This window comes from Kocuria carniphila (assembly GCF_004136555.1).
Lineage (GTDB): Bacteria > Actinomycetota > Actinomycetes > Actinomycetales > Micrococcaceae > Kocuria > Kocuria carniphila.
The window spans coordinates 1-57,671 of sequence record NZ_NOIT01000002.1; the positions used below are offsets into that span (position 1 = coordinate 1).

The window sequence follows — 57,671 nt, forward strand, 5'->3', positions numbered from 1 at the left end:
CGCCGCGTGAGCTACGCGGACATTTCACCTGAGGCAAGCACGAACACCATCCGGACATCTTGACATGAGGCAAGACGAACCGTACCGACTGGGGCTACTTGCGGTGGGCCTCGAAAAACTCCCGCAGCAGCGCGGCGCATTCTGCCTCACGGACTCCACCGGTGACTTGGACCCAGTGATTCAGGCGCGGTTCGCGGACCACGTCGAACACGGAACCGCAGGCGCCGGCCTTGGGGTCCCAGGCTCCGAGCACCAGCCGCGGCACCCGGGACAACACGATGGCCCCGGCGCACATGGCGCACGGTTCCAGGGTCACCACCAGAGTGCAGTCGTCGAGCCGCCACGATCCGGTGCGGGCGGCGGCGTCGCGCAGGGCGAGCACCTCGGCATGCGCGATGGGGTCGCCACAAGCCTCGCGGCGGTTGTAACCCCGCCCGACGACGTCGCCGCGAGAGTTCACGACCACCGCACCGATCGGGACATCACCGCTCGCTGCGGTGTGCTGGGCTTCTAACAAAGCCAGGCCCATCCAGCGTTCGTGCTGAATGGACCTGGCAGTGGGCGGTAACGCCATGTGTGACTTACCGGCGGCTGTTCTGCGCGAAGTACGCGGAGTTGGGAGCCTTGAACGCGGTGACGATCCACATGATGTTCACGACAATTGCGATGATCGAAATGACGATCAGCACGATGCCCAGACCGCCGAACATGAGCGCACCGAAAATCCCGAACAAGTAAGACAGGATCGACAGAGCAGCAAAGACGGTGCCCAGGATGCGGGCCCAGTTCTTGCCCTTGGCCAGGCCACGGTAGACCAGGAAGTACAGCAGCAGTGCGATCACGAGCCCGATGATGCTCCACACCGGATTGCTGCCGGTGCTGGCGAACGCCTCTGCCTGTTCAGAGCTCATACCCGATTCGCGGAGGTACGCCTCCATGTCGAACGTGGAGTTCGCAATAAGGCTCACGATCGTGTAAATCGCGTACAGCGCCGCGGACAACAGCGTCAGTTTGAGCAACTTGTCGAGCAGGCCCGGGCGATCCACCATGCCGGTGTACTGGTTCGGGTTGTACTCCGAGGTGCCGTACTTGCCACCCTGCTGGCCGTAGCCGGGCTGGGGTGCGCCCTGCGGGTCCTGGCCGGGGCCGGGCTGCACGTCGCCCGGCTGAACGCCGTGAGGTTGGGCGGGGTTGGGCATACCCGCGCCAGGCTGGTTGCCGTAGTCGGGGTTGCGGGGTTCGTTGGGTGTGGTGCTCATGGGGGAGTTCCCTTCGTCGAATCAGTGCGAGTGATGCGGGTGAATTATTCGTAACGCAGTGCGTTGATGGGATCCTGCCGTGCCGCGCGCATGGCAGGAATGGTGCCCGCCAGGAACGCGATGACCATCACCGACAAGATAATGATCGCGATTTGGATCGGGTCGAACAGGAACAGGCTCAGGCCCGGCAGGCCTTCCAACAGTCCGTTGGACAACACGGAACTGATGATTGAACCGGTGGCCACGCCCACGGCAGCGCCGATGGCCGAACCCAGGAAACCGATGAAGATGGCTTCGAGGGAGAACAGGCCGAAGACCTTGCCGCCGCTCATGCCCAGTGCCTTCATCAGACCGATCTCACGGGTTCGTTCCTGCACGGACATCAGCAGCGTATTCACGATGCCGAAGCCCGCAGCCAGCAGGGCGATGATCGCGAACGAGTTCAGGATCCACACGATGCCGTTGATGACCGCACGGAACATACCGAGCTGGTCCTCCACGGTCATGCCCATCATGTTCTCGTCCGCGAGCTGGGACTTGATCTGGCCGGCGTCATCGATGTTCTCGATGTTGGCCACGGCCATGAAGTAGCTGTCCGGTACGTCACGCGGAGAACCGGAGGTCTGGTAGTCGTAGAGCTTCTCGTTGAGACTCGAGGACGGCATGGGAGTCAGGGACGCACCCGCCAAGGACGCCTGCGAGATGCCCGAAATGGTGATCTCGAAGGTCTTGTCCTCACCGGCCATGTTGGTCATGACCACGTCCACGGTCTTGCCCACGGCGTCCTCGTTGGAATCGAAGCCCAGGTCTTCGACCCACGAGGCGGGGATGAGCATCTCGTCGTCCTCGCGTGCGGGGATCTCGCCGGCTTCGAGTTGAACGCCCTCTGCATCGGAGGGCGCCCCCAGGCTCAGCTGGAACTTCTTGCCGTCGGCGGATTCGAGATACGTGGGGGACACCATGTACATCGGGTCCACTGACGTAACGCCGTCAATGTTCTCAATGGTTTCGATGTCATCGTTGCTCAGGCCGCTCGTGGAACCGAAGCCCGTTTGAATGCTTGATTCCTCCGGGTCGTATTCACGGGGGCCGTCATCTTGCGGTGCGGTCTGTTCGGCGACCTTTTGGACGTAGATCGACTTCTGGTCACCGAATCCGGCCACCGTCTTGTCGATGTAGTCGTTGACGCCGGTGCCCACACCGGAAGTGAGAGTCAGGGTGAACGCACCGATGAAGATGGCGATGACGGTCAGGATGGTTCGTGCTTTGGAACGGAACGTGTTTCCGATGGCCGTCCGCAGCAGATCGATAAACTTCACTCGGAGACTCCCTGCTGGTCGGTGGTGGACGGTTCGGCCCAGGGTGCGGCGTGGCGACCCGCGCGACGGGGGCGGCGTGCGGCCTCGGCGAGTTCGGCGGCGTCGGCCTCGCTGAGGGTGATCAGCTGGCCGGTTGCGGGTTCCTTCACGGTGACCGGACCGTTGTCCCCCTCTCCGGGCTTGGAGCGGCCGGAGAACATGTGGGTGGCTGCGGCCGGCGATGCGCTCTGGTCGATTTCACCGTCCACCAGGTAGATCTGGCGGGAGCATCGGGACGCGAGGTCGGGATCGTGGGTGACCACCACCAGGGTGATGCCCTTCTCCTTATTCAGACCGAAGAGAATGTCCTCCACCACGTCCGAGGTGGCGGTATCCAAGTTGCCCGTGGGCTCGTCCGCGAAAATCACGGAGGGGTTGTTGATCAGCGCGCGAGCAATGACCACGCGCTGCTTCTGACCACCGGACAAATCCGTTGCCTTATTGGAGGCCTTGTCCGCCATTTCCAGCTGCTCAAGTGCTTCCATGCCGCGACGCTTGCGTTCTGCAGCGTGGACGCCGGCAATCTTGAGGGGGAGTGTCACGTTCTCCAGAACGGTTTGGTTGGGGGTGAGGAAGAACTGCTGGAACACGAAGCCGAACGCGGAGTTTCGCAATTCGTTGAGTTCCTTGGCGTCCAGGTCGCCAGTGGGCTGGCCCTTGAGCGCGACAACGCCGTGGGTGGGGGCATCGAGTAGGGCGAGCAAATGCATGAGGGTTGATTTGCCCGAACCGGACTTACCAACAACGGCTACGGACTCGCCCTCGTTGATCTGCAGGTTCACACCCTTGAGAGCGTCGAACCTGGTTTCCCCTCTGCCATATATCTTGACCAGATTCTCGGTTTCGAGGACCGGAGCCGTCATAAGAGGCTGTTCCTTTCGGGGGCTTCAGCTGATGTACCTAATGTGATTCAGTTCAAGTCTTTCGTATTGACGATAGGTCACGCATCCTACGACGGGTGGAAATTTCACACATGACATCGGGGGGCCCCGGCCCCGCCCCGGGCTGAAGTTCGGCCGCCGGTGCTAGTTTGACCGTATGCGAGTCACCGTTTTGGATCACCCCCTGGTAGCCCACAAGCTCAGCGTTCTGCGCGACAAGTCGACACCGTCTCCGGTGTTCCGGCAGCTGGTCGAAGAACTCGTCACGCTGCTCGCGTACGAGGCCACCCGCGAAGTGCGCGTGGAACCCATCACCATTCAGACCCCGGTGGCGGAAACCCAAGGCGTGGGGCTTTCTCGCCCCCGCCCGTTAGTGGTCCCCATCCTGCGTGCCGGCCTGGGCATGCTCGAGGGTATGACCCGGTTGATCCCCACCGCGGAGGTCGGGTTCCTGGGCATGGCCCGGGATGACACGACTCTGGACATCATCACGTACGCGGAGCGACTGCCCGAGGACCTGACCGGCCGTCAGGTGTACGTGCTGGATCCGATGCTGGCCACCGGTGGCACCCTGCGTGAGGCCATCAAGTTCCTGTACCGCCGTGGCGCGGAGCAGATCACCTGCGTGTGCTTGCTGGCCGCGCCGGAAGGTATCGCCAAGCTTGAAGAAGAACTGGGTGATGCCGAGGTGAACCTCGTGTTGGCCGCCATTGATGAACGGCTGGACGAGAACGCCTATATCGTGCCCGGCTTGGGAGATGCCGGGGACCGGCTGTACGGAGTGGTGGACTGAGGCTCCTGAGAAGCGGGAAATTTCAACTACGTGGTACCGAGCGTTCCGGGTTCTTGACACTGGACATTAAATCTGATTCAGACGCGTGAGGTCCGAATCCCAAACCTCCAAAAGCGCGGTTTTCTGCGCTTTTGGGGGATCGGTTGGCCTTGTGTGGCACCGATAGTAAGCCCCCTTCAAATGTGATTTGAACTACATTTAAGGCCCGTAGTCTCATTATGTGAGAAATAAGCGGGTTTGTTACTTGCCAGTCCGCGTGTTGTCACACACGATGTTGAGTACGCCGCTTCCAGGAAACTCACGGATTCGGTGTCTCACGAGGCAGGGGATACTCACATGTCAGGTGCACCGGGCTACGTCCACATTTCTCAGCGGCATCGCTTGAGCGCCGCGCAGGCCGCCATGCGTTCGCGCGGGCCACATCGCGTGGCAGGTTCCGTCGAGGAATATCGCACCCTGCGCTCCATCACCGGTGATCAGTCGCAGGATTCACGCCTGGAGCGACATTCCGTAGCCGAACAGCAACCCACCGAGGCGCGCGGGTTCGTGATCTACGTGGGCGTGGACGAGCAGGCCGCCGCCGATCGCGGGATCAACCTGGTTCAGTTGGTGCAGGACGTGCGTCATCACATCAACCAGCTCGTTCCCGAGTCCGATTCCTACGCGGCCGTGGCGCTCGCTCCCATCAATGCAGAAGGCACCGATCTTGAGGTCGTGCGCAGCGCGTTGGGCGATCCCACCTGTGCGGATCCCGTGATCGAGCCCATGGTTCCGTTGCCCACTCCGGCGTCCGGTTCCACCATCGACCACCAGCGCGTGGGTGTGCTGATCGATCTGTCCCGCCGCGAGGTGTTCCTGGACGGAGACCTGCTCAACCTGACCCACCGCGAGTTCGAGCTGCTCAACTACCTTGTCGAGAACGGCACCCGCACCGTGGGGCGTCTCGAGCTGCTGGACAACCTCTGGGACGACGCCGAGGAAGTTCCCTCCGAGCGCACTATTGACGTTCACGTCCGGCGCTTGCGTTCCAAGCTCGGCCGTCTGGCCAACACGGTGCGCACCGTGCGCGGTCAGGGCTACCGCTTCTACGACCACCCCGAAGTGGTCGTGTGGGCAGCCCCCGAATACTCCATCTGACCTTTTCGCAGGTTCTCCACCGACGACGCCGCTCGCGCGCCCCACACGGGTGACCGAGCGGCGTCGGCGTGGTTAAGGAGCGAGGTGAGCGTGCCAGACTGGTGGGCATGGCACGCCACGATGTGAAGCACTTGGTGATCATGCGGCACGCGAAGGCGGATTACCCGCCCGGTGCGCTGGATCATGACCGGCCCTTGATGCCCCGCGGCGCTCGCGATGCCGCTGCGGCGGGGGAGTGGCTTGCGCAGCAGTACACCCCGGACATGATCATGGTGTCTTCGGCGCTGCGCACACGGCAGACCGTCACATGGGTGTGCAGCGAACTGGGGGAGAAAGCACCCACGCCGCAACTGGTGGACGAGCTGTACAACGCTCATGAAACCGCGATCATTGCCGCGATCAATCACGCCCCGGAAACCGTGCGGACGCTGTTGGTGGTTGCGCACATGCCCGGGGTGCTGGACACGGTGCTGCGCCTGGCCTCGCGCGATTCCGATGTGGACGCCATGATGGAGGTCTCCGGCGGCTTTCCGACATCGGGAATCGCCGTGCTGGAAGTCCCGGGGGATTGGGCAGAGCTGGATGGCGGCGATGCGCGCTTGGTCCACTTCGAGGTGCCGCGCGGCTGACATCCGAAGCGGATCTTTTCAGCCCAGCTCGGATTCGTACTCGGCCATGAGCGCTTCGTACGGCGGCCATTCCTTGGTGCTGATCTGACCGGTTTCCACCGTCTCAACCATGCGATCCAAGTAGTACTCCCAACCCGCGCCCACGTACTTCACCTCCATGCCCGGCGGTAGCGGCATGGCGAACTTCACGTGAGTGCCGCCCTCAGTTTCAGAGAATTGCACGTCCACCGTCCAGATCTGCGCGGGGTCCTCGTGGAGGTTGTGCACTCGCAGGTGGCGGGGCTTGTCGCACGCGACGATCACGTACGGTTCCGAACCGGCCTCTTCCTCGAAGGCCATGCTGACCTCTACCTCACCCGATGCCGGGTCTCCCGACCACGTGCCGAACCACAGAGCCAACCGGCCGGACACGGTGAAGGCATCCCATACCTCGTCGATGGGCGCGGGAACGTCGCGGGTCAGCACGATGTTCTCCGCGCCGTCAATGCTTTCCAGGGTTCCAGTGATCACGGGGCACTCCTGCGTACTTGGTGGGGCGGGCCGCCCCGTTCAATGATCAGACAACCACTCGGTGGGTGGGCTGTCGAGAGCTGTTCCGTGAATCAGCGCCGGGGCTCGCACGCCACGCCGTCACCGTCACCGTCGAGTCCTGGGCGGTACCCAGGCTGACCGGCGTGGAGCGGGGCGGCGCCGGCGGCTCGGGCGTCGGCGCATTTGGCGAAGTACACGTCATCAGGGGCGGCAGGGGCAGGGGGCGCAGAAGGTGCCGGAATTGGCGGTGCCGGAAACGCCGGGGCCTGCGAGGCAGGAGGCTCCACGGCCTCGGGTTCGCGAGAGGCCGGCTGCGCGTTTTCCGGAGCTGTCGGAGGTTCAGAGGGTTCCGGAACCGAGTGCTCAACGGTCAGTGGTTGATCCGGGCACTGAGTGAGCACCCGATCCATGGCCCGCTTCTCTGCGTCCGTGACCCACAGTTCGTAGCGCTGCTTCACGGCGATCTGCCGGGCCACGTACTCGCATCGAAATTCCTTGTTCGGCGGCAGCCAGGTGGCGGCGTCCCCGTCGCCCTTGGCGGAGTTGCTGGGGCCGTCCACGGCCAGGAGATTCAGCGGGTCGTTGGCGAACTGCGTGCGTCGGTCGGCGTCCAGGTTCTGAGCGCCCTTCTGCCACGCGTCGGACAGCGCCACCACGTGATCAACCTGCACGTCCGAACTCGTGTGGGTGGCCGATACGAAGTCCACGTAATCGCCGGTGAAGGGGCTGGTCAGATCGCCCGAGAGCACTTTGCATCCCTGGGTCCCGGGCGCAACGGCCACGTCCGTGAGATCACGACGGAGAATGTCGTTGCGGGTGTCGCACCCATTGCGGTCGGTATCGGCCCACCGCACACCGAACTGCTCGCGCGAGTAATCGGTCTTGGGCGCCCGACCCTTCACGAGCAGTTCCCCCAGGCCCGCCCGTACGGGGCTGCGGTTCGTTTCGTCTGCCTCAACCGCTTGGTCCTCCGGCGCGGCCTCCCGCATGGGGGTCTCCGCACGCGACGGTTCGCTGGGCTCGGGAACCGGAGCGAGCGGCGTCGTTGTCGAATCCGCCGACGACGCCGCGCTGGCCGCGGGTGCCGACGTGCTCTCCGCGGGGTTCGATGCGGGGGCCTCAACCGGGGCGCAACCGGTGAGCGCGCCGAGAAGCGCGAGGGCCCCGAGCGCGGCGGAGCGTAACGGGGAACGAGGGGAAGCAGCCACGAGAACAACACCTAAGAAATGGGGGAAGACAAGCAGAAAGCTCCACATCGGAACCGATGCGGAGCTTTTTCACTGGGTGCGCCCGGAGGGATTCGAACCCCCAACCTTCTGATCCGTAGTCAGATGCTCTATCCGTTGAGCTACGGGCGCATTTGCAACAACCGATGTGCTCGGCTGCAACGGGTAATAACTTACACCGGTCCCGCCCAAGTGCAAAATTCGATGTCCGTTACACCTGTGTGATGTAACGCTCATCTGGTGTTGCCGTTGCCGCGATAGACTCACTGGACACGCAAAACCCTGCCGGAGCTAGTCCCCCGGGATCAGATTCAACGATGCCGTTGAGAGCCTGATCGTCGGGCAGCAGCATCGCCGACCATGGGCGCGGCAAGACGGCCTCAACGAGGAGACATGTCAATGGCTGACAACACCACTGCAAGCACCGAATCCACCGGACTCAACCAGGCTGTGCGTGAAGCGCTCGACAACGCACCGACCACGCACCCGCGACTGCTGGAGTGGGTCCGTGAGATGGCCGAAATGACCCAACCGGACGCCATTCACTGGGCTGATGGTTCCGAAGAAGAGTGGAACAGGCTGACCACGGAACTCGTGGACGCCGGAACCTTCGTTCGGTTGGACGAGGAGAAGTTCCCCAACTCCTTCGCTGCTTTCTCCGACCCGGACGACGTTGCTCGTGTCGAAGAGCGCACCTTCATCTGCACCAAGACGCCCAAGGGTGCCGGTCCCACCAACAACTGGGAAGACCCCGCGGTCATGAAGGAAACCCTGGTGAAGAAGTTCACCGGTTCCATGCGCGGCCGCACCATGTACGTGATTCCGTTCGTCATGGGGAGCCTTGACGCGGAGGACCCCAAGTACGGCGTGGAAATCACCGACTCCGCCTATGTGGTGTGCTCCATGCGCATCATGGCCACCATTGGCACCCCCGTGCTGGACAAGATGACTCGCGACAACGCGTTCTTCGTGGAGGCCCTGCACTCCCTGGGTGCCCCGCTGGCGCCGGGCGAGGAAGATGTCCCCTGGCCCTGCAACCCGTCCAAGTACATTGTGCAGTTCCCCGAGGACCGCGCCATTTGGTCGTTTGGTTCCGGCTACGGCGGCAACGCGCTGCTCGGCAAGAAGTGCTACGCGCTGCGCATCGCTTCCGCGATTGCCCACGACGAGGGCTGGCTGGCGGAGCACATGCTCATCCTGAAGGTCACCGACCCCGAGGGCGATTCCCGCTTCATTGCCGCGGCGTTCCCGTCGGCTTGCGGTAAGACCAACTTCGCGATGCTGGAACCCACCATTGACGGCTGGAAGGCCGAGATGGTTGGTGACGACATCTCCTGGATCCGCTTCAGCAAGGACGGCCAGGCTCGCGTGGTCAACCCCGAGGCTGGTCTGTTCGGAGTTGCCCCGGGCACCGGTTGGTCCACCAACCCCAACGCCATGCGCGGTGTGGCACGGGGCAACACCATCTTCACCAACGTCGCGCTCACCGACGACGGTGGCGTGTGGTGGGAAGGGATGACGGACGAGGTGCCCGAGCACCTCACCGACTGGAAGGGCAATGACTGGACCCCGGAGTCCGGCCGCCCGGCCGCCCACCCCAACTCCCGTTTCTGCACTCCCATCAAGCAGGTCGACATCCTCGCGGACGAGTACGACGATCCGGAAGGTGTGCCCCTGTCGGCCATCATTTTCGGCGGTCGCCGTAAGACCACCGTGCCCCTGGTCTCCGAGTCCTTCGGCTGGGAACACGGCGTCTTCCAGGGCGCAACGCTGTCCTCCGAGACCACTGCCGCCGCAAAGGGCGCCGTGGGCGTGGTGCGCCGCGACCCGATGGCCATGCTTCCGTTCATCGGCTACAACGCCAATGATTACCTGGAGCACTGGCTGGACACCGGTGCCCGCGTGGGTGAGGATGCCATGCCCAAGATCTACTACGTGAACTGGTTCCGTCGCACCGCTGACGGTGGCTTCGCGTGGCCCGGCTTCGGTGAGAACTCGCGCGTGGTCAAGTGGATCGTCGAGCGCCTCAAGGGCACCGCCGGTGGCCAGGAGACCCCCGTGGGCATCGTGCCCACCAAGGAGGACCTGGACCTCAGCGGCTTGGACATCTCGGATGACGAGTTGAACGCCGCGTTGCGCGTCGACAAGGACGAGTGGCTGGGCGAGCTGCCGGGCATCGATGAGTGGTTCCACAAGCTGGGCGATGTTCCGGAGGTCATCCTGGAACAGCGGGCCGGCCTGGAGGAGCGCCTCAAGAGCTCCTGACCTGCCCGGACACACCCAGCCGGCAAGTGTCCCCATATGTAGTGACGCCGTGCACGCCATTCATGACTCGAGTGGCGTGCACGGCGTTTCCATGTGTGTTTTAGTTAGCTACTGTGCGGTCCGTTGGGGGAAATTCCGTCATGGAAGACAACGAGACCGGCCGGAATAGCAGGGGAGAGGCTGTCCTTGGAAAACATTGTGCAGGTCACCGGTCTGACCAAGAATCACGCTCATTTACGGGCTCTCAAAGGCATTGATCTCACGGTGGGGGCCGGGGAGATCGTGGGCCTGGTGGGGGAAAACGGTGCGGGTAAATCCACGCTGATCTCGCTGCTCGCCGGTGCCGCGAGACCCGATAAAGGCGCCATGACCCTGTGTGGGGACAACTTCGCCCCGCAGAATGAACAGGACGCCCGTTCAGCGGGCGTGGGAGCTGTTCAGCAGCGCTTCACGATGAACGGTTCGCTGACGGTGGCCGAAGCCATTGCTGGACTCGGACACGGCGCGCAGGGAGAACGTGATGAGGTCCTGGAACGGGCACGAGAGGTGCTCCGAGACGCCGGCGTGGATCTTGATCCCGAAGCCCATATTTCCTCTCTGATGCGCGCCGAGAAGGCCCTGGTGGAGGTGCTGCGGGTGCGTATGGAGGATCCGCAGCTGGTGCTCATGGACGAGGTCGCCGCCACGTTCAACGACCACGAGGTGGCCACCGTTCACGCGATCACCCGCCAGTTGGCCCGCCAGGGCCGCGGCGTCATCTACATCACGCACCGCATCGATGAGGTGCGCTCCTTGGCCGACCGCGTCGTCGTCATGCGGGAAGGTGCGATCAAGGAGGAGTTCGTACCGCGAGAGGTCGGTGCGGACCAGATCGTCTTTTCCATGCTGGAACGCGCGCTACCCGAGCGGGATCGCCCGGGAGGGCACGACCACGATGACGAGGCACTGTCCGTTCGTGGCTTGAGCACCGACGGTGGTCTGAGCAACGTGGACCTCACACTGCGGCGCGGAGAGGTTCTTGGCCTCACGGGCCTGCGCCGGGCCGGCATGAACGAGCTCGTGGGCGCCCTGGTGGGTGTGCATCCCGGCCAGTACGAGCATCTGCAGGTCTCGGGACGGGACGTGAGCATCAGCTCCGCCCAGGACGCTGTGGAACTCGGGATCGGCTACCTGTCCGACAGCGATGACGAATTGAACGAGGCACACGAAGAGTCCGTGGCCCGCATGCTCCGTAACGACGACCCGGATCCGGACGCAGGCTTCATCCGGGAAGTCACCGCGTTGCGCGAGGTAGTTGCCCAGGTCAAGGCCCTGCACATCAAGACCCATGACATCCAAGGCCAGGTGGGCAAGCTGTCCGGCGGCGACCAGCAGAAGATCGCGCTGGCGCGTTGGATGAGCACGGACTGCGACATCCTGATCCTCAACCACCCCACGCGCGGGATCGATGTGGGGGCCAAGGGCGACATCTACGACATGCTCACGGATCTGACATCCAAGGGCACATCCGTGCTGCTGATCTCCTCGGAGATGTCCGAGCTGCTGCAGTGGTGTCACCGGATCCTGGTCATGCGCGAGGGCCAGATCGTCAGCGAGCAGACGAATGATCAGGCCACCGAAGACACCCTGATGGCCGCCGTGACCGGTCAGGAATTGCCCAGCCACGCCGTGCGCAAGCGTCACGTGGCCGACCACGCCCCGGCGGAGGCTCCCGCTCAGGACTGACGTTCGGTCGGAATGCGAGTAGCCATTGGGATTGCGAGTAGCCATGGAGCGTCTCGGCCAGCTGTGACCATGCGCCAGTCCAGTTCTAGCTCCAGTTGCCGACGCCGCTGCCTCGCGTCGATCGTGTCGCGTCGCCTTGCACTTTGTGGGCCCTTAGAACCCTCCGATGCGTCGGAGGTGTCGGTGGAACCTCTTTTGCGCGTTGGAAGGGTTCTAGCGGAGCGTGAGGTGTATCGCGCAATTCTTCAGAAACCTGCGGCCCGCGCTCTTGAGCACGGGCCGCAGGTTTCTCTGTGAGTGCCCCGGGTGGCTGAACCCGGGTTCACCAATTCTGGGGTGGATCAGACGGAAACGCGCTTGGACACCGTGTTGAGCTTGTGGCGCGCCAGGGCGAGGTTCGCGGTGTTGCGGTCCAGCACGAGGTACACGAACAGTCCGCTGGTCTCCTCGGTGTTGAGCACATTGATCAGGTGGTACTGGCTCTCGAGGGTGATCATGATGTCTTCGATCTCGCCGCGAAGGTTGATGTCCTTCATGGTGCGCAGCTTGGCGCGCACCACGTTGGAGTTGCCAGCTGCGGCAACGTTGAGGTCGAAGCCGGGGTTGCCGCCGGAGGCGAGCGCCATACCGCTGGAAATATCCACCACGGCCGCGCCCGTGGCGCCCTCGATGCTCAGCAGTTCCTGGATGGAGTTGTCCAACTGGGATATATCGATTGTCTCCCTACTAGATGTTTGTGGTGCGTCGACAGGCGTCTGGGTGGGCCGGTCTTCGGCACGTGTCTTGCGAGAAGGCCACAGTGAAAAGGCCATGACCTGAATCCCCCTACGTGAATTGGTTCTAGCCCGCTGTCGCACCCCTGGGCCCCCAAAGCCCGGGGGGTCACAGCTTTCCCAGTATAGGAGCGGGTCACTGGGCCACCCAGGGAAAAACACAAGTGTGGACCACGGCGCAATGAGGTGTCAGGCAAAGGGGGGGACGGGCACGTGAGGTGGAATTTTCCACAGTAAGTAACAGTTATTCCTAGGTTGGCAGCGTTTAATGAATCCATCACCACAGAAGGGGCCGAATCGTGAAGCTGACTGCTTTTTCTGACATCGCCCTGCGCGTGCTCCTATTGATGGGCGGGCTGCCTGGGGGCACCCTGCTGTCAACTCAGCGGATCGCCGAGGGTGTCGGAGCCCCTTATCACCACGTGACCAAGACCGTGGCCAAACTGCGCTCCATGGGGCTGCTCGCCTCTCAGCGCGGGCGAGCCGGCGGAGTGATCCTGACGGAATCCGGACTTGCCGCGAGTCTGGGGTCCGTGCTGCGAGAGCTCGAGGCCAACACCGCCATTGTCGAGTGTGAAGCGGATGAGACTTCATGCCCGCTCAATCACGGGTGCAAGCTTCGCGGGGCCCTTGCCCGGGCACGGGAGGCCTTCTACCGCGAGTTGGACGGCGTCACCATCGCCGATCTCGTCAACGAGCGCCAGGTCGGCAGGGTGGCGGTCACCATCGGTCTGGTTCCGCCGAGTGACGCCTTCGCTTGAGAGCTACATTACTTGTATCTGGGATGCTAGATTTCATAGCGCAAGGTTTCCAACCTAAGGAGCAGCCGTGCTGTCCGAGAAGTCTCGTCCCGTTATTGAGCAAACCATTGGCGTGATCGCAGAGCGGATCCCCGCGATCACCCCCGAGTTCTACAAGTCCATGTTCAACGCCCGCCCCGATCTGTTGGACGGCATGTTCAGCCGGTCCAACCAGAAGAACGGTACGCAGCCCCAGGCGCTGGCCGGTTCCATTGCGGCCTTCGCGTCCCACCTGCTGAACAACCCGGATTCCTACCCGGACGAGGTACTCTCTCGCGTGGCTCACAAGCACGCGTCCCTGGGCCTGCTGCCCGAGGAGTACCCCACCGTTCACGAGCACCTGTTCGGGGCCATCGCCGCTGATCTCGGCGACGCCGCGACCCCCGAGGTCGTTGCCGCGTGGGACGAGGTCTACTGGCTCATGGCGGACGCCCTGATCAAGCTCGAAAAGGGCCTCTATGGTCAGCAGGCGAACGACGTAATGTTCGCGCCGTTCACGCTGATCTCCAAGGAAGACATCGCAGAAGGCGTTGTGGCCTTCGAGTTCGAACCCGCGGACGACACCCCGCTGACCCGCTCGATCCCCGGCCAGTACGTGACCATTCAGGTCAAGGTCAAGGACGGCATCCGTCAGCCTCGCCAGTTCACCCTGGTTCCTTCGCCGGAGGGTCACCGCCGCGTGGTGATCCGTAAGGATCCCCAGGGTGAGGTCACGCCCATCCTGCACGAGGACATCAACGAGGGCGACGTCCTCGAGATCTCCAATCCCTACGGTGATGTGGTCTTGGACGAAGGCCACGGTTCTCTCGTGCTGGCCTCCGCCGGGATCGGCACCACCCCGATCGTGGCGTTCCTGGATCGACTGGCCAAGGAAGGTTCCCAGCGCAAGGTCACCGTGCTGCACGCGGACCACTCCAAGGATCGCTGGCCGGGTCGTCAGATCATGGAGCGCCTCGTGGACAGCTTGCCCAATGCCACGATGATCACCTGGATGGAGACCCCCGGAGATGGCGATTACGAGGGCTTCATGAACGTTTCGGAGGTGGACCTGGACGTCGATCAGGACACCACCGCGTTCATGTGCGGCCCCCTGCCCTTCATGAAGGGGTTGCGCTCGCAGCTCATCGAAAAGGGCGTTCCGGGCCGGAACATCCACTACGAAATCTTCGGTCCCGACCAGTGGATGCTCCACGACGAGGCCCGCAAGGCCGATTCCTGAGCCTCAGCTGGTTGTTCTGATACCTAGCATCACGGACGACGGCGCCGCACGAGAATTCTCGTGCGGCGCCGTCGGCGTCAAGACAGTGGGCGCGAGCGTCAGCCCTGTCTTACCAGGCCAAGCGCGGTGTCACGCACGCGCTCCATGGTGGCGGTGTCCGGAGCCTCCACGTTCAGACGCAGGAACGGCTCGGTGTTGGAGGGGCGCAGATTGAACCACCAGCCCTCGCCCGGGTGCGTGAAGGTGGTGCCGTCCATGTCCTCGACCGTGACGGCCGGATCCTGCTCGGCGTAGTAGGCCCGCACGCGATCCACGGCGGCTGCTTTGTCCTCGATCTCGGAGTTGATCTCCCCGGAAGCGACGTACGGATCGTAGCGTTCCATTAGGTCGCTGAGCGTGCCCTGCTGCTCGCCGAGTGCGGCCAGCACGTGCATGGCCGCGAGCATCCCGGTGTCCGCGTTGTAGAAGTCCTTGAAGTAGTAGTGAGCGGAGTGCTCACCGCCGAACACGGCCTTCTCCGAAGCCATCACGGCCTTGATGAACGAGTGGCCCACGCGCGTGCGCACCGCGCGACCGCCACTGGCCTCCACCAGCTCCGGCACGGCCTTGGACGTAATCAAGTTGTGGATGACCACGGGCTGCTCGTTGCCCTCTGCCTGGGCGCGAGCGATCTCGCGCTCGGCCACGATGGCCGCAATCGCCGACGGCGACACGGGCTCGCCGCGCTCGTCCACCACGAAGCAACGGTCCGCGTCTCCGTCGAAGGCCAAACCGATGTCCGCGCCGTGTTCACGCACGGCGGCCTGCAGGTCCACCAAGTTGGCGGGCTCGAGCGGATTGGCGGGGTGATTGGGGAAAGTGCCGTCCAATTCGAAGTAGAGGGGCACGATCGTCAGGGGGAGCGCCTCGAGCTCGGCATCGCCAAGGACGGCGGGGGTCGTGAGACCGGCCATGCCGTTGCCTGCGTCCACGACGACCTTGAGCGGACGGATCTCGCTGAGGTCCACCAGGTCACGGAGGTAACGGGCGTAGTCGGCCAGCACATCTCGGCTGGTTTCAGTGCCCTGCTGCTCGGCCTGCGGAATCTCACCCGAATCCAGGTACTGCTGCGCGAGGTCGCGGATCTCGTACAACCCGGTGTCCGAGGACACCGGGACGGCTCCAGCCATGGACATCTTGATGCCGTTGTAGGCGGCGGGATTGTGGCTCGCCGTGAAGGTCACGCCCGCGCAGTTGAGCGTGCCGCACGCGAAGTACAACTCGTCGGTGGAGATGTTGCCGATCTTGATCACATCCGCGCCGCGCATCATGGCGCCCTGCGCGAATGCATCGATGAACTCGGGGGATGAGGGTCGCATGTCACCGCCCACGGCCACGGTGGTTCCGGCCAGGTCGAGCACATCGACATAGGCCGCACCGGTGGCCCGCACGCTGTCCGCAGTGATGGTGGAGCCCACAATGCCGCGCACGTCGTAGGCCTTGAATGAGGAAGAAAGATCTATGGTCACAAGGCCGAATTCTACGTGAGACGTTCCAAGGAGCGGACGAGGTCCACACGAATCCTCAAGCGCTCTGTGGTTGGATGAACTGCATGGCAGAGTTCTTTCGGATGGACAATCCGATTCAGAATTACGCATGGGGCTCACGATCGGTTCTGGCCACCATGCAGGGTAGGCCTGTCCCCAGCGAGCAGCCGGAGGCCGAGCTGTGGATGGGTGCTCACCCTAGCGCGCCCTCCCGAATTGACATGGGCGAACACTCCCAGAGCCTTGCTGAAGTCCTACCCGATCTCCCGTTCCTGCTCAAGATTCTGGCCATTGCGGCGCCTCTCTCAATTCAGGTCCACCCCTCGACTCGGCAGGCACAAACGGGATTCTCGCGGGACAACGAGCGGCAGGTTCCGCTGGATTCTCCGAACCGTAATTACAAGGACGACCGCGCCAAGCCGGAAACTGTGGTGGCGCTCACCAGCATGTGGGTTCTCGCGGGGCAACAATCCGGTGCTGAACTGCGTGAACTTGCTCACGAACTGCGCCTGGACTGGCTCGCGTGGGCGGCCAATCAGCCCTCGGCGCTGCGGGCGGCACTGACCTTGTCGGGAGAGGATGCGGCGGATTCCATCCGGGCGTGTGTGCGTGCGGCCGCGCGGCTGCGCCGGACCCGGTTGGCGCACCTGCCCGAGGCCGATGACGACTACGTGACCCTGTGCCCCAAGGCCACGCCGCTGGAACGTGCGGTCTATCTGATCGAGTTGCTCGATCATCACTATCCGGGGGACCCGGGAATGCTCGTGGCCCTGTGCATGAACCTGGTGCATCTGTACCCGGGGCAGGCGATGCACACCCCGCCCCAGCAGTTGCATGCTTACATGTCCGGGACGGCCGTGGAGATCATGGGGTGTTCGGACAATGTGCTGCGCGCGGGTCTGACCGAGAAGCACATGGACGTACCCGAGCTGTTGTCCGTGTTGGCACCGCAACAAGCACCGATCGACATCCTGGATCCTGATTTCAGCCCGGACGGCTCGGTCGACTATCCCTTGTGGGATGCCAACCTGAGCCTGGTGGCATTCCAGGTGCATCGCAAGCATTCGCTTCGCCGTTGGATCAGGGGTACCTCCGTGGTGCTGGTGGCGGAGGGGCGTGTCACCGCGACGATCCCAGAACGGAGTGCCCGGACCCACGAAATCCCGGCGGGACATTCGTTGCTGTACTCCGGTGAACCCGGGTTCGTGGAGTTCGATGGCGAGGGTCTGGTGTTCGTGGTCACGGGCAGCGTGGCGCACTAACGCGGGAGACTCCACCCCTTAAGGGGTGCCCCGCGCTCCAGGGATGACGTTAAATGGGAAGTAGGCGTACTATTTAACTTCTCATCGGATTTGGAGACTCCCATGGATCGACGGATTGAACGAACGCGAAGAGCGGTGGTTGATGCCACCGTCGATCTGGTGTCCCGCCGTGGATCTCACGTGGGCATGACGGAAATTGCGCAGGCCGCGGGCGTGAGCCGCAAGGCCGTCTACGAAAATTTCGGGTCGCGGGACCAGGTCCTGTTGCAAACCACCGTGAATCTGCTGCGCGCTGAGTTGTCTTTGAAGAGCGCCACCCTCAGCGGCGAGGGTGATGTTCTGGAACGGCTTGCGCACACCGTGGCCGATCATATGATCGAGTACAGGGACTATTACACAGCGGTGCTCTCCGGTCCGGGGGGATACCTGGCCGGAAATGCGCTGGTGGTGCAACTTGCCGCCGCATGCCGCCAACTGCGTAATGAACAGCACCAGCCCAGCACATCCAATTTGCAGGACCGGTTCATGATTCACGGTCTGCTGGGTGTGTTGACGGAAGCACTGGTAGAACACGACAGCGCCGACCTGCACGCCGTGGTGTCACGGCTGTACAAAGAAATGGCGGCGCCACACCGACACTCGTAGAGAGGACCCGCCATGGCACAGGAATACAGACTCACGGGAGCCGACCGCTCCAACGTCCCGATTCCTTCGCTGAAGTGGGTCGACAAGGTGTGGAAGCGTCGCTTGGCGGTGGTGGGGGTCGTGGCACTGATCGCAGCCATCGCCGGGGTGTTGTTCAATGATCAACTCGCCCGCACCGGATTCTTCGACAGCGCCTGGCAATGGCCGGTGCTGCTCGCCGGAGCCGCAGCATCTCTGGGCGGTGTGCTCCTGTCGTTCATGCGCGTGGACCAGGTGCCTCGTGTGGGAATGATGGAAGAACGCGCCACCGGCTCCAAGGGTGTGCGTGCGAGTGCTCGCACCGGCAATTTGCCGCGGGACACCGCGCATCTAAGGGTCCAGGACTACATGGCCGTGGAAATGGTGCAGTACGGCTGGCCAATGATTCCGGCCCTGGTGGGAATGATTTTGATACTCATCGCGCTATGGACAGTGGCGCCCGCCGTGGTCATCGCCCTGCTGCTCGTAGCGGTGTGGGCCGCCATCCGAATCAACGGAACGGCCACGGCACGGAAGTACTACCGGCTACGGAAGGACTAACCCATGTCAGACATCACGATCATCGGCGGCCACGGAAAGGTGGCCCTGCAGCTCAGTCAGATTCTCACCGGCGACGGTCATCGCGTGAATTCCGTGATCCGTTCCGAATCACAGATTCAGGACGTGGAGGACACCGGTGCGAACGCCGTGGTGGCAGACGTGCAGAACCTCGACACGGAGGGTCTCACCGAATTGCTGACCGGCCAGGACGCCGTCGTGTGGTCCGCCGGAGCGGGTGGCGGGGACCCCGAGCGCACCTACGCCGTGGACCGCGATGCCGCCATTCGTTCCATGGACGCCGCCCAGGCCGCGGGCGTGAACCGCTACGTAATGGTTTCCTACATCGGAGCGGGACAGGACCACGGCATTCCCGAGGACGACTCGTTCTACGCGTACGCCCAGTCCAAGGCCGACGCGGATGATCATTTGCGCGCCAGCTCGCTCAAGTGGACCATTCTGGGTCCCGGCACCCTCACGGATGACGAGACCACCGGCATGATCACCCTCGAGCCCGGCCAGGACGACGACGCCGCCAACACAGCGCGAGGAAATGTCGCCTTGGTTGCCGCGGCAGCTCTGACCGCACCCGACACCACGGTCGGACGGAAGATCGATTTCGCCGATGGTGACACGGTAATCACCGAGGCGTTGGCGAACCTCTCCTAAGAGGCATCCGCCAGGAAATCACTCAATCCCAGGTCGCGCTGGGAGGGACCCCCGGGGTCGTTCTCCCAGCGTTGCCCACGGGACACCCGGCGCTGGTTAATCCGCCACCCTTGATCGGTGCGGACCCATTCGTCCAAGTAATCGCCGGAGGCCAGTGACCCGTCGTGACGCACGATGAGGTACTTGCTCCATGATCGCGCGCGTTCCCTGCCCGTCGAATCGGCAGGGAGCCGCGCGATCACCGTATCCGTGGTGAAGTGCGGGTGGTACGGAGCAACCCGTTCGATGCGGTCCGCAATTTCATCGCGTGACTGCGTGTAGTTACCGGGCGCGCCGAATTGGGCGTCGGCGGTGAAGACGAGTGGCAGTCGATCCCAGTCGCGGTTGTCGATGCAGTGCGCGTAGCGCGCCAGAACGTCGTGGATCTGTAACGCGTCATCGAGGGGGACGCGAACCCATCGTGCCGCGCTCACCGGAGCTGCCCGTCGTTGCGGCGGATGCCCGCATCCGCAACCGATTGCTGGGCCCGGAGGATGGCGTCGTCGAAGTGCACGAATGTATAGGGCCCGGGCACGTATCCGCCACCCTGACGCCCCGGTTCGCGCAGCATGTTGCGGGCGTGGACCACACGGCGTGAGATCCGCCAACCGGCCGGAGTCCGGACCAGGGCGTCCACGACATCGGCACCGACAGCGCGCTGGTCGAAGGACACCATGATCAGGCGGCTCCATGTGACCGCAGTGTCGCCGTCAATGGGCTCAATCACGGAATTGAGTACGTGCACACTGCCGTACTGCGCCAATTGCGAGAGTTCGTAACCTTGCCGGATCCCCGCGGGGCCGGGCAGTGTTGTGGAGGGTGCCATGTCTTCCAGCGACTCGGGGGCCTCCGTGCCCGGGGACAGGATTTCGACGTCCTCCGTGACCACGTCCGCCAAATGATCCCACTCGCGGTTGTCGATCACGTGATTCAGGAAATGTAGGGTTTCCACAATCTCTAACCGATCCTGAGGGCTGAGCGAGGCGGCATGGGACATGGTTGGAGCGACCTTTCGGGAGTCCTGCAGAACACGCAGCAATGTGTTCTTTCAGAAGTATCTCCTAATCTGGGGTTATGGAGATGCCATCACTGCACCCGCGCCCCTCGGATGACCGCGAACGCGAAGAACTCGACCTGAACGAATCCTTGGCCATGACTGCCGTAATCCACGGCACCGTGCAAGGCGTGGGGTTCCGCTACTGGGCCTGGCGGCACGCCGAGAAGTTGGGTCTGGTGGGGCACGCGACCAACAACTCTGACGGCACCGTGACCATCGAGGTCGAAGGCCCGCGCTGGGCCCTGCAGGAGTTGCTCAAGTCGCTGAACTCGAGTGACACCCCGGGGGTCGTGATGACCGTCGATGCACACTACGGTCCCGTCACCGGACGTTTCAGCGAGTTCACCCGGAACTGAACTGAACCCTGTTCACCTCGCGTAAATCTGTTGTTACTACGGTGATTGAACACCATCGGACCAGGGGGTTGAAACGATCATGAGCCAAGTGCCAGACCACGTGTTCCAGCAGCGCCGAGAGTTGGCGTCGCAAGCCATGGACACCGTGGAGGAACTGTTCCGGGTGGTCAGGGCCGCGCGGTCGGCTCAGCTGGATCGCATCAATCGGGTTCTGCCCCGCCACCGGTGGTCCGCGGTCAATCTGGTCGATTACGCGGCGGTGCGTAGCCAGGACGTGCGGCAGTTGCAGTCGGATCTTTCGGATCTGGGGCTTTCCTCTCTGGGCCGCATGGAGGCCGGTGTGGAGGACCATCTCAAGGCCGTGCTGTTGAGCCTGGCGGCCGTTGCCGAGCGCCCCGAACCCAATCTGGACATGCTGGACGTGGGTATCGAGCCCGGGGAAGGTCACGGCAGCGGTCAGGACATCCTGGAGCGCAATGCGGTGCAGTTGCTGGGCCGTAGTCCCGAGGACCGCGAAACCCGCATCATGGTCACGTTGCCTTCCGAGGCAGCCGCCGACGCCGCCCTGGTGCGGGACATGGTGGCCGCCGGGATGAACGTGGCGCGCGTGAACTGCGCCCACGACGGCCCCGAGGAATGGGCGCGCATGATCGATCACGTGCGCACGGCGGCGTCGGACTTGGGCAAGGACCTGCGTGTCTCGATGGATCTGGGCGGGCCCAAGGTGCGCACCGGACCGATCGAGCCGGGTCCGCGGGTCGAGAAGATCAAACCCGAGCGCGACGCCACGGGCCATGTGACCGAACGGGCCAGGCTCTGGCTGGGCACCTCACCCCACGACGACCTGATCCCGTCCGTCCCCGTGAGCCCCGCAACCTGGCTCTCGGAACGCACGGTGGGGGAGCGGATCCGATTGCGGGACGCTCGCGACTCGGGCCGTTCGCTACGTGTAATGGCAGTTGAGGACGGCGGCGTGCTGATGGAGTTCGCCAAGACCGTGTACTTCGCGACGGATCTGGTGCTCAAGGCCGGCAACGGTGACGAGGCCACCTTGGGCGAGCTGCCGGAGACCGAACAGGCGCTGCGGCTGAACATCGGGGACACTCTGCGCCTGGTGCGCAGCCTGGAACCGGTACCCGCGGTGACGCAGTCGCCGTTCACCATTGGCTGCACCCTTCCCGAGGCGTTCCAGGACGCCGCACCGGGAGACCGGGTCTGGCTGGACGATGGCAAGATCGGCGGCGTGGTGCGGACCGTGACCCCGGACAGCATGGACATCGAAGTCCTGCACACCGGGCCCAACGGGTCCAACCTCAAGGCAGAAAAGGGCATCAACTTCCCGGACACCGATCTCCGGATCCGCTCGCTCACGGAGCAGGACCGTCGGGACCTGAAATTCGTGGCCCGGAACGCGGACATCGTGAACATGTCGTTCGTGCGCAGCCGCACGGACGTCACGGACCTCCTGGACGAACTCACTCGCTTGGACGTCACCGAGGTGGACGTAACCCTCAAGATCGAGACGGTGGGCGGCTTCGAACAACTCCCGCAGATGCTGCTGGAAGTCATGCGTTGGAAGGACGCCGGCGTCATGATTGCCCGCGGCGACCTGGCGGTGGAAACCGGTTTCGAACGACTCGCGGAGGTGCAACAGGAGATCCTGTGGCTGTGCGAGGCCGCCCACGTTCCGGTCATCTGGGCCACGCAGGTGCTCGAAAGTCTGGCCAAGAAGGGTATCCCCTCCCGCGCGGAGGTCACGGACGCCGCAGAGGGTCAACGCGCCGAGTGCGTGATGCTCAACAAAGGCCCGTTCATCATTGAAACGATTGAGGCGCTGTCCTCGATCCTGGGGCGGATGTCCGGGCACGTGATCAAGAAAACGGACCTGCTGCGCAAACTGCACGCGTGGCGTGAATTCGTGAGTGCTTAGGCGGCCGCCCGGTGGGTGAGCCGTGGCGGGGAACGGTGGCGAGCGGCGTCGTCGGATAGCGAACAGCCCGCGCGGTGATCAGCGGGCTGTGGAATAGTTGACCCGAATGATCGGCGAGACCCGCCCCAACCCATGAGTAAGCCTTGAGGAGTGCACCGCTATGGACATGAACCCGCTGAATAAGGCCTTTGACGAGGACGGCAAGCCCAAGCCGGGCGTCAATAAATTCTTGAACCATGTGCTGCGCGCGCAGCGCCCCATGGTCATCAAGGCGCTGCAGCGTGAGCGCGAGCAGCACCCCAACGAGTCTCCGGAGCAGATCGCCAAGCGCCTGACCAAGACGTACCAGCGCACCGTGACCCTGGGCGGCGGGGCCGTGGGCGCAACCGCGATGGTCCCCGGTATCGGCACCATCGCTTCCCTGGGGCTGTCCTCGGTCGCCGTGGTCGGCTACCTCGAGGCCACCGCGTTGTACGCGCAGGCCATGGCGGAGTTGCACGGTGTGTTCCCGGACAACGAGGAGCAGAACCGCACGATGGTCATGGCTTTGATGCTCGGCGAGGACGGCAACCAGCTGATGAGCCAGATCCTGGCCAACTCCAGCCGCTCCAAGGGTCTCACCAACAAGTGGGGGCTCATGCTCGGTAAGGGTGACAGCGACAAGAAGTTCGATGCCGGTCGCACCATTCGCAACATGTTCGTCAAGCGTTTCCTGGCCAAGCAGACCGGCGCAGTGATGGGCCGTGCCCTGCCGTTCGGTATCGGTGCCGTGGTGGGTGGCGGCGCCAACTTGGCCATGTCCCGCCAGGTGATCAAGTCCGCCGAGGAAGCATTTGGCGAATTTCCCACGGAGTTCCCCGCTGCCCTCGATGACCGTGCCGAGTCCTTCAAGGACGGCACCAAGGTCAAGGAGCCGGAGTCGATCGAGAAGAAGTAGTTCGATCCACTGATCGCGCAACACGCCCCGGGGGCCCATCCATGGATGGGCCCCCGGGGCGTTCATGTTCCCGTCACACGCATTTCGTCAGCGGCTCAGAGCGGCTTTAGGCCTGCGCGTTACGGTGGCCGCGTGTTCACCCCAAGTGGCTCCCCCGGACAATCCTCCACTGACACGCTGTCCGAGCGTTCACGAACCACCCATCGCCTCCCCGAGCGACCCTTGATCTTCGCGCACCGCGGCTCATCAGAGGCGTTTTCCGAACTCACCCGTGCCGCCTACGTGCAGGCGTTGCTCGACGGCGCGGACGGGGTGGAATGCGATGTGCAGCTCACCCGCGACGGGCACCTGGTCCTGCACCACGACGCTCAATTGGGCCGCACCTCCAACGGCAACGGCCCCGTCTCGCAGCACACGCTGGCTCAGCTGCGGGCCTTGGACTTCACGTCATGGAAGGGTGTGCCGATCCCTTCGTCCCACGGCTCTGCGGACGAGCAGTTGCTGACCCTGGACGAGTTGCTGGACCTTTTGGAGGCCGCGGGGCGATCCATTGGCCTGGCGGTCGAAACCAAACACCCCAGCCCGTTCGGGCACGGCTTGGAAGAGGCCGTCCTGGTGCTGCTCATGCGCCGTGGCTGGGATCCGGAAACGGGGTGGCTGGGCAACATCAAGGTGTCGATCATGAGCTTCCACCCCGACGGCGTTCGCTACCTTCTGCAGTCCGTCTCACCGCGGCACGTGTGCCAGTTGGTCGCGGACACCACCGTGAGCACGGTGCGCCACAGCATGCGGGTCGGTCCCGCGGCGGCCATGGTCTATCGCGCCGGGATGCGCCTCGTGGTGCCCCCGGCGGTGCCGATCATCGCTCACGGTGAGGTGGAGCTGGCCGGGCCTGGGATCCAGTTCGTGCGTGACCACCTACACGAGGTGATCAACTGGCGGGCCAACGGCTCCGTGCTGCGGGTGTGGACGGTCGACTCGTTCGTGGACACGCACCTGTGCCTTGCCATCGGGGTGCAGCAGATCACGACCAACGTCCCTGCTGACGTGCTGCGCTGGGTGGGGGAAGCCACGGATGGGACGGCCACCACGGAGTCCACTGCCGCGTCGTGCCACCCAGCCATGGAGCCGACTGCGGCCAGTGGTCGGCATGCGCCCGTGCGGGCGAAAAGCCGAGGGCCACGCGTTGCTGGGAATCCCTTGTACGCGTAGCCCTCCGGCCGATCATGATCCCGCACTGCGTGGAGCTAGCCGAGGATCACACGTTCTTGCTCTGGATGCCCGTCCAAGAACTGCCCAGGGCACCCGTTGATCAGAGCCCCGTCTGTCCCGCTCCGTACGTTGCCTGTTCCTGCGTGAAACCTTCGAAGACCAGTTGATCGATCAGTCCGCTCCGGGAAAAGGACGAGGAATCGAGGTATTCCTGGGCCTTCTTCGCGGCTTGCTCGTTGTAGTCGATGCTCAAACTGTCGACCGCAGCGGCCGAATCTTCGGGCGAGAAATCCTCGAACTCCAGTTGCTCGATCAGGCCGCTGCGAGAAAACGCCGAATAATCGATGTAATCTTCAGCCTTTTTCTTGGCTTGCTCACCGTAGTCGACATCAAGAGAGTCAACCGCAAGAGTTGCGTCCTCGGGTGAGAACCCCTCGAACTCCAGCTGTTCGATCAGACCAGTTCGCGAAAAGGCCGAGTACTGCAGGTAACTCTCTGCCTTGTCCACGGCATTCTGCTGAGACAACGGCGTTGATCCAGAATCTTCATCCTGCTCGGTCTCGGCGGAATCCGCGCCTGTGTCCCCGAGGGGCTGATCGCTGGCGACAGCGCTTTCCTCGGGCGTGGGCTGCGGTGCTTCGGTCGGTTCAGCCGGTTCTTCGCTGGGGGCCTCTTCCGCCACCGCTGGGCCAGGAGCCTCGGTAACACTCTCCGTATTACTCTCCGTGGCAGCTTCCGAGGTGGCGGAAGGAGTTTCGACCGGATTCTCGGTCGCAGTGGCACTGGACGTCTCGTTGCTGACTGGCGCGGCATCGTCATTACCGCCACCGAAAAGAGCCGCACATCCAGCAAACAAAAGGATGACAAGTACAAGTAGGCCCAAACACCCTAGGGCCCATTTCTTCTTGCCCGTTTTCCGCGGCGGTGCCTGGCCATTCCCGTTGTGGTGGAACTGCTGGGTTTGCGAATCGTACTGGCCATTGTGCGGCCCCGGTTGATTCGGGGGGATCTGTGACATGACAGTCTCTTTCTCAGGGGGGTGACTTCATGTTCACTATAGGAATCGGTGTGGACTGTGACGCAGCGCACGGTCATTGACGTCCGTGTCGCACCCTATATTTCACTTCGCGTAGCGATCCACGAGCTGCTCGGCCAAACCGGTGTACTGGCCGGGGGTCAGGCCCTTGAGCCGCTGCTCCGCAGCCTCCGACAAACCCAGCTCGCCGATGAACTCGCGCATGCGCTCGCCGTCCACGCGGTGGCCGCGAGTCAGGTCCTTGAGGCGCTCGTAGGGGTTGTCCATTCCCTCGCGTCCTGCGATGGCCTCGGCACGCATGGCGGTCTGGACGGCCTCGCCGAGTACCTCCCAGTTCTGGTCGAGGTCCTCGGCCAGCAGGTTCTCGGCCACGTCCAAGCGCTCCAGACCCTTGATCACATTGGAGATGGCGAGCATCGAGTGACCGAAGGCCACCCCGATGTTGCGCTGTGACGAGGAGTCCGTGAGGTCACGCTGCCAGCGAGAGGTCACCAGGGTGGCACCCAGGGTGTCCAGCAACGAGCAGGAGATCTCCGCGTTGGCCTCGGCGTTCTCGAAACGGATGGGGTTGACCTTGTGCGGCATGGTGGAGGAGCCGGTGGCACCCTCGACAGGGATCTGCTGGAAGTATCCGATGGAAATGTATGACCACACGTCCGTGCATAAGTTGTGCAGGATCCGGTTGAAGCGCGCGATGTCCGAGTAGAGCTCGGCCTGCCAGTCGTGGGATTCGATCTGAGTGGTCAGCGGGTTCCAGTCCAACCCCAGACCCTCCACGAAGGACTGGGAAATGGCCGGCCAGTCGGTGTCCGGGGCGGCAGCCACGTGGGCGGCGAATGTGCCGGTGGCGCCGTTGATCTTGCCCAGATATTCGGTCTGGGCAATGCGGTTCAGTTGCCGGTTCAGGCGGTGTGCGAAGACCGCGAGTTCCTTACCGAGCGTGGTGGGGGTCGCCGGCTGGCCGTGCGTGCGGGACAGCATGGGCGTCGCCTTGGCGTCCTGCGCCATGTCGCTGATCGCGGACACGAGCTTGCGGGCGGCGGGCAGCCAAGCATCTTCCACGGCGTCCTTGACGCTCAATGCGTAGGAGAGATTGTTGATGTCCTCGGAGGTGCACGCGAAGTGCACCAGCGCCTTGAGGTGCTCCAAACCCAACTCCGGCAGGCGACGCCCGATGTAGTACTCCACGGCCTTCACGTCGTGAACGGTCACGGCCTCGATCTCGGCCAGCTCCGCCACGGACTGCACATCGAAGTCGGTGACGATGGCCCGCAGGCCGTCCTTCTGCTCCTGACTCAGGGGCTCCAGACCAGGCAGCGCCCGTTGCTCACACAGGTGAATGAACCATTCGACCTCCACGTGCACGCGCTCGCGGTTGAGCGAGGCTTCCGAGAGGTAGTCGACCAGGATGCCGGCCTGGGGTCGGTAACGACCGTCCAAGGGTCCCAACGCGATGGGAGGGGTCTGCTGGCTCAGGGCCACGCGTCCGGAGGGGAGAGTGTGCGGAGTCTTCGACATGATCTTCATTCTTCCACGCCTCCGCGAGCGCGCCGGCTCGGTGTCCATCGACGACGACGCCGCGGCGCCCGTTCTCCACGGGCGGGCGGGTACGTGGGGCATCGGCTGCGCATCCACAATCCGGCCTGCTCGACCGGTCATGTCACGGGGCGGGTTCTAGCGTGAAGTTCTCTGCGGAATCCGCGCCTGGAAGGAAGTTGGCATGTCGTCATCGATTGCACCGAGCGGTCCGGGATCCTCCGGGTCCGGACCCACCGAGCCATCGGGGCCGTCGCCGGCGGGAATGGCAGGTCTCCTGTACGAGCGCATTGTCATGCTGGCCGGCTCCTACGATCGCACGGCGGATGAGCTGCTGGCGCTGACGGCACAACTCCGTGCGGCAGAGGCTGCGGAATGGAAAGGGCAGGCGGGACTGGCCTACCGGACACGGCTGGAGGAGCTGACCGCGGAGGTTCAGAGCGCCGCCCACGGGTACCGCACTGTTGCAGCCGAATTGCGCGCGGGTGCCGCGGGGCTTTCGGCTCAGATCGGAGCAGTTGAACAGTTCCTGGACCTGGGCACCCTTGGTGCCTCGGTGTTGGGGGTGCTGGCCCAGGCGGAACAATCGATTCCACAACACGGTCCCGCGGGACTGCAGCGATGAGTATCGACACGGAACGTGTGATCACGGGTCGCGCTGAAGATGTGCACGCGACGTTGTTCGGCACGGACTCCGGTGGCCGGCTACTCCTGGACCACCCCAACGTTCCGATCGACACTCGAGCGGCCATCACGTCCGCCACCGAATCCATGCGGGTGAGTGGCGGCACCGCCCCGGGCGGCCTGGAGGTCAGCACCGAAGCCATCTCGGTAGCGGCCGGAGTCCTCTCCAGAGTGAACGAACGCGCCGGTGACGTGCTCCTGGGAACCACTGCTACAGATGTGGAGGTCGCGGCGTGGAGCATGACGGGACATCCGCTGCTCGTGGCCGCGGCGGCGTCGTCGGCGTTGACGAAGGCCGCGCTCGCGGCAGCTCAGGCGCGTATGACGCTGACGCAGCTGCACCTGGCGAGCGCGCAACAGCACTACGAAATGGTGGAAGCCAGCGTGGGGTCGTTGTTCGGGCCGGGCATCCTGACCATGCCGGGATGGAACCTCACGGGGTCTTCCATGAGCGGTCTCCGCACGACACTGGACGAATTCACCGACGCGGTGCAACGCGCGGACATTAGTACTCCCGCCGAATTCGCCACCAGGGTGCGGGTCACCTCCTTTGGGGTCGTGGTGGCCGGCGGCGGACCGGAAGGCACCAACGCGGTGATCCGTGGTGTGGGCCTGGATGACGTGCTCGACTCGAGCCTCCGTACCCCGTTGCCATCGGTGGTGCTGCGTCATTCGCGGGCCCACCGGGACCTCGGAGGCCAACCGGGCGATGAGTTCACACTGGGGCAGTACGCGCGAGTGTGGGCGGACGGGCTGCTGACGGGAGTCGGCGAGACCGAGGCGCACGTGGGTCCCGAGGAGGCGGCCGTGCAGGCTGAGTTGGGTGCGTCCTGGCCTGTGGTGCGCGCCGCCGTCAACGGACTCAGCGGCAGGTCAGGATTCGAATGGCTCACCGCCTATTCCACCGGTCGAAGTCTCTCTCCGGCCGAACGGCTGCTGTACCCGCTCGTACGCGGTCATGCAGTGCGTCCGAAGGCCAAGGAAACGATGACCGGTATTACGCCGCGCAACGCCTCCGACCACGGGATGGCCGGGTTGGCCAAGCGACCACTGCCCGCGGGCGTCGAATTCGACGGTGCGGTGCCCGTGACGGTGGCGGGGACGGCCGGGGCACTCAAGGACGCCAAGAACATCGTTGAGGATCGGGAGAACAGTACGGTCATGGTCCAAAAGTCCACCGATAGTTCGGGACGGGCCGCGTTCTCCGTGGTGCTCACAGGCACGGAGGTGTGGCACGACGGCCAGGGGGTTCATGACATCGCCGGCATCGTCGAGGGCATGAAGGTGCAACCGCACGATTCGCTGGACGAACTACCTCCCGCACAGCGCGCGGTTCTCGAAGCGCTGAAGGATGCGGGGATCCGGCCGGGGGATTCCGTGGTGCTCACCGGTCACAGCCTGGGCGGTATCGATGCCGCGGGGCTGGCCTCGAACAGGGCCTTCCAGGAGCGGTACTCGGTGGCCGCTCTGACGACTTTCGGAGCACCCGTGGGTGGCTTCGAGTTCTCCCAGGACACCTCGGTCATGGCCGTTGAACACTCGGACGACATGGTGCCGCCGTTGGACGGGGTCGGGAATCCGGACGGCGAGAACCGCTCGACGGTCCGCGTGGACACGCAGTACAACGGCCAGTATTCGACCGTGGGAAGTCTCAGCGGAGTGGGTGCTCACGACATGTACGCGTACACACTGGGAGCCCAGGGGATCAGCAACTCGGGGCACGCTGCGGTGACGAAACACGAACAGGCATTGCGTGCCGCAATTCCTGCGGGAACTGACGCGAACACCGAAACCTACATATACGAAGCCACGGAAGAACACATTGTCCACAACCCGGAGGATCGGTAGCGAGAGTTAGCATTGGGCCTATGAGTAACGCCACGCCGTCAGCCGATTCTTCAGGCACCGAGCAGAACGCGGAGCGGATCATCCCCCGAACCGCGCTGGCTCAGCTTCCCGCGTACGCCGCCGGAAAGCCCGCTACCGAGATTCCCGGACTGGTGGCCTACAAGTTGGCGTCCAACGAGAACCCTTACGGGCCGGTACCGGCGGTGCGCCAGGCCCTGTACGATTTCGACCTGTTCAACCGCTACCCGGATCCCGCGGCCACCGTGCTGTGTGAAGCGCTCGCGGGCTACCTGTCGGTCCCCGCTGCAGACATCGTGGCCGGCGCGGGTAGCTTGGGCGCGCTGAACCAACTGCTGGCGGCGTTCGCGGGAACCGGCCAGGACGGCCAGCCGGACGAGGTCATCTACGCGTGGCGTTCCTTCGAGGCCTACCCGATCTCGGTGGGACTGGCCGGAGCGTTGAGCGTCCAGATCCCCAACCGCCCGGACGGTTCCCACGACCTTGAGGCCATGGCTGACGCGGTCACCGATCGCACCCGGGTGATCCTGCTGTGCACACCCAACAACCCCACCGGACCCAGCCTGCGTGCGGCGGACGTGCACGAGTTCTTGAAGCGAGTCCCCTCACGCGTGCTGGTGGTCATCGACGAGGCCTACTGGGAGTTCCAGCGTGCCGAGGGCCTGGTCAACGGTATCGACTTCTACCGGGAGTACCCCAACGTGGTGGCGCTGCGTACCCTGTCCAAGGCGCACGGACTGGCCGGGTTGCGCGTGGGGTACACAGTGTCCCAACCACACGTGACCCAGTACTTACGGCAAGCCACCCCGGCCTTCAGCGTCACCCAGGTGGCCCAATTGGCCGCGGTGGCGTCCATTGAAAACATTGACCAGGTCGACGAACGCGTCCAGCAGGTGGTCGACGAGCGCGAGCGTGTCCTGGCAGGTCTGGCGGAACTCGGGTGGCAGCACCCGGAAACCCAGGCCAACTTCGTGTGGCTGCCGCTGGGCGAACACAGTCAGGCCTTCAGCGAACTGTGCGATGCGCACGCGTTGTCGGTCCGGCGCTTCGGATCCGAGGGTGTGCGTGTGAGTTTCGGAGAAGCGGAGGCCAACACTCGATTGCTCGAGCTGTGCGCGCAGTTCCCGTACCCCAGCACCATGCCCATGAGCAGCACCAACTAGGCCACTCGGAAGGACAACCCAACCATGGCAGCAAAGATGCACCCCGGGACGGTCGAGAGCGCCGTGCCCAGGCTCCAGTTGCTCGACGAGCAAGGCACGGTCCACGAGGACCCCACCTTTTCCCCGTTCGTCGAAGACGTCGACACGGTGGAACTCAAGGGCCTGTACCGCTCCATGGCACTGGCACGGCGTGTGGACGAGGAAGCCACCTCATTGCAGCGTCAGGGCCAACTGGTGCTGTGGGTGCCGCTGCGCGGTCAGGAAGCGGCGCAGGTCGGATCCGCGTGGGCCACCGAACCCACCGACCGCATCTACCCGTCCTACCGCGAGCACGCCGTGGTCTTCCACCGCGGTGTGAAGCCCGGTGAGTTGCTGCAGCTGTTCCGCGGTCACACCGCCGGCGGCTGGGACCCCAACGAACATCACGTGAATCTCTACACCATGGTGCTGGCTTCTCAGGTGCCGCACGCGGTGGGTTACGCCATGGGCACAGCCCTGGACCGCAAGGCCGCCGAGGACGCGGGCGAGCAGGTGAGTGAGACACCGGAGGCCGTGGTTGCCTACTACGGAGACGGTGCGAGCACCGAGGGTGAGATCCACGAATCCATGGTTTTTGCAGCGTCCTACGACGCCCCCGTGCTGTTCTTCGTGCAGAACAACCAGTGGGCCATCTCGGTGCCGTTCTCCACGCAGTCCCGCGTGCCGCTGGCCACCCGCGCCGCCGGTTACGGTTTCGAGGGTCTGCGTGTGGACGGCAACGACATCCTGGCCGTGCTGGCCGCCACGCGCTACGCACTCGACAAGATCCGCCGCGGGGAAGGTCCCGTGATGATCGAGGCCGAGACCTATCGCATGGGCGCTCATACCACCGCGGACGACCCCACCAAGTACCGTCAGCGCGACGAGGAAGAACAGTGGGGCACACTGGACCCGCTCGAGCGGCTGGAGATGTTCCTGCGCGAAACCCACCACGTGGGTGATGAGTTCTTCGATTCGGTGACCAACGAGGGTCGTGAAATGGCGGACGAGTTGCGCGCGGACGTGCTGGCCATGGTGCCGCCCACCTTTGACGAATTCTTCGACAAGGCCTACGCGGACCCGCACTCGCTGATTGACGCGGAACGCGCCGAGTGCCTGGATTACCAGGCAGGCTTCGCTCCGCAGGACGACCAGGATGACTCCGGCTCGGAAGGAGCTCACGCGTGAAGCAGCTGACCATTGCCAAAGCGATCAACGCGGGGTTGTCCCGGGCCATGGAGGAAAACCCCAAGGTCATGCTCATGGGCGAGGACATCGGTTCCCTGGGCGGCGTTTACCGCGTCACCGAGGGCCTCAAGGACCGCTACGGCGCCCACCGGGTACTGGACACACCCCTGGGTGAGGCGGGCATCGTTGGAACCGCCATCGGGCTGGCCGAACGCGGTTATCGGCCCGTGTGCGAGATCCAGTTCGACGGGTTCACGTTCCCCGCCTTCAACCAAATCACCACCCAGCTGGCCAAGATCCATGCCCGCTCAGACGGCAACCTGACCGTGCCCGTGACCATCCGCATCCCCTACGGCGGTGTGATCGGTTCGGTGGAGCACCACTCGGAGTCACCCGAAGCACTGTTCGCCCACACAGCGGGTCTGCGTATCCTGGCGCCTTCCAACGCGCAGGACGCCTACTGGATGTCACAGCAGGCCATCGAGTGCAATGACCCGGTCATCATCTTTGAACCCAAGCGCCGCTACTGGCTCAAGGGCGACGTGGACGAGAATCAGCCCACTGGCGATCCGTTCAGCGCCGCGGTGGTGCGTGAGGGGCAAGAGGCCACCATCGTCGCGTGGGGCCCGCTGGTCCCCGTGGCGCTCGCGGCCGCTGAGGCCGCACGGGAAGACGGCCGTAGCGTGGAGGTCATCGACCTGCGCAGCCTGTCTCCCATCGACTTCGATACCGTCACGGCATCCGTGCGGAAGACCGGTCGCCTGATCATCGCCCACGAGGCCCCCACATTCGGTGGACTGGGCGGGGAGATCGCCGCGCGCGTGACCGAGCGAGCGTTCTACTCATTGGAAGCCCCCGTGCTGCGCGTAGGTGCCTTCCACATGCCCTACCCGCCGGCTGCCGTTGAAGAGCATTACGTTCCGGACCTGGATCGCGTGTTGGAAGCACTCGACCGATCCTTCGCCTACTAATTATTCCTAAGTCACGAATCGCTCCTCGCGGGCGGTATCGCAGGAGGTAGAACTCATGTCCCAGGTTTTCACGTTGCCCGATGTGGGCGAGGGCCTGACCGAAGCCGAGATCCTGTCCTGGAAGGTGGCCGAGGGGCAGACCGTCACGGTCAACCAGGTGATCTGCGAAATCGAGACCGCCAAGTCCGTGGTGGAGCTCCCGTCCCCCTTCGCGGGAACCGTGCTCAGCATCATGGTGACCGAAGGCACCACGGTCGAGGTCGGAACGCCCATCATCACCGTGGGCGATTCCGAGTCCGCGCCGTCAGGCACACCGGATCCCGGGTACACGGGCTCTGCGCCCAAGGATGGCGTGGAGGGGGAACCCACGGCCGAACACCTCGGGCCCCGGGAAGAGTCCACGTCCGGGTCCGGGCGCAGCATGGACTCGAGCGAGTCCGGCCAGGCTCTTGTGGGCGCCGGTCCCAAGGCGGATCCCGTACGACGCCGCCAGCGCACCCGCACGGCCATGCGGATCGACGCCGAACAGCCCCAGGGGCTCAACGAGCAGGGCAAGCCCGCTCCGCAACAGGATCAGGAATCGGCCAAGGGCGGCGCGGCTCGCGTGGCAGCCGGCTGGGCGGATCGGTTCTCCAAGTCGGGTATTGGCACCGCCGCCCAGGACCTGGCGGACAAGGCCGGAAAGTTCCGTGATCGCGGGGAGACGTGGTTGCGTTCTCTCGACGACACCGCACCCCAGCAGCAGGGCGCCGCCCAGGCCTCCATCCCGCGCCGCCCGAGCATGGCCAAACCGCCGGTGCGCAAGGCCGCCAAGGAAATGGGTATCGATCTGGCGGACGTGACCGCCACCGGCGAAGGTGGGCAGGTCACCAAGCGTGACCTGTTGGCCTACGCGGCCCACCTGCGCGAGGTGGAGGACGGCCCGGACACGTTCTGGACCTCGACCCACGCACCGGCTCGTTCCCGTGACGAACGCATCCCGGTCAAGGGCGTGCGCAAGGTCACGGCCCAGAACATGGTCCGTTCGGCATTCAGCGCCCCGCACGTGTCGATCTTCGTGGACGTGGACGCCTCACGGACCATGGAGTTCATCAAGCGGCTCAAGACGTCCCCGCACTTCGAGGGGGTTAAGGTCACCCCGCTGTTGATCCTGGCCAAGGCCGTGATCTGGGCTGCCGCGCGCAACCCCCAGGTCAATGCCACGTGGACCGATTCCGAGATCATCATCAAGCGCTATATGAACCTGGGCATTGCGGCAGCCACTCCGCGCGGTCTGCTGGTACCCAACATCAAGGACGCGCAGGACCTCAACCTGCGGGAACTGGCCATCGCGTTGAACGAGCTGGCGCAGACGGCGCGCCAGGGTAAGACCCAACCCGGTGACATGCAGGGCGGCACGCTGTCCATCACGAACATCGGTGCGCTGGGCATCGACACGGGCACGCCCATCATCAACCCCGGCGAGGTGGCCATCGTGGCCTTCGGCACCATCAAGCAGAAGCCGTGGGTCGTGGACGGGGAAGTCATTCCGCGCTGGATCACCACCCTGGGTGGTTCCTTCGACCACCGCGTGGTGGACGGTGATCTCTCCGCCCGGTTCATGGCGGATGTCGCCAGAATCCTCGAGGAACCGGCGCTGCTGCTCGACTAGGCTCACGGCACCGGGCCTGTCTGCTCGGCACGGAAACAGCCCTGGACATGGCCGGGTGCCAATGCGGTGCGTTGCAACCACCGATGGGCAGTCACCGGGCCAATGAGTTTGAACCCTCGTTCCCGGAACAACCCGGAGAGCCTACGGGAATCCGGCGTGCTGTCGGGTAGATCGAGGGAGCGCAGCGGGGGACCGGTGGGCGGGGGCACCTGCGCCTCGGTCAACAGTTCCACCCAGTCTGCGATCACCCAGTCCTCGCACACCTGGGCGTTGTGGATCACGGCCTCGATCTTGGCGCGGTTGCGGATGAGTTCCGGGTTGAGCAGGAGGTCCTCCACATCGTCGACGTCGAGCCGGGCAACCTTGGCCGGTTCGAGATCCGCCATGTACAGGTACCACGAGGGGTGCCTGCCGGACTGTGACCAACGGGCGAGGCCCGAATCGAAGAGCTCGATACTCAAGGCCTGGAAGTACTCGGTGGCGGTGCGCGGTGCCACCGCCCATTCGTGGTCGTGATCGATCAGGGTGCCGGGGGTCGCCACGGCCCATGGGCATCGTGACTTCCCGTCCGCGCACCCGATGGCTGCGAACGCTGCGTGCGGGTGATCCTCCGGGTCGGAAGGGTCGGAAGGGTCGGAAGGGTCGAACGGGTCGAGCGGGTTGGATGGGCTGAGCTGGGAATCGGTACGTGTCTCCATACGCCAAACGCTAGGCATTGGCGGGCTGGGACCGAGCCCTGAATGTTCGGCATCTGGAGAAACACCCGCCCCCGTCGTCGGGCGCGGGATCCGTGCAGTGCGCTCGCCGCGGTGTCGTCGCGGGGGCGCGAAGCCGGTAAGACTTATGCCGACGTTGCACGGATGGGTGAGCGACGCGCGTAGCCTGCGCGGCGTCGTCGGCGGTGCTAGAAGCGCGAGACCTCGCCGGTGACGTCCGCGATCTCGATCGCAATCGGATCTTCATCTTCGTCATCATTGTCGTGCACGATGAACACCGCGGTGGGATCGCCCTTGGGGAACGCCCGGATCGTGACCACACCGCACTGGGCGTGGTTGAGGACCTCGGCCACCTGCTCGGTGGTGGCCGCCATGACCTTGGGAGGCAGGGGGTGGCCGCGCTCGTCCAGGATGTCCACCCGCACACCCCGATCGCGGGCGGTGCGGGTGATTTCCAGGATGTAGGGCGTGGCAATGGAACGACCGCGAATGGTGTCCCGCAATTGCGCCTCGGTGAGTCGGAACTGGTTGATGTCGTACTCGGTCACTTCGGAAGGATCGTGAGCTATCCGCTCGAGCAGGCCACCCGCGAGCCGGCGAACGTCCTGCACCCGGTGGTACGAGGCATTCTTGGAGTCCTGCTCGGCCTCGTCATTACTGCGGGCGGTGAGCAGCATGCGGCGGATCTCCCGCTTCCGTTGGTTGAACCGTAAGAACTCCTGGTAACCCACCCAGGTCGCGACGAACAGACCCAGGGCCATGACCGTGTAGCTCTCCGTGGGGACCACACTGTCACGGACCACGATCCACCGTCGGAGGGACATAATCGTGATGACCACCCACAGCAACACCGCCCACCAGAACCGCTGCCGCAGACACAATGCAAAGATCATGACCGTGAAACCCATGGCGAACCAGGGCATTTGCCCGGCAATGGGTACCGCAACGGTTGCTTTGTACCCCTGCTCTGCGGCAAGCATGAACAACAGTACGGCGGCCATTGTGGACAGCAGAGGCATCTGTTGGGTGGCCCACCGTGGGACCGCTACGATCAACGCTGCCCCCGCGTAGAACACCAGGGAGAGAACCATCGCGTCCGGGTCCCTGGCCGAATCCACCTTCGTGACGCCGATGACGAAGGAGACGCCAAAACCCAAGAGGGCCAGCACGGTCAGAAATTTCGGACTGATCCCGGCACTGTTCATGACAGCGCGTCCTTGGGCCACGTGAGGATCACGGCGGTTCCACGGCCGGGGGAGGACCGCAGTTCGACGTCCCCGCCGACCGTTTCGATGTTCTCCACGATGGACACCCGAACCCCTAGGCGTTGGGTGTCCACGTCGTGGAGAGCGAAGCCGCGGCCCTCGTCACGAATCGTGAAACGCAGGTAGAAACCTTCGGGGTTGATGGGGGTCGGCGGGCACTGGCCACCGTCCATGGACACGTAGGTCACCTCGGTGCCGGAGTGCCGGGCACTGTTGGAGACCGCCTCGGTGATGGCCTGGGTGAGTCCCTGTGCCACGAATGTCGGGACGAATACTCGGGGCTCACCCACGGGGCGGATGTGGGAGCGAAGATTGCTGAACCGCACGCGTGAGCGCCACGGCGACAGCGATTCCATGAGCTCGTCCATGAGCACGTGCACCATGGTGGTGGTCTTGCCCGACAACCGATCGTTCTCGTCGTCAAGGACTTCCAGCGCACGGGAGGCCAACTCGCGGGTGCGTTTGGCCAGGGGCCCTTCCGCGCGTGAGGCGTCCAGAAGAGCGGCCATCACGTTGTCGTGGATCAACCGGTCCATACGTTCCTGGTCCGCGGTTTCGGAGCGGCTACGCGTGAGAGCCAGCTCCTGGGAGAGCGCCTCGGTGTAGTCCTGATCCAGATTCTCCACTGCCCGTTTGGAGATCACGACCACCAGGATCGAGACGAGCCCGTAGCAGATCCGGAGGAACATCACGGTTCCCAGTGATTCGGAGCGCGAGTCCACGGGGATCAACTGGGCCATGATCAGCCCGTAGGCCAGTTCGATGCACAGCTGGTACACCAGTGCGGCCCAGGGGCTCCAGGCCAGCGCGATACTGATCAGGCTCACAATGATGAACCCACTGATCCAGGGGTACTGCAGCAAAACCCCGCCTTTCCAGGCCAGGGGCATGGTCAAGACGCCTAAACCCACCACCGCTGCCAGCGTGAGCAGGATCCACGGTTGGGCCGAATGCATGATGCCGAACACCACGAGCAAGGCGGAGATCACCAGGATCGCCGCCAGGAACACGGTGTACCAGGGGGCGAAAGCGGCTTGTTGCTGCTGCAGAATGGGCAGCGCCTCGACGAACAGGGACACCGCAAGTATCGCGATGCCGATCATCCACAGCCAGTAGGCACGGTACGAATTGAGACCGAGTTCTTGGGGGGACGTGGTGGCTAAGAACTTTTTCCGCCGGAGTCGAGTGGGAACTTTACGGTAGGTTCCACTACGGCTCGATCGGGGGGCGACGTGTTTGTTCATTCCGCACCTTGGGTCAACGGCGCGGGATCGCTACAAGTGCTTTTCTGCGGTGGTGATGTCCGCTTCCGGCTCGACCAGACCGTCTTCGATGGCGCGGATACGCAGATCGATCTTGGTGGGAGCGGGTCGGCCGATACGCGCGTACTTCTCACGGATGCGGTCGATGTTTGTCTTCACAGCGGACTGCTTGATCCCCATGCGGCGGGCCACCTGAACCTGGGCGAAACCGGAGGCGTACAAGCGAAGCGTCTCCTGTTCGCGCGGGGACAGAGCAGCGCGGGAGAACTCCACGTCACCGTCGATCGCGGCGGCCAGTTCCTTGGTGATCACCGGCTTGCCGTCAGCGATGTTGCGTGCTTCTTCGATGGCGTGCTCGAGCGGTTCCGACTTACGGACCAGTCCCAGTGCGCCGGCGCGCAACGACTCCCGGATCAGCGCGGCGTTCTCACCAATGCTGAAGATCAGCACCTTCATTCCCGCACTGCGGAGGCGTTCCACATTGCTCGCGGGACGCGAACGGTCCGCGAGCGAAAGGTCCAACAGGACGACGTCGCACTCGATCCTTTTCGCCCCGTGCGCGGTGAGTGCCGGGTTCTCAGGATCGCGGCCCAACTGATCCAGCAGGGTGGACACGGAGTCCGAAGAGCCCACGAGTTTGACGTCCGCTTGCGATGTCATGGACACCAGGCGTACGCCTTCGCGAACCACCTCATGATCGTCGACGATGGCGACAAGAGTGGATGGCATGGGCTTAGACCTCCAAGTACTCCCCAGGGTGATCCCGACCCCCGGAACCCCCTACAGATGGGAGTCTAGCTGTTAATGACATTCGAATTGGTCCAGGCGTCGACTTTACGGTGATAACGCATGCCCCACATGCCGCCCAGGATAGCCGCGACGAGGTCAAGGATAACGACCGCTGCCAGAGCCACCAGCCCCCAACCCACGATCGGCCCGATCACGGACTGCGCGGCCAGGCTGTGCGGGGCCAACCCCACCGTGTCGGCCCAGAGCAGCGCGGCCACGGACGCAATGGCTCGCGCCAGCAGGGACCACAGCCACACGCTGACACCCTGGGCCACGCCCGAGAAGCGTGCCATGCGGCCGGCCACGTAGCCACCCGCGAGCAGTGCAAGGAACTCGACCACGGCGAACACGGCCAGCGCCAACCAACCGGCGGTGTCCTGTGGATTGAGCAGCCCATGGTCCAGGGCTCGGCCGATCCCGTTGGTCGTTTCAATGCCCCACTGGGGGCCGAACAGGCCGGAGGCCACCAGGAGCACACCGCTCACGGACAGGGCGGCCAGCCAGCCGAAGAGACCGGGGAGCAACTGCATGCCGCCGAAACGCTTCTTCTGCGCGCCTCGCACGTCTTCCGTGGTCAGCCTCTTGGCGGATCCGGCGCCCTGGGCGGGAACCGCCGGTCGCACGGAATCCCACGCGGCGGTCGCGGTCACGCGCTCGTCCTGCGGGGTCAGGTGCTCATCGCCGATGGGTTCCATGACCCCTGTCTCAGGATCCGGGCGGTGCAACCGGCCGGAGGCCACGCCGGAACGGGAGGACCCGGCGGCGTCGGCGTGGGGGAGTGGCCTGGTCTTCTCTGCGTCCGTGGCCTCGATCGGAGCGGTGTGCTGATCGGTCCAGGGTGCGTTGCCGTTGTCCAGAGGGTCACGTGAAGCGGAAGATGGCGACATGGGGGCTCGATTCGTCCATGGGAGTGGCGGTATCAACTGAGCGAAGTCTATCGATTCAGTCGTGTCACGGGCGGGGACCTGGCCGAACGTGAACGAGTCACCGGCCGTGAGGGCCACCACGGGAACGGGTAACCTCGAAACCATGGCTAGCGAGACCTCCCGAGATTTTTTGGCAACCCGTCCGTGGACCCGGAGCTACAGCCCCGATGTCCCGCGAGACCTCAACCTCCCCGACACTTCACTGATCCACATGCTCGAGAAGTCCGTGGCGCGCCACGGTGGCAAGACCGCCCTGGAATTCTTCGGTGCGGGCATGTCCTATGCGGAACTGGGCGACCAGGTCCAGCGCGCGGCAGAGGGGCTGCGCCTCATGGGCGTGGAGGCCGGTGACCGCGTGGCGATCGTCTTGCCCAACTGCCCGCAGCACATCGTGGCTTACTACGCGGTGATGCGACTGGGCGCGATCGTAGTGGAACACAATCCGCTCTACACCGCACCCGAACTCCGTCATCAGTTCGAGGACCACGGCGCTCGCGTGGCCGTCGTGTGGGACAAGATCGCCTCGCGCATCACGTCCATGCCCAAGGACCTCAACATCGAGCACATCGTGTCCGTGGACATCACCGCGGCCATGCCCCTGGTCATGCGCTCCGCCCTCAAGCTGCCCATCAAGAAGCTCAAGCAGCAACGGGCAGAACTCACCGAGGCCGCTCCCGGTACCGTGCCGTGGCGCAAGTTGATCAGCGCCGATCCCATCCGCGCGGATCACCGGCGCCCCTCGGCCACGGATGTTGCCGTGCTGCAATACACCTCGGGCACCACGGGCACCCCCAAGGGTGCGATGCTCACGCACCGGAATCTTGAATCCAACGCGGTCATGGGCCAGCACTGGCTCGGCACCACGTCCCACGAAGTGGTCTATGGCGTTCTGCCCTTGTTTCACGCGTTCGGACTGACACTGGGCATGACGTTCGCCATGTCCCTGGGTGCCAAGCTCGTGCTGTTCCCCACCGTGCGCGCAGACCTGATCCTCAAGGCCATGAAGAAGTCCATGCCCACCGTGCTCCCGGCCGTGCCGCCGGTGTACCAGAAAGTTTTGGATGCGGCGCAGGAGCAGGGCAAGGATCTGTCCGGTATCCGTGTGGCGGTTTCAGGGGCCATGACCCTGCCGGTTCCACTGGTCAAGACGTGGGAGGATGCCACGGGCGGAATGCTCATCGAGGGTTATGGCCTGACCGAGTGCTCGCCCCTGGTGTCCTGCAATCCCTTGAGCGATCTCCGCGAGGCGGGCTCCATCGGAATCCCCTTCCCCAGCACCGACATCCGCCTGGTGAACCCGGAAACCTGCAAGGACGTGGCCTTGGGCGAGGAAGGCGAGTTGTGGGTCAAGGGGCCCCAGGTCACCCAGGGGTACTGGAAGCGCCCGGAGGAAACGGCCAAGCTGCTCACCGAGGACGGCTGGCTGCGTACCGGCGACATCGTCTCCGTGGACGATCGGGGGTTCCTGCGCGTGGTGGACCGCATCAAGGAGGTCATCATCACAGGTGGCTTCAACGTGGCACCCACCGAAGTGGAAACCGCCCTCAAGCTTCATGATTCCGTGGAGGACGCCGCGGTGGTCGGTATCCCCAACGACAACGGCAACGAATCTGTGGTGGCCGCCGTGATGCTGGCCCCCGGCGTCACCCTCAACGAGGATGAGCTGCGCGAACACTGCTACGACAAGGTCACCCGGTACAAGGTGCCCCGCCGCATCGTGGCCATGGACGAACTGCCGCGCACCATGCTCGGTAAGACCCTGCGCCGCGCGGTCAAGGAACAGATCATTGACGAGAAGTTGCTGGACCGCTGAGTCCGGCGGGCTCGGCCGGGTCCACGCTGTCAAGCAGCCCCGGCCACCCACGATCGACGACGCCGCCGCGAGATTCTCGCGGCGGCGTCGCCATTCCTTGTTCGGCCCCGACGCGGCCTCTGCGCAGCTGCGGGTCCTGTGGCTCGTTAGGCGGGATCGCTGTCGGCGGGATCCTTGATGCTGTCGTAGGGAATGCGACGGATCGAGCGGATGTCGCCCAGACCGGCCCACTCGTCGTGACCCAGGCGGGCGATGGGATCAAGCCCACGTGCGTCCGGCCCGCGCTCACCGAGCGCGTGCGGGGCCACCGCCACGTGGCGGACCTGGCCGAAGACCACGTAGCCGTTGCCCACCTTCAGGGGTTCGCCGTGCAGCGTGCATTCCATGCTGGCCGGGGATTCCGCGACCCGCGGGGCGGCAACCGTGCTGGCCGGTTCCCGGGTGAGACCCACGGCGTCGAACTCGCTGATCTCGGGCGGATAGTCGGTGCCCGTCGCATTGATCTTCTCGAAGAGCTCCACGGGGGTGTGATTGACCACGAACTCCCGGGTCTCCACGACGTTGCGCAGCGTGTCCTTCACCCCGGTGGAGACGAACTGGATGATGGTCGGATCGGAAGACACCATGATGAAGTACGAGTGGGGCGAGAGATTGTCCACGCCTGCGGCCGAGCGCGTGGAAATCCACGCGATGGGGCGGGGGATCACCAACGACTTCACAATGCTCGCCCACGAGCCGCTGGCATTCGGGGCGAGCTCTTCCTTGGTCTGAGGTGTCCGATCCGTCATGGTCTCCATTGCATCACGCAGTTGGGCAGTACTGCAGAAAGGCGGCCAACACAGGACGGCGATGCTCTGCAAAACGGCTATGGAGCGCGGTAGGGCAAATTATGTGCGATCAATAACTATTGACATTCACAACGATTGACGATTCCATGGTTTGCACGTGACAACCGTCGCAGTGCTGCGCTCCCCCCGGGGGCTGAGGAGGAAAACCGTGAACCTTGGAATTGGCACGTGGCCCGCCCGCCGCGTCATGGTCCGTCCGGACGCGACCGCTCTGGTGTTCGAGGGGCAATCCGTGACCTATCGGGAGTTCGAACTCCGCGTGCGCAAGCTGGCCAACGCGCTGCGTGATTCCGGGGTGCGGCACGGTGACCGGGTGGCGTACGTGGGGTTCAATCACCCGTCACTGCTGGAAACCTTTTTCGCGGCCGGATTGCTGGGTGCCGCGGCGGTACTGATCAATCCTCGATTGCGGCGGGCCGAGGTGGACTACATCCTGCGCGACTCCGGTGCCACCACGGTGGCCTTCGGGCAGGACCAGCGCGAGAACGCCGTCTCACTGGAATCGGAGCTCACGGATGTGCGCACGTGGTTGAGCGTGGACGGGGGCGGCTCAGGGCAGGACTTCGATGATTTCCTGCAGTCCGGCGGTGAAGATGTCATCGACGAGCAGCTCGACCTCGACGAACTGGCGCTGATCATGTACACCTCGGGCACCACGGGCAAGCCCAAGGGTGCGATGCTGAGCCATAACAATCTGTTCTACCAATACGTCAACGCCCTGATCGGCCAGGATATGCGCCAGGACGAGGTGCACCTGGCGGTAGCGCCGCTGTTCCACATTGCCGGGCTCAACATGATGGCCCTTCCCACGTTCATGCTGGGTGGCACGATCATCATTCAGCGCCAGTTCCGCGCACCGGACGTGCTGCGTGAGATCCAGGATTCCCGGGTGACGTCCTCCTTCATGGTCCCGGCGATGCTGGATTCGCTGTCACACGCGGAGGGATTCGACTCCGCGGACTTCTCCTCCGTGCGCGCGTTCATGGTCGGAGGATCACCCCTGCCCGAGCGCATGTTGCGCACCTGGGCCGAGTTGGACGTGGCCGTGATGCAGGGTTTCGGCATGACCGAGACCGCTCCCGGGGTGCGGATGCTCGAACCGCGCGACGGTGTGAGCAAGTTGGGCTCCGCAGGCAGGCAGCACTTCTTCACGGAATCCAAGCTCGTGGATCCGCTCGGCGAGACCGTGGCAGTGGGGCAACCCGGGGAAGTCATTGTCCGAGGCCCCAATGTGATGAGTGGGTACTGGAACAAGCCGGAGGAAACCACTAAGGCCCTGGAGGGTGGCTGGTACCACTCCGGTGACATTGCGGTGGAGGACGAGGACGGTTACTTGTTCATCAAGGACCGCATCAAGGACATGTACATTTCCGGCGGTGAGAATGTGTACCCTGCCGAGGTGGAGAACGCCCTGTTGGATGTCCCGGGAGTGCAGGAGGCTGCGGTCATCGGCGTTCCGGACGAGAAGTGGGGCGAGAGCGGCAGGGCCTTCGTGGTGCTCTTCCCGGATGTGCCGAACCTGACGGGACAGGACATCAGGGATCAACTCAAGGAGCGGCTGGCCAGTTACAAACTGCCGGCCACGGTCGACGTGGTGGACGAGCTGCCCCGCACGACCACCGGCAAGATCCAGAAGCACGTTTTGCGCGAACGCACCTGAGCGGGTTTGCGGCAAAGTGTGGCATGCACCGCAGAAATTCGGTTGATTTTATAGAAACATGTTCCTAATCTGCCCGATTGTAGATACTATTCTAATGAAACAATGTCGGGAAGAAGCGGGACCTCATGGAGCTTCGACAACTGAACTACTTCATAGCCGTGGCCGAAGAACGTCATTTCGGTCGCGCGGCCAAGCGGCTGCACATGGCCCAGCCGCCGCTGTCACAGCAGATCCGGCAACTCGAGGAACAACTGGGCGTCAAGCTGCTGGACCGCACCACACGCCGCGTTGACCTCACCGCGGCAGGCCAGGAATTGCTGGACCGTGGCCGGAAGATCGTCAACGAGGTCGAAACCCTCAAGGCGGACGTGTACCAGGTCGGCAACGGCGCCACCGGTGTGCTGCGCGTGGGTTTCTCTGGTTCGGCCACCTACGGCGTGATGCCCAAGATCGTGCGCCACGTCAAGCAGGCATTGCCCGGGCTGTCCATGACACTGCAGGGCGAAATGCTCACCCCCGCCATGGAAGCCGGGCTGCGTGATCACACCCTGGACGCCGCCATGTTGCGCCCGCCGGTGGCTTCGGCGGAAATCGAGTACCGGGTCGTGGCCCGCGAGAAGCTCGTGGTGGCCCTGCCTTCGCACAGCCCGCTGGCCACCGGACGTCCCGTGGCCATCAACGAACTACAGGAACAGCCCTTCATCACCTACCCGCCGGAATCGGTGATGTACCGGATGGTCTCGGAGCTGTGTCGCCACGGCGGTTTCCAGCCCCGCATCGGTCAGGTGGCCAAGGAAACCTCCACCATGCTGTCCTTCGTGGCAGCCGGCGGGGGAGTGGCCGTGGTACCCCAGGCCGTGTGTTCCTTCCAGCTCGAGGGCGTGGTCTACGCGCCCCTCGAAGATTCCCCCGATAGTGAGCTTGCGGTGGCGTGGCGTCGGGAAGACCGCTCCACCCTGTTGCACAACTTTGTGAACCTCGTGATGGATGTCAGCGAGGCAAACCCTGGCACGAAAGGCCAAGCATGAAAATCACCCGCATCGAGGCGGTCCCTTATTCCATTCCCTACATTCACCCCCTGCACTTTGCATCGGGTTCGGTGGACGAGGCCGATCACGTGTTGGTGCGCGTGCACACGGACGAGGGAATCGTGGGTGTGGCCGACACCCCGCCGCGTCCGTACACCTACGGTGAGACGCAGAAGTCCATCGTTGCGGTGGTCGAGGACATCTTCTCGCCCCAGCTCGCGGGCCTGGACATCTTTGCCCGTGACCGGATGCAGACCATCATGGACCGCACGGTGCACAACCAGACGGCCAAGGGTGCGGTGGACATCGCCGTGTGGGACGTGATCGGCAAGTACCTGAACCAGCCGGTGTCGTCGCTGCTCGGAGGCTTCACCGATCACATGACCGTCTCGCACATGCTCGGTTTCAAGCCGGCGCAGGAGCTGCTGCAGATCGCCCTGGAGTTCCGCGAGACACACGGCATCAACACTTTCAAGCTCAAGACGGGCCGCCACCCCATTTCCCTGGACATCGAGGCCGCGCGCGTGCTGCGCGAGGGCCTCGGCCCCGAGGCGCACCTCTACATGGATGCCAACCGTGGCTGGTCCGCGAACGAATCCGCTGAAGTGCTGCGACAGACCGCGGATCTCGGTATGGAGTTCTTGGAGGAACCCGACGACGCTCGCGAAGTTCTCGGACGACGTCGCCTGGTCACCAACTCGCCCATTCCGATCGCCGCGGACGAATCGGCACCGGACCTGGGCACCGCAGCCCGCGAGATCCTGACCGGTGGTGCGAATTTCCTGGCGATCAAGACCGCGCGGTCCGGTTTCACCGAGGCCACCAAGATCCTGGGCATGGCCCAGGGCATGGGCATTGACGTGTACGTGGGCAATCAGATCGACACCCAGGTGGGCACGATTGCCTCGGTGACCTTCGGTGCCGCGTTCGCGCACACTTCCAAGCGTGCGGGTGAGCTGTCCAACTACTTGGACATGGCCGACGACCTGCTGGCGGAGCCGCTGAGTATCGAGGACGGCAAGATCTTCGTCCGCGACGTCCCCGGCGTGGGCACCGCGATTGACGAGGACAAGCTCGCGCACTACCGCAGCAACTGAGTTTCAGCCGGGCCGCGCGCGGCCCGGCGAAATCCCGCCCGCACGCAGGCCGAACCATTCGGCGCATCGGTCCCCGAGCGGCGTCGTGGGCGAACAAGTACAACCCAACACGTGAGGAGAACACCGTGAAGTACCTGGTTCACATGGACGTCAACATTCCCACCGATCTGCCGACCGACGAGGTCGCCGAGATCAAGGCCACCGAGAAGGCCTACTCGCAAGAGCTGCAGCGCTCGGGCAAGTGGCCCGAGATCTGGCGCGTCGTGGGCGAGTACGCCAACTACTCGGTCTTCGATGTGGAGTCCAACGGCGAACTGCACGACATCCTGCAGAACCTGCCGCTGTTCCCGTACATGGACATCACCGTGATTCCGCTGGCCAAGCACCCCTCCGACGTCAAGTAACCGCAGCGCACGGGAATCCCCGTTGCGCCCATCTACGGATGTGCGCGGCGGGGATTACTCGTTGTCGCGGTAGCGCGCGGCAAGCTCGCTGCGGGAGCGAATGCCGAACTTCGTATAAATCCTGGTCAGGTGGTACTGAACTGTTTTCTCGGCAATGAACAGTTGGCTCGCGACCTCTTTGTTCGTGGAACCACCGGCCACGAGCTCGGCCACCGCGGTTTCCTGTGGCGTGAGTTGTACCCGTTCGCGTTGCACCGCCGCGAGCACCGGATCCGCAGGATCCGGACCCGGGCCCTGGTCCACGCCGGTGGCCTTGAGTTTGCGGTCGCAGCGCTGCACGTAGGTGTGCGCGCCCAGCATCTCGTAGAGATCCCGTGCCGCGCGCAACACGGAGGAGGCCAACCGGCGCTTACCGGCCCGGCGCATGGACTGGCCGAAGGCAAAGCTGATGCGCGCGTGCAGGTACGGGCGGTTGAGCGTGCGCAGTTCGTGGAGCGCGTCCTCGAAGTAATCCCGGGCGGTGTCCGCATCCCCCTGGGCTGCCAACAGTCGGCCGCGAGCCCACTTGAGCCGCGCCTGATCCGACGGAATGTGTTCGGCACGGTGGATGGCCTCGAACTCGTCCAGGAACTGTTGGGCCCGCTCCAACTTGTTGGTCATCACCAAGGCGTTGACGTAGGTGTCCTGCCAGGACCAGAACGAGACGCGGGTATTCGTCCATGGATCGAGCTCGGCCACGCGGGTCATGCATTCCAAGGAACCCTCGTAATCCCCGCGGGCCTCGTGGAAGCGCGCCTTGGCCAGCAACGACGGAACTGACATGCACAGGAAGCTGTCCGCTGGAACCGCAGCCAGGGAGACGTAATGCCGGGCCAGCTGCCAGTCGCCGCGCATCGAATACAGCTCCGCAGCCGTCCAATAGAGCAGCGGACGCAGCATATCCATCTGGGCCGTCTCCAGCTGCGGGGCGGCCCGGGAGATGGTCGCCGCGGCGGCATCCCAGTGGCCGAGGACCAACTGGGTGCGAGCCAACCACGCCTCGGACCAGAGCGAGATGCGCAGTGATCCGCCGCGGAACTTGGTGGGCCCGGCGGACTCGAACTGCGCCTGCGCGGATTCCACCTCGTCCGTGCGTAGCGCGAGCCAACCCGAGCCCATCTCCATGCGCTGTTTCTGCGCGTTCTCCTCGCAGCGTTCAAAGGCCTTGGCGTACGCCTTGCGGGCTTCCTTCAACTGTCCGGTGGCGAACAGCCCCAGCCCGTAAATTGCTTCGGTTTCGATATAAGCGGGCGTCGTGGGCTCGGTCAGGGACATGGCCTTCTCGGCCCACGAGATCATGGCCGGACCATCCCACTGAGCCACTCCGCGCAGCACCAGACGCTGAGCGATCTGGCCGGCGATTGCGGGTTCCTGCTTGATGTTCACGCTGCGCCATGCGGCACCGAGCTGGTTCTCGGCGCTGCGATTCTGGCCGGTGACCACGGAAAGATACCCCAGCACCGAGGACCGCAGGGCGGAAGGTTGCATGTCGTCCACCGCGGCGGCCCATGCCTTGGCCTCGGCGATATTGCCCGAGCCGATAATGGCGTCCACTGCGCGCAGGAGCAGGTTGTTGCGCAGTCTGGTGTCGTCGGTCAGGCGCGAGGCGGACAACAGGGCGTTGGCGGCGTCGTGCCAGGCACCCTGGGCGGCTTGTTCCGTGGCGAAGGCCTCCAGCCGGGCGGCGAGTTCCGGATTCGCCGACGGCACCGAGCTCACCAAGTGGCCCAGCCGCCGGGACTCGTCCGAGACCGCGCGGCTCGCGCGGTGGTGCAGTTCCACGCGGCGGCTGGGTAGCATGCGCTCGTAAATGGCCCCCGCGGCGGAGGGCTCGAAGAACTTCTCCTGACTGCTCGCCTGATTCAACTCCAGGGTCAGCAGGTCGGCCCGATGTCCCTCGTCCAGCGCGGCGAGCATGCGGGCCTGATCAGTGATGCCGCAGACCTCTGCGATTTCGGTGAGTGAGGAATCCTCACCCAGGAGAGCCACCGCCTCCGCGACCTGGGTGAGATCCTCGGAAGCGGCCGCCATAATGCTGCCAACACGAGCGCGCACCCGGCTGCTGGGTGGGAGGTCGGGGAACCAGGAATACCAAGTGTCCGGCGGCATCTCGCGGAGTAACTCGTTGATTTGCTGAGGATTGCCGCGGGTGTGTCGGACCAGCTCGTAACTCGCGGCCGAGGAAAGGTCGATGTTGAAGCGGCGACGGGCCAATTCCTGGGTGCCGCGGGGGTCCAACGGCTCCAACGTGATCTGTTGGATCTCGTGACCGGTGAGTTGGTCCAGGACGGTCGCCGGCATGCCCTGGGCTTGTTTGCGGTCCAGCGCCAGCACGAACATGACCTTCTTGGCATGCAAACGGCGAAGCACGAAGGACAGGATGCGAAGACTTGCCTCATCAATCCAGTGCGCGTCGTCGATGACGACCAGGACGGGGGAGCGATCCTGGAGAGATTCCAGGTGGGTACCGAGCGTGGCCGCGTGATTCATGAGACGATCCGGGCTCAGAGCCTGGGAGCCCACGGGAGTCTGGGCGATATCGATGTCGTAGCCCTTACCGGAACGGACCGGGGAGGTCATGATCAGCTGACTGTAACCGGCCAACTGCAACTGGGCCTCCCACTGATCACCCTGGGCCCGCAGAATCCTGGGAGGACGTGCGCCGTTGCGCACGTGGGTGAGGAACTCCGAGATCAGTGAGGTCTTCCCCATTCCGGATTCCCCCTTGATGACTACGGTGTTCACGCGACCGCGGCGCGTGTCCCTGAGTAGGTCGCCCAACCGTTCCAGGGCGGGATCCAGTCCGATCAACACACGATGCATGGTGCCGTGGGTGGGCACAATGGGTTGCGGAGACTGGCTCACGATCACTCCTGACGGTCATCGGCAGCGGGGACTACCTGCGGATACTGTACGCGCCGGGTAAGTCTGTTCGACTCACCCGGCGCGTAGCCAGTGTGGGCTGTCAGCCCATGTCACCACCGCTGACCTGGATCACCGACCCGGTCATGTAGGAGGCCTCGTCGGAGGCCAGGAACACGATGGGTGCGGCTTGTTCGTCCAGAGTTCCGTAGCGCTTGAAGAACGTGGACTCGGTGACTTGGTCCACCACGTCCTTGACCCACGCTTGCTCCTGCTCACCCTCCGGTCCGGGGCCGCGCTGAACCTTGCGCGGGGGTGCCTCGGTACCACCCGGCGCAGTGGCCATCACGCGGATACCGCGGCCCGCGGTCTCCATGGCCAGTGCCTGGGTAATGCCGTTGACACCGCCCTTGGCCGCCGAATACGGCACACGGTTGATGCCGCGCGTCGCATTCGAGGACACGTTGACGATGGTTCCGGATCCCGCTTCCAACATGGTGGGCAGTACCGCGCGGCACATCCACAATGTGGGGAACAGCGAACGGTTGATCTCCTTCTGGATCTGTTCGGCATCGAAGTGCTCGAACGGACGCATCAGGATGGCGCCGCCCACGTTGTTGACCAGGATGTCCGCGCGACCGTGGCGTTGCAAGGTCTCGGACACGGCGAGCTCGGCGCCGGCGAACTGCTCAAGATCGACACCGGTCACCGCGCTCGCGGATCCCTCGGAACCGTTCTTTGCGACGTGCTCGTTGATGCCGTCAGCCACCTGCTCCGCCAATTCGGAACGGTCCACCAGAACCACGGTGCCGCCCTCGGCGCCGATGCGTTCCGCGACCCGCTGACCGATGCCCTGAGCTGCACCGGTCACCAGCACCACCTTGCCGTTGAAACGGCCCGGGCTCAGTGCGCTGAACGGTTCGGGCAACGGGGTCACTCGGACTCCTTCTTGTCGATGGCGCCTTCCATGGTCTCCTTGGCGTCACGTGCGTGAGCCATGATGACATCGCGGGCACGCTCGACGTTCTTGTTCTCGAACGCCTCGACGAAGTCCAGGTGATCCTGGATGACGCGATCGAAGATCACGGTTCCGGACTCGAACGTGGCCTCCATCTGATCGCTCAGGTCCAGGCGACGGTAGGACTCCAGCAGCGAAGGGTTGTTGGAGACCGTGAAGAGGTACTCGTGGAACTCCTCGTTGTAGCGCACGAAGTCTTCGGGCTTCTTGACCTCGGTGCCGCTCACGCAATCCGCGGTGGCCTCGGCCAGGCGGCGAAGGTTCTTCACCTGCTCATCCGTGATCTTCGGCATCATGAGCTCAGTGATGGCGAGCTCAAGGCCCATGCGGGCGTCCAACTGCGCGAAGGAATCTTCCTTGGCGAAGGAGAGACGACCGGTTTCCATGGAGGACACGGCCTCGGACTTGGACATCGAATCACCGGACTCCGCAACGTCCTCGGAGCTGGCCGGCGCACCGGTCTCGGGATCGCCGCCGGTCTTCTCCTTGGGAGCAAAGCGCTCGAAGTAGAAGTTGGCGGGCTCGATGCCCTCGGTCTCGAGCCACTTGGCTACGGCGTTGACCATGAGCGGGGGGCCACACAGGTAGATGTCGACGTCGCCGTCGTTGAGGTGGCCCGGCTCGATGATCTGGGTGACGTAACCGGTGTGGGGTGCGGAGGTGCCCTCTTCGGAGGCGATGTAGTCCCACGTGAAGTTGGGCAGCTTGGCCTTGTACTCCTCGATCCATTCCAGGCCCACGATGTCTTCCTCGCGGGTCACACCGTAAACCAGGTGCACGGCGTGCTCCGGCGGGTTCTCCGAGAGCTTCTCCAGGATGGACAGCAACGGGGCCAGACCGGTACCGCCGGCCAGCAGCAGCAGCAGCGGACGCTTGGGGTCGCGAAGGAAGAAGGAGCCGAACGGGCCGGACAAAGTGATCTCGTCGCCCACTTCGGCGCGGTCACGCAAGTACTCGGACATGGCGCCCTTGGGAGCGGTACGCACCATGAAGGACGCAGCTTCGGTGTTGGGACCACTGGAGAACGAGTACGAACGCTCGACATTCGCGCCGGGGATCTTGAGGTTCACGTACTGGCCCGGCAGGTAGGCCAACTCGGAACGCTTGTCGATCTCAAGGGTGAAGGACATGGTGGTCTCAGAGTGACGGTCCAGCTGCGTGATCCGCGAGGTGTACGAGGAGGCCGAGGTCTTGGCGGACTCGGAGGTCGCGGGAATGTTCACGGCCATGTCCGATTCCGGCATGGTCTGGCAGGTCAGGATGTAACCCTTCTCGAACTCTTCGTCCGTCAGGGCGTCCTCGATGAAGTCTCCCGGGTCGAACTCGCCGGACTCGCAGAAGGACTTGCAGGTACCGCACGCGCCGTCGCGGCAGTCGGAAGGAATGTTGATGCGCGCCTTGTAGGACGCGTCCATGATGGTTTCGTAGTCATCGACCTTGATGACCTTGGTGACGCCATCTTCGAAAGTTAGTGCAACCTGGTGCGGCATGGGTGATCTTCTCCTACTAGCGGTGAGCCGTGGTCATGGGACGGGTTCGTTCACCGCACTAGCTGTGGTGTGTAAATGAGCCAACCGGTGCGGACAGCGCCGGTGCCCGGACCCCTGAGGCGGGGGCCGGGCACCGGTCCGTCCGTCACAGCGAGTGGACTTAGATCATGTAGATGTCGACCACGTGGTGAATGTAGTCGTTCTTCAGGACAACCTTCTTGTCCATGATCTTGGGCTGCTCGCCGGCCATGTTGATGGTGTACAAGCTGTAACCGAAGTAGGTCTCGGTCACGTTGTAACGGAAGTAAAGGTTGAACCAGTTGAACCGGACCTTCACCTCGTCACCGTTCTGCTCCAGGATCTCAACATCGGTGATGTTGTGACCGGTGCGCGGTTCCGGCAGGGACGTGGCCGATGAACGGTCGGTCTTGATGCGGAACACGCGGTCCTCGATACCACCGCGGTTGTCGTAGTAGATCAGGGAGATCTCGCGCTGCGGATCCTCGGTCAGCTCGCCGTTGTCGTCCCAGGCGGGCATCCAGTAGGAAGCGCTCGGGTCGTAGCACTCGATCCAGGCATCGAAGTCGCGGTCGTCCAGCAGGCGAGCCTCTCGGTACAGGAAGGCCCGCACCTTTTCGATGGTGGATGTGCGTTCTTCGGTCAACGTTTCAGTCATGGTCTCGCAATCTTTCGTCGTGTCAGGGAATGGCCGGGCGTGGATCAGGCAGAAGCCGGATCGTTGTCCTGCTCTTCCACGGCAACTTCACCGACACCGATGGCAACCCCATCAAGGACGCGCAGGTTGAGATCTGGCACGCAGATGCTGCCGGCTTCTACTCCCAGTACGCTCCCGGCCTGCCCGAGTGGCTCTTCCGCGGCACCGTCAAGGCTGACGAGAACGGCTACTTCGAGATCAACACCATGCAGCCGGCTCCGTACCAGATTCCCACCGACGGCGCTTGCGGCCAGTTGATCGGGGCTGCTGGTTGTCACGCGTGGCGTCCGGCCCACATCCACATCAAGGTTTCCGCTCCCGGCTACCAGCTGGTCACCCAGCAGCTGTACTTCCCCGGCGACCCGCACAACGAGGACGACATTGCTTCGGCAGTGAAGCCCGAGCTGATGTTGGACGTGAAGGAGCGCCAGGACGGCGAAGGCAACCAGGTCGAGTACAACTACGTGCTCGCCAAGGAGAACGAGAGCAAGTAAGTCGCTCTCAGCCCGTAGCGATCACGCGTGATCGCTACGCTCACAAGAACGCGCCCCGATCCCAACGGATCGGGGCGCGTTCTTGTACCAGATCACCGGCGTGTCGCTCGCGTCGTGAGATTTGAGATCAGCGCAGGCGGTGAGATGCACAGGATTACTGCAGTAGTTGGGACTTGGTATCAGAATTTCTTACTATTCAGTAGTCATAATGTGAAGTCATGAGAATCACCGTGCTTGTTACTTGCATCTGGATGTAAATGACGCCTACAGTGTTGATGTCAGTCGAAGAGGCCCGGGTGCATCCCCCCAAGCGCGCCCGGAAGTTCCCCCGACTGGCCGGCGTCCCGTATCTCCCCCGATCGGGATGTCCGACGGGTCCTGTCGATTCCCCCAAGCGACAGGACCCGTCCCCTGTTTAAGAGCGATTTCGACTCACCGACGGGTAGGTCCCGGGTTCGTATGGCGAACCCGGGCCTGTTAGATAAGGTTCATGTTCTCCAGACGGGGAATCACCTTGTCCGCCATGTTCACCAGGGCTTGCATCTCGTCGGTGCTGAGGTTGTCCATGAACGCCTCTCGCACCATGGTCAGGTGTGAGGGCGCGGCGCCATTGATGACCTGGCGTCCGTGCTCCGTGATCTCCACGATGAGACCCCGGGCGTCCTGGGGGCTCGGCTTGCGGCAGACCATACCGCGCTTCTCCATGCGGGACAGCATGTGGGACAGCCTGGAGCGTTCCCAGTCCAGGTGGCGCAGCAGTTCACGCGAGGGCAGGCTGCCGTCCTGTGACTCGGACAGGGGTACGAGCACGTGGTATTCGGAGCTCGACAGCTCGCTGTCGCGCTGGAGCTGTCGGTCGATGGCGCGCTCCATGCCACGCGAGAGCGCCAAGAAGCTGCGCCAAGCGGCGTCCTCGTGCTCTGTCAGCCAGGGCACGGAATTCGCGGAGGTGGGCGTCTGCATGATCTGTGGAACTTTCTGTTGGGGCCGGTTCCGGCGGGAGTCAACGGATCAGTCGCGGGGGCCGCGCCGGATCCAATCCGAATCGTAGTAGTTGGGGCCGCGGTCACGATCACGGTCGCGTTGTCGTGCCTGCTCGGCGTAGTTGGTCGGGCGGAGCGGGGAATCGTCGTCATCGGGGCGGGTCAGCATGGCCATGGCCACCAGCCCGAAGCCCAGCACCGATCCCACGACCATGGTCATTCCAGCCACGATGAAAGCCAGAATGTAGTCGTCCACGAGACCCTCGGGGATGGAACTGCCCATGACCGGCTCCACCAGGAACGATGCACCGATTCCCAGCAGCCCAATGAGCAAGAGGGACCCCGGGATGAGCCACAGTTTGGATCGTCTGTGGATGGCCACGGCATCCGGATCGCGGAACAACGGGATGATCTGGAACTGAACCATCACGTATCCCACAACACCCAGCAGGGCCAGGGTGGAACCCACGATCCAGCCTTCGGCGAAGCCGATCGCCATCAGTCCCAGTCCCACCAGTGCGCCCAGCAGGATTACGGTGAAGGACAGGCCTCGTCCCATGCGGCGCGCGGCCTTGGGAGAAACATTGCGCTGCGCGCTTGGTTCCCCATTGAGTTCGACGTTCCGCGGCTCGTTGGCCGTAGCGGACGGTGTGGGCCCGGGGGCGCCGGTCGTGTCGGATTGCGGCACCCGCACACCGTAGCGGGGGCGCTCCGTGTCGCGATCCCGGGAGTTCTCCGAGTTTTCGGAAGAATTGCTCGTTGAATTCATGATGTTCACCCCGACAAATGAAGCGGCCGTTCGCCGCGTCCGACGCGGTATGTATGCAGCCACTGTAGCCCCGGTGGCTGCCCCTGATGACGGTGGTCAGCGTCATAGCAAGCTCGCACAATGATGACGTATCATCAAAATAAACCACTGATGTGAGGAGTGCACCGTGACCGACGCAAAAAAGCAGGACAAAGACAAGTATTCGACCGCCGGGGCCTACGTCCACGCCGGTGAGGAATTCAATCGTGACACCACTTATATCGAGGATCGGATCGTCGCCGACCCCGAGTCCGCCGAACTGAGCGAGGGTGCGCAGGCATGGCCGGTCGAGGCCGGACGCTACCGGCTCGTTGCCGCACGTGCGTGCCCCTGGGCCAACCGGACCCTGATCGTGCGTCGCCTGCTGGGCCTCGAGGGCGCCATCTCCGTGGGTCTGCCCGGACCTACCCACGACGTCCGCTCGTGGCAGTTCGACCTGGATCCGGAAGGCAAAGACCCCGTGCTCGGCACCGAACGACTGCAGGAGAACTACTTCAAGCGTTTCCCCGACTATCCGCGGGGCATCACGGTGCCGGCCATCGTGGACATTCCCACCGGTGAGGTCGTGACCAACAACTTCCCGCAGATCACGGAGGATTTCGCCAAGGAGTGGACCGAGTTCCATCGAGAGGGCGCCCCGGATCTATGGCCCGCGGAGCTCAAGGACGAAATGCGCGACGTCATGAAGCGCATCTACACCGAGGTCAACAACGGCGTGTACCGGTGCGGTTTCGCAGGTTCTCAAGAGGCCTATGACAAGGCCTACGACCGGTTGTGGGTCGCCATGGACTGGCTTGAGGAACGCCTGGCGGACAAGCGCTACCTGATGGGCGATCACATCACCGAGGCGGACGTGCGGCTGTTCACCACCCTGGTCCGTTTCGACCCGGTGTACTACTCGCACTTCAAGTGCTCGCGCCAGAAGCTGACCGAGCTGCCCAATCTGTGGGGTTACGCCCGAGACCTGTTCCAGACTCCCGGTTTCGGTGACACCGTGGACTTCCAGCAGATCAAGGAGCACTATTTCATCGTGCACGAGGACATCAACCCGTCTCAGATCGTTCCCGTGGGTCCGGATCTGAGCAATTGGATGTCCGAGCACGGTCGTGAAAAAATGGGTGGTTCCCCGTTCGCGGACGGTGCTACCGCACCGGGTCCGGTGCGCGCCGGTGAAGAGGTCGACCCTGCGCACACGCCCCTGCGCTAATTCCAGTCCAGCAAAGTTTTTTCGAATCAGAGGAGAGTAGTGACTCCGTATCGTAATCAGCGCGCCGCAGATCTGCCCGCTCGGCTGTCGCGTTCATGGCTGTTGACCTCGGCGGCGGACACGTCGTTGTTCGCCCCGGCATTGGCCTCGGAAGCGGACTCGGTGATCTTCGACATCGAAGACGCCGTGCCCGAAGAGGACAAGGACACCGCCCGGGCCAACATGATCCAGGCCATGCACGACGGTGCGAGCGCGTGGGTCCGTGTCAATGACATCACCAGCCCCCACTGGGAGAAGGACCTGGCTGCCCTGAGCGAGGTCAAGAACCTCCGTGGCATCGTGCTGGCCAAGACCGAGCATCCCGATCACATCACCAAGACGGCCATGATGAGCCGCGCCGGCACCCCGGTGGTGGCGTTGATCGAGTCCGCGGTGGGCCTGATGAACGCCTACGACATCGCTCGTGCGCCTGGTGTGTTCCGGCTGGCCTTCGGGGTGGGTGATTTCCGTAAGGACACGGGCGCCTCGGGCGATCCCATGGCGCTTGCCTTCGCGCGTTCCACCCTGGTCACCGCGTCTCGCGTGGGCGAGCTGCCCGGCCCCATCGACGGTCCTAGTAACGGCGCCACCGGTGACGAGCTCGAGGCCGCATGCAAGGTAACCCAGTCCATGGGTATGACCGGCAAGCTCTCCCTGGACCCGAACCAGACGGACTCCATCAACCACCTGCTGGCGCCCAGCGAGCAGGAGATCCGCTGGGCTCGCGAAATGATCGAGAAGGCCAATTCCGGTCACGCCGGCGCGGACGGTTCCTACCTCCCGCGCTTGGCTCGCGCCAAGAAGGTCTCGGAATTGGCCGAGACCTACGGTCTCTGGAACAGCTAGTACCGTCCTACGGCCTTTGGAACGGCTAGCGCTTTTCAGGACGACGCCGCTGCGCCCCGTTTCCTGCCTCACGGCGGGTTGCGGGGCGCAGCGGTTTCGTTATGGAGTGCGAGGGTTTCGGCGGCGGGTCACAGGCCCCAGCCGGTCATGAATTCGCGCACGCGCGGGTCCGCCAGGGAATTGGCAATGAAATGGCATGCGAGCGGCTCGTCGTGGCCGTTGGGAACACCCAGCACGTACAACCCAGCCTTGGACGCCGCCGTGGTGCCGGCGGGGGAGTCTTCAATGGCCAGGGCGTGATCGGGATCCACACCCAGTCGGCGAACGGCCTCTTCGTAGATGTCAGGAGCGGGCTTCCCGTGGGGGACATCGTCGGAACTGACCCACGTGGTGATGACTTCGTCCAGTCCCAGGGCGTGCACCTTGCGATCCAAGACCTGCGCC

Annotated in this window: 53 protein-coding genes, 1 tRNA gene and 1 pseudogene (1 of these 55 running past the window's edge); 29 read left to right on the plus strand and 26 right to left on the minus strand. The window is 63.9% G+C overall.

The genetic code is table 11. The features are described from left to right. Positions 1–94: 94 nt before the first annotated feature. The 4 genes from tadA to EWV37_RS01420 are packed head-to-tail and all read right to left on the minus strand — an operon-like array spanning position 95 to position 3,480. Positions 95–574 (minus strand): tRNA adenosine(34) deaminase TadA, encoded by a 480-nt coding sequence (tadA, locus tag EWV37_RS01405; RefSeq protein ID WP_095796263.1) that lies wholly within the window; start codon positions 572–574, stop codon positions 95–97. A gap of 7 nt (positions 575–581) precedes the next feature. Beyond that, positions 582–1,259, minus strand: coding sequence for a hypothetical protein (locus EWV37_RS01410; RefSeq protein WP_095796264.1), 678 nt, complete (start codon positions 1,257–1,259; stop codon positions 582–584). A 44-nt stretch (positions 1,260–1,303) separates the two neighbouring features. After that, entirely contained in the window at positions 1,304–2,578 is a 1,275-nt protein-coding gene (locus EWV37_RS01415) for an ABC transporter permease (protein WP_095796265.1), read from the minus strand. Further along, positions 2,575–3,480, minus strand: a complete 906-nt coding sequence (locus tag EWV37_RS01420; protein ID WP_095796266.1) for an ABC transporter ATP-binding protein — start codon at positions 3,478–3,480, stop codon at positions 2,575–2,577. The genes EWV37_RS01415 and EWV37_RS01420 overlap by 4 nt, the downstream gene beginning before the upstream one ends. Before the next feature lie 175 nt (positions 3,481–3,655). Here EWV37_RS01420 and upp point away from each other — a divergent pair, with 175 nt between their 5' ends. The 3 genes from upp to EWV37_RS01435 all read left to right on the plus strand — a co-directional run bounded on the left by upp (position 3,656) and on the right by EWV37_RS01435 (position 6,057). Further along, a complete protein-coding gene (gene upp / locus EWV37_RS01425) occupies positions 3,656–4,291 on the plus strand; it encodes a uracil phosphoribosyltransferase (protein ID WP_095796267.1) in 636 nt (211 codons plus the stop codon). A gap of 336 nt (positions 4,292–4,627) precedes the next feature. Continuing rightward, on the plus strand, positions 4,628–5,428 hold the full coding sequence (locus tag EWV37_RS01430; RefSeq protein ID WP_095796268.1) for a winged helix-turn-helix domain-containing protein: 801 nt from the start codon (positions 4,628–4,630) through the stop codon (positions 5,426–5,428). A gap of 107 nt (positions 5,429–5,535) precedes the next feature. After that, the gene (locus EWV37_RS01435; protein WP_095796269.1) at positions 5,536–6,057 is read left to right on the plus strand and encodes a SixA phosphatase family protein; all 522 of its coding nucleotides are present in this window, start codon (positions 5,536–5,538) and stop codon (positions 6,055–6,057) included. 18 nt (positions 6,058–6,075) lie between these two features. On the opposite strand, the gene EWV37_RS01440 is transcribed toward EWV37_RS01435, so the two are convergent. The 3 genes from EWV37_RS01440 to EWV37_RS01450 form a co-directional block, all read right to left on the minus strand. After that, positions 6,076–6,567, minus strand: a complete 492-nt coding sequence (locus EWV37_RS01440) for an SRPBCC domain-containing protein (RefSeq protein WP_095796270.1) — start codon at positions 6,565–6,567, stop codon at positions 6,076–6,078. 92 nt (positions 6,568–6,659) lie between these two features. Continuing rightward, positions 6,660–7,796, minus strand: coding sequence for a GmrSD restriction endonuclease domain-containing protein (locus tag EWV37_RS01445; protein ID WP_238662994.1), 1,137 nt, complete (start codon positions 7,794–7,796; stop codon positions 6,660–6,662). Positions 7,797–7,873: 77 nt separating this feature from the next. Next, positions 7,874–7,946: transfer RNA gene (locus EWV37_RS01450), tRNA-Arg, on the minus strand. A 267-nt stretch (positions 7,947–8,213) separates the two neighbouring features. Between EWV37_RS01450 and EWV37_RS01455 the strand changes: the two genes are divergently transcribed. Both EWV37_RS01455 and EWV37_RS01460 read left to right on the plus strand, forming a co-directional pair. Beyond that, on the plus strand, positions 8,214–10,079 hold the full coding sequence (locus tag EWV37_RS01455) for a phosphoenolpyruvate carboxykinase (GTP) (protein ID WP_095796272.1): 1,866 nt from the start codon (positions 8,214–8,216) through the stop codon (positions 10,077–10,079). A gap of 186 nt (positions 10,080–10,265) precedes the next feature. Beyond that, the gene (locus EWV37_RS01460) at positions 10,266–11,804 is read left to right on the plus strand and encodes a sugar ABC transporter ATP-binding protein (RefSeq protein ID WP_129699522.1); all 1,539 of its coding nucleotides are present in this window, start codon (positions 10,266–10,268) and stop codon (positions 11,802–11,804) included. Positions 11,805–12,145: 341 nt separating this feature from the next. Here EWV37_RS01460 and EWV37_RS01465 read toward each other — a convergent pair whose 3' ends face one another. After that, positions 12,146–12,505: a hypothetical protein gene (locus EWV37_RS01465; protein WP_338032787.1), complete on the minus strand. Its 360-nt coding sequence runs from the start codon at positions 12,503–12,505 to the stop codon at positions 12,146–12,148. A gap of 371 nt (positions 12,506–12,876) precedes the next feature. Between EWV37_RS01465 and EWV37_RS01470 the strand changes: the two genes are divergently transcribed. Both EWV37_RS01470 and EWV37_RS01475 read left to right on the plus strand, forming a co-directional pair. Further along, the gene (locus EWV37_RS01470; protein WP_095796275.1) at positions 12,877–13,338 is read left to right on the plus strand and encodes an RrF2 family transcriptional regulator; all 462 of its coding nucleotides are present in this window, start codon (positions 12,877–12,879) and stop codon (positions 13,336–13,338) included. A gap of 67 nt (positions 13,339–13,405) precedes the next feature. Next, complete coding sequence (locus EWV37_RS01475) at positions 13,406–14,596, plus strand: globin domain-containing protein (protein WP_129699523.1); 1,191 nt, start codon at positions 13,406–13,408, stop codon at positions 14,594–14,596. 98 nt (positions 14,597–14,694) lie between these two features. On the opposite strand, the gene EWV37_RS01480 is transcribed toward EWV37_RS01475, so the two are convergent. Continuing rightward, entirely contained in the window at positions 14,695–16,104 is a 1,410-nt protein-coding gene (locus EWV37_RS01480; protein ID WP_238662995.1) for a phosphomannomutase/phosphoglucomutase, read from the minus strand. Between the two features lie 83 nt (positions 16,105–16,187). Here EWV37_RS01480 and manA point away from each other — a divergent pair, with 83 nt between their 5' ends. From manA to EWV37_RS01500, 4 genes are all read left to right on the plus strand, one after another. Continuing rightward, on the plus strand, positions 16,188–17,384 hold the full coding sequence (gene manA / locus EWV37_RS01485; protein ID WP_129699525.1) for a mannose-6-phosphate isomerase, class I: 1,197 nt from the start codon (positions 16,188–16,190) through the stop codon (positions 17,382–17,384). Between the two features lie 135 nt (positions 17,385–17,519). Beyond that, positions 17,520–18,029, plus strand: coding sequence for a TetR/AcrR family transcriptional regulator (locus EWV37_RS01490; protein WP_158222888.1), 510 nt, complete (start codon positions 17,520–17,522; stop codon positions 18,027–18,029). A gap of 12 nt (positions 18,030–18,041) precedes the next feature. Further along, positions 18,042–18,608: a hypothetical protein gene (locus tag EWV37_RS01495; RefSeq protein ID WP_129699526.1), complete on the plus strand. Its 567-nt coding sequence runs from the start codon at positions 18,042–18,044 to the stop codon at positions 18,606–18,608. A gap of 3 nt (positions 18,609–18,611) precedes the next feature. Continuing rightward, the gene (locus EWV37_RS01500) at positions 18,612–19,274 is read left to right on the plus strand and encodes an SDR family oxidoreductase (protein WP_095796281.1); all 663 of its coding nucleotides are present in this window, start codon (positions 18,612–18,614) and stop codon (positions 19,272–19,274) included. Here EWV37_RS01500 and EWV37_RS15450 read toward each other — a convergent pair. Together EWV37_RS15450 and EWV37_RS01510 are read right to left on the minus strand one after the other, a co-directional pair. Further along, on the minus strand, positions 19,271–19,747 hold the full coding sequence (locus tag EWV37_RS15450; protein WP_165189170.1) for a nuclear transport factor 2 family protein: 477 nt from the start codon (positions 19,745–19,747) through the stop codon (positions 19,271–19,273). The two genes, EWV37_RS01500 and EWV37_RS15450, sit on opposite strands and share 4 nt — an antisense overlap. Continuing rightward, entirely contained in the window at positions 19,744–20,310 is a 567-nt protein-coding gene (locus tag EWV37_RS01510; protein ID WP_129699528.1) for a nuclear transport factor 2 family protein, read from the minus strand. The genes EWV37_RS15450 and EWV37_RS01510 overlap by 4 nt, the downstream gene beginning before the upstream one ends. 77 nt (positions 20,311–20,387) lie before the next feature. Between EWV37_RS01510 and EWV37_RS01515 the strand changes: the two genes are divergently transcribed. The 4 genes from EWV37_RS01515 (at position 20,388) to EWV37_RS01530 (ending at position 24,805) form a co-directional block, all read left to right on the plus strand. After that, positions 20,388–20,726: an acylphosphatase gene (locus EWV37_RS01515; RefSeq protein WP_095796283.1), complete on the plus strand. Its 339-nt coding sequence runs from the start codon at positions 20,388–20,390 to the stop codon at positions 20,724–20,726. 79 nt (positions 20,727–20,805) lie between these two features. Beyond that, on the plus strand, positions 20,806–22,656 hold the full coding sequence (locus EWV37_RS01520; RefSeq protein WP_129699529.1) for a pyruvate kinase: 1,851 nt from the start codon (positions 20,806–20,808) through the stop codon (positions 22,654–22,656). Positions 22,657–22,816: 160 nt separating this feature from the next. After that, positions 22,817–23,593 (plus strand): di- and tripeptidase, encoded by a 777-nt coding sequence (locus tag EWV37_RS01525; RefSeq protein WP_095796285.1) that lies wholly within the window; start codon positions 22,817–22,819, stop codon positions 23,591–23,593. Positions 23,594–23,770: 177 nt separating this feature from the next. Further along, a complete protein-coding gene (locus tag EWV37_RS01530; protein ID WP_380098559.1) occupies positions 23,771–24,805 on the plus strand; it encodes a glycerophosphodiester phosphodiesterase in 1,035 nt (344 codons plus the stop codon). A 100-nt stretch (positions 24,806–24,905) separates the two neighbouring features. Here EWV37_RS01530 and EWV37_RS01535 read toward each other — a convergent pair whose 3' ends face one another. Further along, a complete protein-coding gene (locus EWV37_RS01535) occupies positions 24,906–25,823 on the minus strand; it encodes an Ltp family lipoprotein (RefSeq protein ID WP_129699531.1) in 918 nt (305 codons plus the stop codon). Between the two features lie 102 nt (positions 25,824–25,925). Beyond that, positions 25,926–27,359: an adenylosuccinate lyase gene (gene purB, locus EWV37_RS01540; RefSeq protein WP_193554288.1), complete on the minus strand. Its 1,434-nt coding sequence runs from the start codon at positions 27,357–27,359 to the stop codon at positions 25,926–25,928. Positions 27,360–27,561: 202 nt separating this feature from the next. On the opposite strand from purB, the gene EWV37_RS01545 reads away from it, so the two are divergent. Genes EWV37_RS01545 through EWV37_RS01570 form a run of 6 tightly spaced genes read left to right on the plus strand, consistent with a single transcriptional unit; the run spans position 27,562 to position 34,918 of the window. Next, entirely contained in the window at positions 27,562–28,002 is a 441-nt protein-coding gene (locus EWV37_RS01545; protein WP_095796289.1) for a hypothetical protein, read from the plus strand. Beyond that, positions 27,999–29,909: a lipase family protein gene (locus EWV37_RS01550; RefSeq protein ID WP_129699533.1), complete on the plus strand. Its 1,911-nt coding sequence runs from the start codon at positions 27,999–28,001 to the stop codon at positions 29,907–29,909. Before EWV37_RS01545 ends, EWV37_RS01550 begins: the two co-directional genes overlap by 4 nt. Positions 29,910–29,929: 20 nt before the next feature. After that, positions 29,930–31,090, plus strand: a complete 1,161-nt coding sequence (locus EWV37_RS01555) for a histidinol-phosphate transaminase (RefSeq protein ID WP_129699534.1) — start codon at positions 29,930–29,932, stop codon at positions 31,088–31,090. A 24-nt stretch (positions 31,091–31,114) separates the two neighbouring features. Next, positions 31,115–32,296 (plus strand): thiamine pyrophosphate-dependent enzyme, encoded by a 1,182-nt coding sequence (locus EWV37_RS01560; protein WP_238662996.1) that lies wholly within the window; start codon positions 31,115–31,117, stop codon positions 32,294–32,296. Further along, positions 32,293–33,267 carry an alpha-ketoacid dehydrogenase subunit beta gene (locus tag EWV37_RS01565; RefSeq protein ID WP_129699535.1) on the plus strand — a complete coding sequence of 325 codons (975 nt, stop codon included), beginning with the start codon at positions 32,293–32,295 and terminating at the stop codon, positions 33,265–33,267. Before EWV37_RS01560 ends, EWV37_RS01565 begins: the two co-directional genes overlap by 4 nt. A 55-nt stretch (positions 33,268–33,322) precedes the next feature. Then, positions 33,323–34,918 carry a dihydrolipoamide acetyltransferase family protein gene (locus EWV37_RS01570; RefSeq protein ID WP_129699536.1) on the plus strand — a complete coding sequence of 532 codons (1,596 nt, stop codon included), beginning with the start codon at positions 33,323–33,325 and terminating at the stop codon, positions 34,916–34,918. 2 nt (positions 34,919–34,920) lie between these two features. On the opposite strand, the gene EWV37_RS01575 is transcribed toward EWV37_RS01570, so the two are convergent. From EWV37_RS01575 to EWV37_RS01595, 5 genes are all read right to left on the minus strand, one after another. Continuing rightward, entirely contained in the window at positions 34,921–35,616 is a 696-nt protein-coding gene (locus EWV37_RS01575) for a DNA-3-methyladenine glycosylase I (RefSeq protein WP_129699537.1), read from the minus strand. A gap of 206 nt (positions 35,617–35,822) precedes the next feature. Next, entirely contained in the window at positions 35,823–36,839 is a 1,017-nt protein-coding gene (locus EWV37_RS01580; protein ID WP_129699538.1) for a hypothetical protein, read from the minus strand. After that, positions 36,836–38,143, minus strand: coding sequence for a sensor histidine kinase (locus EWV37_RS01585; RefSeq protein WP_129699539.1), 1,308 nt, complete (start codon positions 38,141–38,143; stop codon positions 36,836–36,838). Before EWV37_RS01585 ends, EWV37_RS01580 begins: the two co-directional genes overlap by 4 nt. A 30-nt stretch (positions 38,144–38,173) precedes the next feature. Next, positions 38,174–38,890, minus strand: coding sequence for a LuxR C-terminal-related transcriptional regulator (locus EWV37_RS01590; RefSeq protein ID WP_129699540.1), 717 nt, complete (start codon positions 38,888–38,890; stop codon positions 38,174–38,176). A gap of 65 nt (positions 38,891–38,955) precedes the next feature. Then, positions 38,956–39,837 carry a YrzE family protein gene (locus tag EWV37_RS01595; RefSeq protein ID WP_129699541.1) on the minus strand — a complete coding sequence of 294 codons (882 nt, stop codon included), beginning with the start codon at positions 39,835–39,837 and terminating at the stop codon, positions 38,956–38,958. A gap of 142 nt (positions 39,838–39,979) precedes the next feature. On the opposite strand from EWV37_RS01595, the gene EWV37_RS01600 reads away from it, so the two are divergent. Next, positions 39,980–41,689: a long-chain-fatty-acid--CoA ligase gene (locus EWV37_RS01600; RefSeq protein WP_129699542.1), complete on the plus strand. Its 1,710-nt coding sequence runs from the start codon at positions 39,980–39,982 to the stop codon at positions 41,687–41,689. Between the two features lie 146 nt (positions 41,690–41,835). On the opposite strand, the gene EWV37_RS01605 is transcribed toward EWV37_RS01600, so the two are convergent. Then, positions 41,836–42,477, minus strand: a complete 642-nt coding sequence (locus EWV37_RS01605; protein ID WP_238662997.1) for a flavin reductase family protein — start codon at positions 42,475–42,477, stop codon at positions 41,836–41,838. Between the two features lie 208 nt (positions 42,478–42,685). Here EWV37_RS01605 and EWV37_RS01610 point away from each other — a divergent pair, with 208 nt between their 5' ends. The 4 genes from EWV37_RS01610 (at position 42,686) to catC (ending at position 46,726) form a co-directional block, all read left to right on the plus strand. Beyond that, positions 42,686–44,197: an acyl-CoA synthetase gene (locus tag EWV37_RS01610; RefSeq protein WP_129699544.1), complete on the plus strand. Its 1,512-nt coding sequence runs from the start codon at positions 42,686–42,688 to the stop codon at positions 44,195–44,197. Positions 44,198–44,322: 125 nt separating this feature from the next. Further along, positions 44,323–45,225 (plus strand): LysR family transcriptional regulator, encoded by a 903-nt coding sequence (locus EWV37_RS01615; RefSeq protein ID WP_095796301.1) that lies wholly within the window; start codon positions 44,323–44,325, stop codon positions 45,223–45,225. Further along, positions 45,222–46,322: a mandelate racemase/muconate lactonizing enzyme family protein gene (locus tag EWV37_RS01620; RefSeq protein WP_129699545.1), complete on the plus strand. Its 1,101-nt coding sequence runs from the start codon at positions 45,222–45,224 to the stop codon at positions 46,320–46,322. The genes EWV37_RS01615 and EWV37_RS01620 overlap by 4 nt, the downstream gene beginning before the upstream one ends. Positions 46,323–46,447: 125 nt before the next feature. Next, positions 46,448–46,726 (plus strand): muconolactone Delta-isomerase, encoded by a 279-nt coding sequence (gene catC / locus EWV37_RS01625; protein WP_095796303.1) that lies wholly within the window; start codon positions 46,448–46,450, stop codon positions 46,724–46,726. 54 nt (positions 46,727–46,780) lie between these two features. Here catC and EWV37_RS01630 read toward each other — a convergent pair whose 3' ends face one another. The 4 genes from EWV37_RS01630 to benB form a co-directional block, all read right to left on the minus strand. Further along, a complete protein-coding gene (locus tag EWV37_RS01630) occupies positions 46,781–49,630 on the minus strand; it encodes a helix-turn-helix transcriptional regulator (protein ID WP_238662998.1) in 2,850 nt (949 codons plus the stop codon). A gap of 100 nt (positions 49,631–49,730) precedes the next feature. Next, positions 49,731–50,564 carry a 1,6-dihydroxycyclohexa-2,4-diene-1-carboxylate dehydrogenase gene (locus EWV37_RS01635; RefSeq protein ID WP_274542993.1) on the minus strand — a complete coding sequence of 278 codons (834 nt, stop codon included), beginning with the start codon at positions 50,562–50,564 and terminating at the stop codon, positions 49,731–49,733. Then, positions 50,561–52,135: a benzoate 1,2-dioxygenase electron transfer component BenC gene (gene benC / locus EWV37_RS01640; RefSeq protein WP_129699546.1), complete on the minus strand. Its 1,575-nt coding sequence runs from the start codon at positions 52,133–52,135 to the stop codon at positions 50,561–50,563. Before benC ends, EWV37_RS01635 begins: the two co-directional genes overlap by 4 nt. A gap of 160 nt (positions 52,136–52,295) precedes the next feature. Beyond that, a complete protein-coding gene (gene benB, locus EWV37_RS01645; RefSeq protein WP_016996196.1) occupies positions 52,296–52,811 on the minus strand; it encodes a benzoate 1,2-dioxygenase small subunit in 516 nt (171 codons plus the stop codon). 68 nt (positions 52,812–52,879) lie between these two features. Between benB and EWV37_RS01650 the strand changes: the two are divergent. Beyond that, positions 52,880–53,344, plus strand: a pseudogene (locus tag EWV37_RS01650) (dioxygenase family protein); the annotation flags it as partial. Positions 53,345–53,821: 477 nt separating this feature from the next. On the opposite strand, the gene EWV37_RS01655 reads toward EWV37_RS01650, so the two are convergent. Together EWV37_RS01655 and EWV37_RS01660 are read right to left on the minus strand one after the other, a co-directional pair. After that, positions 53,822–54,307 carry a MarR family winged helix-turn-helix transcriptional regulator gene (locus tag EWV37_RS01655; RefSeq protein ID WP_129699547.1) on the minus strand — a complete coding sequence of 162 codons (486 nt, stop codon included), beginning with the start codon at positions 54,305–54,307 and terminating at the stop codon, positions 53,822–53,824. Positions 54,308–54,355: 48 nt separating this feature from the next. Beyond that, positions 54,356–55,096 carry a hypothetical protein gene (locus EWV37_RS01660; RefSeq protein WP_129699548.1) on the minus strand — a complete coding sequence of 247 codons (741 nt, stop codon included), beginning with the start codon at positions 55,094–55,096 and terminating at the stop codon, positions 54,356–54,358. Between the two features lie 166 nt (positions 55,097–55,262). On the opposite strand from EWV37_RS01660, the gene EWV37_RS01665 reads away from it, so the two are divergent. Beyond that, complete coding sequence (locus EWV37_RS01665; protein WP_129699549.1) at positions 55,263–56,342, plus strand: glutathione S-transferase family protein; 1,080 nt, start codon at positions 55,263–55,265, stop codon at positions 56,340–56,342. Positions 56,343–56,381: 39 nt separating this feature from the next. Next, positions 56,382–57,227, plus strand: coding sequence for an HpcH/HpaI aldolase/citrate lyase family protein (locus EWV37_RS01670; protein WP_129699550.1), 846 nt, complete (start codon positions 56,382–56,384; stop codon positions 57,225–57,227). A gap of 128 nt (positions 57,228–57,355) precedes the next feature. Here the strand turns inward: EWV37_RS01670 and EWV37_RS01675 are convergent, their stop codons facing one another. Next, positions 57,356–57,671: the final stretch of an HAD family hydrolase gene (locus tag EWV37_RS01675; protein ID WP_129699551.1), read on the minus strand. It continues 389 nt past the right edge of the window; only the last 316 of its 705 coding nucleotides appear in the window; the start codon falls outside the window, past its right edge — the gene reads right to left on this strand; the stop codon is at positions 57,356–57,358.

Excerpts from the sequence above, each read along its gene's own strand:
- EWV37_RS01430 (WP_095796268.1), top strand. The coding sequence starts at position 4,628 with ATGTCAGGTGCACCGGGCTACGTCCACATTTCTCAGCGGCATCGCTTG.
- EWV37_RS01545 (WP_095796289.1), top strand. The coding sequence starts at position 27,562 with ATGTCGTCATCGATTGCACCGAGCGGTCCGGGATCCTCCGGGTCCGGA.
- EWV37_RS01515 (WP_095796283.1), top strand. The coding sequence starts at position 20,388 with ATGGAGATGCCATCACTGCACCCGCGCCCCTCGGATGACCGCGAACGC.
- EWV37_RS01590 (WP_129699540.1), bottom strand. The coding sequence starts at position 38,890 with ATGCCATCCACTCTTGTCGCCATCGTCGACGATCATGAGGTGGTTCGC.
- EWV37_RS01495 (WP_129699526.1), top strand. The coding sequence starts at position 18,042 with ATGGCACAGGAATACAGACTCACGGGAGCCGACCGCTCCAACGTCCCG.
- upp (WP_095796267.1), top strand. The coding sequence starts at position 3,656 with ATGCGAGTCACCGTTTTGGATCACCCCCTGGTAGCCCACAAGCTCAGC.
- EWV37_RS01455 (WP_095796272.1), top strand. The coding sequence starts at position 8,214 with ATGGCTGACAACACCACTGCAAGCACCGAATCCACCGGACTCAACCAG.
- EWV37_RS01560 (WP_238662996.1), top strand. The coding sequence starts at position 31,115 with ATGGCAGCAAAGATGCACCCCGGGACGGTCGAGAGCGCCGTGCCCAGG.
- EWV37_RS01605 (WP_238662997.1), bottom strand. The coding sequence starts at position 42,477 with ATGACGGATCGGACACCTCAGACCAAGGAAGAGCTCGCCCCGAATGCC.
- EWV37_RS01510 (WP_129699528.1), bottom strand. The coding sequence starts at position 20,310 with ATGTCCCATGCCGCCTCGCTCAGCCCTCAGGATCGGTTAGAGATTGTG.
- EWV37_RS01655 (WP_129699547.1), bottom strand. The coding sequence starts at position 54,307 with ATGCAGACGCCCACCTCCGCGAATTCCGTGCCCTGGCTGACAGAGCAC.
- EWV37_RS01520 (WP_129699529.1), top strand. The coding sequence starts at position 20,806 with ATGAGCCAAGTGCCAGACCACGTGTTCCAGCAGCGCCGAGAGTTGGCG.
- EWV37_RS01570 (WP_129699536.1), top strand. The coding sequence starts at position 33,323 with ATGTCCCAGGTTTTCACGTTGCCCGATGTGGGCGAGGGCCTGACCGAA.
- EWV37_RS01435 (WP_095796269.1), top strand. The coding sequence starts at position 5,536 with ATGGCACGCCACGATGTGAAGCACTTGGTGATCATGCGGCACGCGAAG.
- EWV37_RS01525 (WP_095796285.1), top strand. The coding sequence starts at position 22,817 with ATGGACATGAACCCGCTGAATAAGGCCTTTGACGAGGACGGCAAGCCC.
- EWV37_RS01620 (WP_129699545.1), top strand. The coding sequence starts at position 45,222 with ATGAAAATCACCCGCATCGAGGCGGTCCCTTATTCCATTCCCTACATT.
- EWV37_RS01410 (WP_095796264.1), bottom strand. The coding sequence starts at position 1,259 with ATGAGCACCACACCCAACGAACCCCGCAACCCCGACTACGGCAACCAG.
- EWV37_RS01535 (WP_129699531.1), bottom strand. The coding sequence starts at position 25,823 with ATGTCACAGATCCCCCCGAATCAACCGGGGCCGCACAATGGCCAGTAC.
- EWV37_RS01580 (WP_129699538.1), bottom strand. The coding sequence starts at position 36,839 with ATGAACAGTGCCGGGATCAGTCCGAAATTTCTGACCGTGCTGGCCCTC.
- EWV37_RS01420 (WP_095796266.1), bottom strand. The coding sequence starts at position 3,480 with ATGACGGCTCCGGTCCTCGAAACCGAGAATCTGGTCAAGATATATGGC.
- EWV37_RS01585 (WP_129699539.1), bottom strand. The coding sequence starts at position 38,143 with ATGAACAAACACGTCGCCCCCCGATCGAGCCGTAGTGGAACCTACCGT.
- EWV37_RS01500 (WP_095796281.1), top strand. The coding sequence starts at position 18,612 with ATGTCAGACATCACGATCATCGGCGGCCACGGAAAGGTGGCCCTGCAG.
- EWV37_RS01595 (WP_129699541.1), bottom strand. The coding sequence starts at position 39,837 with ATGTCGCCATCTTCCGCTTCACGTGACCCTCTGGACAACGGCAACGCA.
- EWV37_RS01575 (WP_129699537.1), bottom strand. The coding sequence starts at position 35,616 with ATGGAGACACGTACCGATTCCCAGCTCAGCCCATCCAACCCGCTCGAC.
- EWV37_RS01600 (WP_129699542.1), top strand. The coding sequence starts at position 39,980 with ATGGCTAGCGAGACCTCCCGAGATTTTTTGGCAACCCGTCCGTGGACC.
- tadA (WP_095796263.1), bottom strand. The coding sequence starts at position 574 with ATGGCGTTACCGCCCACTGCCAGGTCCATTCAGCACGAACGCTGGATG.
- EWV37_RS01615 (WP_095796301.1), top strand. The coding sequence starts at position 44,323 with ATGGAGCTTCGACAACTGAACTACTTCATAGCCGTGGCCGAAGAACGT.
- benC (WP_129699546.1), bottom strand. The coding sequence starts at position 52,135 with ATGCCGCACCAGGTTGCACTAACTTTCGAAGATGGCGTCACCAAGGTC.
- benB (WP_016996196.1), bottom strand. The coding sequence starts at position 52,811 with ATGACTGAAACGTTGACCGAAGAACGCACATCCACCATCGAAAAGGTG.
- EWV37_RS01555 (WP_129699534.1), top strand. The coding sequence starts at position 29,930 with ATGAGTAACGCCACGCCGTCAGCCGATTCTTCAGGCACCGAGCAGAAC.
- EWV37_RS01550 (WP_129699533.1), top strand. The coding sequence starts at position 27,999 with ATGAGTATCGACACGGAACGTGTGATCACGGGTCGCGCTGAAGATGTG.
- manA (WP_129699525.1), top strand. The coding sequence starts at position 16,188 with ATGGCAGAGTTCTTTCGGATGGACAATCCGATTCAGAATTACGCATGG.
- purB (WP_193554288.1), bottom strand. The coding sequence starts at position 27,359 with ATGTCGAAGACTCCGCACACTCTCCCCTCCGGACGCGTGGCCCTGAGC.
- EWV37_RS01660 (WP_129699548.1), bottom strand. The coding sequence starts at position 55,096 with ATGAATTCAACGAGCAATTCTTCCGAAAACTCGGAGAACTCCCGGGAT.